Below are 55,643 nucleotides of genomic sequence, written 5' to 3'. Positions count from 1 at the left end.
CATCCCTGTAGGCGCGCTTGAGCGCTGAACAGGCAACAACAATTCCCTCCGGTGGTGGATCCGAGAGTTCGGCACCGACGATGTCCAGCCAAGGCCACCTGTCCTCGTCGGTGAGCGGGATCGCGGCAGCCATTTTTTGAACGTTTGCTGCCGGGTGCAGTGAGTCAGCGTCGACGAAGGACGCCCCTAAACGCGCGGCAAGCACGGTGCCGACTGCCGTCTTTCCTGCCCCCGACACTCCCATGACCACTAACGTGCGGTGCACTATAGGGCCCCTTGTTGTGCTGTTCCTGCGGGGATCGGCGCCAGCCGGGTCACTACGACAGGTTTTTCCAGCAGGCCTTCGAGGGAGGCGTTCAGGCGCTTGACTGGTTCACCTTCGCCGTGGGCGTCGAGCAGATCGGCTGATTCCCATTTCTCGATCATGAGGATCTGGTTGTTGGGGGCTTCATGGATCGCGTAGAGCAGGCAGCCGGGTTCCTGGTGGACTTCGCTGATGGCGGGGGAGAGGGCGGCGACGACCTGGTCGAAGGCGCCTTCCTTGGGGCTGAAAGCAGCGGTGACGACGATGGTCATGGTGCGGTTCTCCTTGTGGTGTAGGTGCCCTTGAGGGGCGTGGGAGGGTCCTTGAGGACGGGGCGCGGACCGACGGTTTGAAGTCCGTCGGTCCGCAAGGAACATCCGCAGGAGTGTTCTTCAGACTTAGCTGCGAGCGGCGAGGTCTTCCTCAAGGGCAAGGGCTTCCGTTTCGCGGCGCAGTTCGAGGGCCTGGGCGAGTGAGTCGTCCATGATGACGTCGTCCCAGCGGACGATCCCGCCCTTGGCTACGTCGTTGCGCAGTTCCACGTGGTGGGCCAGCGCGACCGGCAGTGCACCGGTAGTGACGGAGTGCTTCGCCGAAACGAGTTGGCCCCAGACGGTGTATCCGCCTTCGCCGTCGAGGAATTCACCGGCTTTGAGGTCTTTCTTGGCGGTGGCGACAACGTCGCCGAAGAAGCCTATGGGTGAGCCCGTGGGGATTCCGCGGAGGACGGCGTTGGCGATGGATACGTTCAGTTCCAGGCCGACGTAGTGGTAGGGGCGGTACAGGGCGGCGTACTGGCCGGTGGGGTCCGGGTGCCAGGGGTATTCGTTGAAGCAGCCGGAGACGTAGTCGTTCGTGGCCTTCACGACGACGAAGACGCCTTCCTGGGTGTTGTGGGGGATCCAGGTGCCGTCGCGCTTGACGCTGGACATGACGTCGACGGTCCCTTCGTGCGCGAGGGCTCCTCCGACGTCGGCGGGGCGGCAGATTGAGGCGATTTCCTCAACGTCTCCGGGCGTGAAGGTCAGCCCGGTGTCAGAGGGGACCAGTCCTGCCCCGTTGGCGACGGCGGCCATCTCGATGGCGGCCTTGGTGCCGTCCCGGAAGGAGGTGTGCATGTTGGGGTTCAGCTGCCCGGAGTCGGTTAGCTCCTTGGAGAATTCCCAGTTCTCCCAGACGTTGTCGGGGTTCATCTCGTGGTAGTGCTCGAGGAATTTGGCGCCCTTGCCGGCGCAGACGACGTCGAATCCACTGGTGCGGGCCCAGTCGACAAGTTCCATGATGAGGGCCGGCTGGTCGCCGTATGCCATCGAGTAGACAACGCCGGCTGCTTCTGCCCGCTTGGCAAGAGCGGGCCCTGCCAACGCGTCGGCTTCAACCGTGACCATGATGATGTGCTTTTTCGTTTCGATGGCGCGCAGCGCGTGCTTGACACCAACGATGGGGTTGCCGGTGGCTTCGACGATGATGTCGATGTCGACGTCGAAAAGCTCGTCGGCGTTGGCCACGATTGCGGTGGAGCGGTCCCGCAAAGCGGTTGCTATGTCGGGGGCGATCTGGTCTTTAGGCCATCCAACGAGTTCGAAAGCACCTTCAGCGCGCTTGACGTTGATGTCTGCGATGGCGACGACGTGGATGCCCGGGATGTTGTTTGCCTGGGCCAGGTACATCGTCCCGTAGCGTCCGGCGCCGATCAGGCCGACCCGGATGGGCTTTCCGTCGGCCTCGCGCTTGGTCAGGAGATGGTGCAGATTCATGGGTTGCCTTTCAAGGGATACGGCGCTGTTCCGGAAGGGATGCGGGCTGGTCTGGGATCAACCGCAGCTTTTGGGGTTCCTCTTTCACCTCGCGTCCCGCCCATTGGGGCGAGCCTGCAGAACAGCGAAAGGCCAGTAGGTAAACGAAGTGGAACCGGTTACACTTTTATGTCATAGGGGTAGGCCCAAGGTCAAGCCCTAGGCTAAAAAAGGTTCCCAGATGTCCAGGAAGTGCCAGACAAGGAGTAGGCGTGCAGAAACAACCGACCATCCGCGATGTTGCCCAGGCGGCCGGGGTGTCCGTTGCCGTTGTCTCCCGGGTGCTGAATCCGGGGTCGGGTCCGGTCGCTGCAGCTACCCGCGCCAGGGTGAATGACGTGATGAAGAGCCTCGGTTACCACCCCCGCACGGCGGCCAGGGAGCTTAAGTATGGCCCGCCTACTACGCTGGGGCTGCTGCTCGCCGACGTTTCCAATCCCTTTTTCGCCCGGCTCGCGGACCAGGTGGTGCAGGAGGCGCACGCCCGCGGAATCCAGGTGCTGCTGATGACCACTCAGGAGGATGACCAGCTGGAGTCAGAGCGCCTGGCGACACTGATCGAACGCAGGGTCAGCGGGATTATCGCGACCCCGACCGGCAACAACCTGGCAATCTGGAAGCAGCTCCAGGACCTGGGCACTGAGGTGGTTTTTGTCGACCGATCAATACCGTCGCTCCCCGAAGTTGACGTTGTCAGCATCGACAACTTTGAATCCGCCCGGGCCGCAACGGCGCTGCTCGCGGCGCACGGCCACCGCCGCATCGGCATCATTTCCGGGCCGGCTGCCTCGACCACCGGCCGGGACAGGATTGCCGGCTATCGGCAAGCCCTGGAAACAGCCGGCCTGGAGCAGGATGAGCTCCTCATCCGGCACACCGCGTTCCGCGGGCTGGCGGGAGGAGATGCAGCGTCGGCGCTGCTCGCCATCGATGAGCCGCCCACCGCTTTGGTTGTGGCAAATACCGCCCAGGTAACCGAAGTTTTGCGGCGCCTCTCCCACGCCGGAATCGACATCCCTCGCACCCTGTCCGTCATCGTTTTCGAAGATTCACCCTGGACCGAACTCATGACCCCGGCCCTGACCATCGTCAGGCAACCCATAGATCTGCTCGCCCGGCACTCCGTGCAGCTCGCTTTATCCAATACGCAGGGCAAGACGTCGGGAAAACCCAACGTCATACGCGTAGCCGCCGAACTGGTGGAACGCTCCAGCGTCGCCCGGCTGCAGTTCTCGAAATAATTCCAGGCCTACTTCGGCTCCGCAACGATTTAGAGTGCTGCCCGCGCGTGATAGAAAAGTGCACCGGTTCCGCTTTTGTTTACTGCTGATCCAGGCGTGACGCAAAGATGCCGTCCTCCTCAACCAAAGGACCCGAATGTCTGACTACGACCACCCGTCGCTTGCCCTGATGGGGCTGGGTCCAATGGGTGAACCTATGGCGCGCCGACTGCTCAACGGCTACGGCGAACTGACCGTCTGGAACCGGACAGCCGCCAAGGCCGAAGCCTTGGCGGGACTCGGCGCCCGCGTTGCATCCTCGCCCTTTGACGCCGCGGCGGACGTCGTTCTCACCGTGTTACCGGATCTCAGCCACGTCGAGTCACTGCTGCCGGGAGAACAAGGCCTCCTCGCCGGATGGGCAGCCAGGGGCACCGCCCGGCCGATACTCGTCGTTCACGGCACCGTTTCGCCCGGGGCGGTGGCGGCCTTCGGTGAACGGATGCTTAGAGACCACGGCGTCAAAGTCCTCGACGCTCCCGTCAGCGGCGGGACCGTCGGTGCCGAAAACGGCAGCCTGAGCATCATGGTCGGCGGGGACGAGGACGCGCTGAGCACGGTCACCCCGGCGTTCCAGTTCATGGGCAGCACCATCCGACATATGGGCCCGGGAGGTTCGGGCGCACTCGCCAAAGCCTGCAACCAGATCGTTGTCGCCGGCACGGTCACAGCAATTTCCGAAGCCATGCTCCTGGCCCGGGGTGGGGGACTCGATCTATCGGTCATGCTTGAGTTGCTCCAGGGTGGGCTGGCCGACTCCGAGGTCCTGCGGCAAAAAGGGCACAGATGGATAGACGGCGACTTCACAGGTGGCGGCAGCGGTAAAAATCAGCTCAAAGACCTCAACTTCGTCCTCGGTGCAGCAACCAAGGCACAACTAGAGCTGCCCATGAGCAAGGTCATCAGAAACTTGTTCGAAGAAATGGTCGCGCGGGGCGACGGCGCCCTTGACCACACGGGGATTCTTCGGACAATCGCTCAGCGAAGCGCCGTCCGTGCGGACGCCGAATAACCCTGACTGCCGCTGTTTCAACCTGAGTCTGGTCCCGCCGCGCCCGGCGGAACCCTCAATCGGCAGGTGAGAGAAGGCCTTTTCAACCTCTCCCCACGGCAATTTTCACGCGCCGATAATGGAGATTTTGTTAACTAGATGCTCGGGGAGCAGGGGAGTCTGTATTCGCTATTCTGCTTGTTCAAAGCATTAGCAAGATCTCTTTAATAGTTAGCCTGTCGTGATGAAGCCCTCGAGTCTGGCATGCCCAAGACGTGGGGTCTTATGAGTATTCTCACGCGGGTTGTACATGCGACCTAGCCACCTGGGGTCAGGAAAAAACTGAGGGCCGATTATAGCTTGACGAGTGCCGCAGGAGGCGCGGACTGCTTCCATTCGCTGAGCCAGTTTTCCACGTCTTCCTCGCCCGGACCTCTGAGGCACCTCTGCACTGTAGCCCGGAGCAACTCCGCTGCCGTTTCCTTGGGATCGGAGAGCTCTTCAGGCCTCTCGATACCTTGCTCGAGAAGGGCGGCCACTAACTCGACTTTGAAAGTTGCAAAATTACCATTGTGGGTCCTGCTGTACTCCTCCGCGTGCTGGACGATGCCAGAAACGCGGAGCAAGCGATCAAATTTCGCAGGGCTAATTTCCAGATATCGCCGAAGGTAAGGCCTATGTCTCAGCCGATCAGCGAGCATTTTTGGCTTAGGAACTCCTGCTTCCAGCAGCGGTGTCTGGTATGGCTTGAGAGCTGCAATCTCCCAAAAGTCACGCCTGGGTGCGGTACCTATGACCTCGCCAAACTCACTGTCCACGTGCATTGGTTGAAGCGACGGATCTTTACGTGCCCACTCCTTATATTGGGAGACCAGCACAGCTATTCGAAGGTGTTGCAGGCACATGATCCGGGCGTGCTCTTTTTCACTCCGCCGCTCTGCGCGGAGGTATGCCTGTGCTGCGGCGCAGGCCCTGTTATATGCAAGGCGCGGAGATTCACCATCGACCGATACTCGATCTTTCATCCTGGCTACAACCGGCCTGACCACACTCTGCTCTTGCTCCCTTAGTTCCCTGACCAGCTCTGTCGCCACTGGGCGCATTTCGTCGGCTAAGGGATCGGGCTGCCGATCGTCAACTCGGAGGAGTTCCATCAAGAGCTTGGCGTACTGTGAAGCTAAGGGCTCGGCGGATTGACATCCAGCGATACTCCTAAGATTTAGTACGGCAATCATATAATTTACCAGCAAACGACGACGCAGGTCCAAGAACCCCGCCTTGGTATTTCTACTTTGATAGACCGGGTTGATTGCAGAGTACCCAGTCGTATCGGCCCTGGTATGAAGTTCCTGCTCTTTCAACCACTTCGCGTAAAAGCGCAGATCATCCTTCTTTTCGGCTTGTCGATACTGGTGATGGTGAAGAGCCAAGTCAGCAGCCCTGTTGCGCGGGTCGTACTCCATAGCTGCTGCGAGTAGCGGAAGTGCCTTCCTATCATTGGCTTCGTAATCTGTTGTAGCTATGAAGTGCAGCCCTACACTCCTCCAGTCTCCTGCCTCACAAAGACCCTCAAAGCCGTCGTGCCTTTTTGCCAAATTGGTAAGAATCAGGGCCGCCGCCATCTTGTAAAGATCTGGCAAGGGCGGTGTTCCGGTGTCCTTCTTGGTCCCATCGTTAGCGGCAGTTCTGATCGGAGTGATTAGAGCAAACTCGTCGCGGCTAATCAGAGTGGTGTCAACAGCACGTCCGTTTCTTGAAATTAGGATAGAAATGGCGTCCTCGGTACCATCCACAACTGCGGACCATGGTGTCGAGTTGAAAATAAATTGCAGAAGTTGGTGGAGCAGCGCAATAACTTTGTGATTGGGGACGGTAACAAGTGCCGCTTCACTGAGCGCACTTACGTCCACAGCGTAGGGAATTTCCACCCCAGCCGATGGTTTGCCTCCAAGCTCTGACAGGATGGCAACGAGGCGGCCAGCAGCCATCCTGTTTTGTTTTCCGTCCCCATCGTGGACAGTAACGTTCATACGGAGCCGGCCAGCCAACGCACGAGAAAGCAAGGCGGTGCCTAGAGCAATAAGGGCGGCCACGGGCACGATTAGGATGTTTGTGTCACGGTCTGGGTTCTCAGCATAAGCTGCCACATGCGGTAGGACTGCCACGAGCAGACCAGTTCCTACTATCAGGAATCCCAGCCCCCACCAGAGGAGTTGCCTCTGACGGGCCGGATCAGTCCTTTTCCTTGCCAGAAAAGGCAGGAGCGCAATCAATCGGGCAACGACCAGGAGCACAGCGACAATGCCCAAGAAGACCAGGCCTTGGAGCAGGCTTACCCATTTCTTATCGATACCCTCCCACAGATCTTTAAATTGTGCAGGCGGAGCCGGAGGGTCAGGTGCTACCAACTTACGTCCGGCTGCAGCTAGGGCGATAAGGCGTTCCGATTCGCAGGCTTGGCTAACAGTTGCTACTTCTCCCGCAATGTTGCTCGGAACCGGTGCTGGCAAAGTTCCGGGTGCACCACTTCGGATCTTGTCGATGAGCTCTAAAGCTGCTGGAGGATCTTTGGTGGCAAGTTCTCGTGCCGGGCCACATGCAGAGTCGATAGTGCCGCTTTGTGCATTCGCAGGCGTTGGTGTCAATCCTAGCTGAATGAAGGTGGTCATCATTAGGAGAGCCAAAAACCCAGACGCTGCAAAGCCAATTAGCCAGCGGTATCCAATATCATTCTCGCGGTCTTTCAGGAAGACCGATCCCTGAAGAAATGTCTTCATGATTCTTCTCGCGAAGCCCTAGACATATACAAAGTGTGCTCGCGAAGACTGAGACAATCAACAGTTCATTTTTTCGGTAACACCGCATCAGCTCTGAGTTCGCGTCTTCCCGCCGAATGAAGTAACAGGCCTCTGACACCGCCCATTCGCGGTACTTCCGTGACCAATTCGCTACGCCGATAACGGATCTTTCGTCAAGCCATAGGCCTCGGCGGGGGAGAGGACAGCCTCTGACTTGTAGGGCCGTGGTGACTGTAAAAATGGAGCCATGGAAAACTTACGGGGCGGGACGGGCAATGGACAGGACTCGGCCCTGGAGGTTCGCGTGGCGCTGGTTGACAGCGTGCCGGAGATCTGGCGTCGATTCGAGCTCCGGGGCTCGCTGACTTTGAGTCAGGTACATCAGGTCCTGCAGGCAGCTTTTGGCTGGGAGGACGCGCACCTGCACAGGTTTGTAACAAGCCACCCGTTCGCGCCGCTGCGGCCGGTCGACGGCGAATTCCCCGAAGTCCCGCAGTGGCTTCCAAGGCAGCAGTGTGAAGAACCGGGCGACAGGCCTGAGGAGGACTGCACTCTGGATCAATTGCTCGCGCTGGGTTCGGGCGAAGCGTTCTACGAATACGACTTCGGTGACAGCTGGCTTCACCGGCTCGAACTGGTTTCCCGCCGGCCCGCAGACGGCAACAGTCCGTCGGCCTGCTTGATCGACGGCGCCCGACGCGGCCCCCTGGAAGACTCCGGAGGTCTCCCAGGTTACGAGGACATCATGGATACCTTGGCCGACCCGTCGCATCCTGACCATGTAGAACACGCCGCATGGGTGGCGGACATAACCGGCACCAATGCGCCGTTTGACCCTGCCTTCCTGGACATCCCCGCCGTAAACCGGGGACTGGCTGAGAAGTTCTGACCTCCCGTGTCCCTAGAAAAATGCCACGAACGACGGCCAAAACAGCGCCTTTTGGAGGCACTCCCCCGCCTAATTTCGAAGGCCGATAACCGTGATTCTGTAAAGCTAACCGCTGTGCGGTCCAGGGCACATCGACGGCCAGGCAGGGGAGTGGATCACTCCAACTTTGCATTGCGGAGGTACTGGTAGACGGTCTCCCTGCTGATCCCGTAGTCACGGGCAAGAAGTGCTTTCGGAACACCGGTGCCGGCGCGTTGGACGAGTTCGGCTGCCCGGTCCGGTGTCAAGGTCTTCTTCCGTCCTTTGTAGGCGCCGCGCTGCTTCGCCAAGGCGATGCCTTCCCGTTGGCGTTCCCTGATAAGTGAGCGTTCGAATTCGGCGAAGGCACCCATAACGGACAGCATGAGGTTGGCCATGGGGGAGTCCTCGCCGGTGAAGACCAGGCTCTCCTTGATGAACTCCACCCGCACACCTTTGCGGGTGAGGCCCTGGACAAGGGCCCGCAGGTCATCGAGGTTCCGGGCGAGCCGGTCCATGCTGTGAACCATTACAGTGTCGCCATCCCGGGCGAACCGCAGCAACTCCATAAGCTCCGGTCTGGAAGTGTCCCGGCCGGAGGCCTTGTCCGTGAAGACTCGGTCCAGAACCTGGTTTTCGAGCTGGCGTTTCTCATTCTGGTCAAGACTGCTTACTCGGACGTACCCGATTCGTTGTCCTGCCACCGCCACCTCCAACCGTCGTTCTGTCAGGTTGAGTCCTAGGCTCCTCTCAAAAGAAGGCCAGGACAAGGTGTCCCGCTCGTCTGGTTGGGGTGTGCTGCAACAGGACGCTGTCATGGAACTGTGGCACGTAGTGCTCGTCGTCTCCCAACTAGTGACGACTGCCGACCACGGCAGCGAGTTGGGAGACATAGTTACAGAATTCGACGAATCCCAGGATTTACCCGCGCGCATGGAGTGCTCAGGCAGTCGGTGGGACGCTTTGTATCCCAAGGGTTAGGAGATTCTGTTCCCACAGCGGTACAGGTGGGGCTAGAAGGGGACCTGGACGTGGATGTCGTTGAGTGAGTGTCCTGTCAAGCGTGCCGCTTCTGCTTGGACAGCGCCTGCTATGCCTTCGACGTTCCGGGCTGTGGTGCGGAGAGCGGGCAGCTCTTCGGCGCCGAGGAGGAGTTCTCCATCGGCGGCACTGATGATGTAGGCGGTGAGCTGCAAGGAAAAGCACCTCCGTCCCGGGTTAGAAGTCTCTGTCCAGTGTGCCGGTTTCGGTGACCGGGGCGGTGGAGGATGGGCTGCCGCCTGGGGTGGTGACGGTGGAGGTAGGGGTCCAGATCATGGCTGCTGCGGTGCCGGAGGTGCGCAGGCTGCTGCTGCCGCTGGCCGGGTTCCCCAGGGTGACGGTGACAACGGTGCGCGGCACCCCGGCGACCGTCGCCGTGGTGGCGGTCATGGTTGCGTTGAAGGTGATGGTCCGGCGGCTCCTGGCGAGGTTTGCCTTGGTGTTCACCGCACCGAGGTTCACGGTGCTGCCGGGGCGTTGGATGTCGATGGTGTCGCCGCTGTTGCCCAGGCCCAGGAGGTTGCCGTCGCGAAGACGAACGGTGACCGGCAGGGCACCACCGGCCCAGCCTGGGGTGATGGTTGCAGGGTTTACAGTCTGGCTGTAAGTGAAGTCCAGGGTGTCCCCCGTGCCGAGCCGCCCGGCCGTGCCTGAGCCGTTGGTTCCCTGGATGTCGGTTCCCCGCAGCGGGCTGTTGTCCACGCGCCGGGACGGCACGGTGGCGGAGATGGTTTCCTTGCCTGTGTTGTCGGTGAGGACCGCGCGGAGGTCATAGACACCGTCGGTGACAGTACGGGTGTCCCAGGTGCAGGTGTAGGGGCCGGTGTTGATGGTACAGCGGGTAACCCAGGTGTTGGTGCCCGCCGGCGCGGTTTGGATCCTGACGCTGTTGACCCCGGCGCTGGAGTTCGCCGCGGCGTTCAGGGTTACGGTGCCGGTGAGGTAGGCGCCCGGGTCTTCGACGGAGACGGAGGAGATGGTGTTGTCCACGGTCCGGTTACTGACCACGGAGGAAATGGTGCTGCCGCCTGCCTCATCCGTTGCGATGGCACGGAAGCTGTAGGTGCCGTTGGGCAGGGTGGTGGTGTCGAACCGGCAGGAGTACGGGGCGGTGTCCACCGTGCACAGGGTGACCCAGGTCGTGGTCCCGGGCCGGGTGTACTGCAGCTGGACCTGGGCGATGCCGGAGTGCGCATCGGTCGCCACCGCGGTGAAAGTCCGCGTGCCGCTCAATGGGGTGCCCGGATCACTCATGGTTACGCTGGGTGCCTGGTTGTCGACCAGGACGTCGGTGATGGTTTCGGAGTAGGTGGCGGTGCCGCCGGAGACTGCGACGGAGCGCAGGTCATAGGCCTCGTTGGCGAAGGCAGTGGTGTTCCAGGTGCAGTTGTACGGGGGGAGCATGTTGGTGCACAGGGTGTTCCACCTGTTGCTGCCGGCCACCGAGTATTCCACCCGGACGGCATAATTGCCGCCGGCGGGGCTGGTCAGGGTGGTGGAAAGGGTGACGGTGCCGCGCTGGAACTCGCCCGGGTCGGCGAGCTCGACCCCGAAGGTGTTGGCGACCCTGGTCTCCACGGCAGCGGAGGTGCTGGTGAGTCCGGTGTTGTCGGTGGCGGTTGCCCGGAGGGTGTAGCCGCCGTCGGGGACCGTGGTCGTGTTCCACAGGCACGAGTACGGCGGGGCGGCCGCCGTGCAGAGGGCAGTCCACGCGCCGCCGGTGCTGGAGTATTCAATGGTGACGCTGCGGATGCCTGTTTCGGCATCGGTGGCTTCGGCGGTCAAGGTGACACTGCCGCGAACAGTTGACCCCGGGGAGGTCAGGGACACTGTTGGCGGTGTCCAGTCGGCGGCCGCGCTGAAGGTGTTGGCCGCGTTGGCGGTGCTGGCCGTGAACGCCGCAGAGGAGAACACCGACGCGCCGGCGAGGACCATGACGCTCAGAGCGGCGAGGATTCCGGCCGCGGCGCCGGCCCGCAGCGCCAGCGGCGGGGCACCCTCGGCGGGAGGGTCAGTGCCGTCATCCGGTGGGCCCTCCGGTCCGCCGTCTGTCCGGTCTGTTCCGTCCGGTTCCTGGCCCGGGCCGGGCTTGTTGGCCGGGTAGCCGCCGAACAGGGCAGCTACCACGGCGAGCAAGGTCAGCACGGACCACAGTGCCAGCGCCGGGAGCTTGCCGGTGCCCAGCCACAGGCCGGGCAGACCGATCGAGGGGATCAACAGGCGGGCCTGCCCGGTGATCTGCCCCCGGACCAGCGGGGTGCTGTCGACCTCGGCGTTGGCGTCCCCGGCGGTGACATAGGTCCCGTCCTGGTTCGCGGTGACGATCCTGTGCAACCGGGTTTTTTCGGCTCCGCCGGGCTCGGCGGAGGCAGGGCTGGTGAACTCAACCACCCCGCCCACCGGGACCGGGGCGGTGTCTTCCAGCGCGGAGGCGAGGACGACATCCCCGGCGCTGATATGGGGTTCCATCGATCCGCTTTGCACCACGGTGCCGTGCCAGCCCGCCACGGCCGGCAGCACCGCGATCAGGGCAAGACTCAGCATCACGCCCAGATACAGCCGGGACACCAGGCAGGCAAGAAAGAGTGCCCAGCCGTCCGCGGAAAACAATGCAGCCACTCCGGAGAAGACCGGGTGAGCCCCGGTCTTCTCCGGAGTCACAGGAAGGTCAGTGCCCTTTCCCGGCTACGGGGTAGGGGAGTCGTCGGACTGCAGCTCCCACACCAGGTCGATCCCGACCCGGGCGCCCTGGAGGGCGTTGATGGCGTCCTGGCTCATGCCGGTGGTGTCAAAACGCCACGTGCCGCGGTAGCTCTGCGTCTCGCCGGGGGTCCCGGTGGTCTGCCACGGGGCGCCGCCGGTGGCGAAGTCCCGGTTCACGGAGGCCAGGGTGGACAGCGGAAGCTCCGGGACCTGGTTGGCGGTGGGGGTAAAGCCGGTGCAGTCATTGAAGGAGCCGCCGGTGCCCTGCTCGAGGTCAAAGAAGATCCGGTCTTCCATGCCGCGGGCGGTGATCAGGTTCTGCGTGTAGGCGCGGACCTCGCCCGGGACGTTGGACTGGGACGCGACCACGATGCACTTCTGCCCCGTCTGGCCGGGAACGATGTTTTCCACCGTGAACGCAGCAGCACCCTGGTCATCGTCGGTCAGCACAACGTTCCCGGTGCTCCAGGAATTCCCCGCGTTACGGGTGCTGGCGGTGAAAGCGGCCTGTGAACCCTGCCAAACCATGCCGCCTGCGACCAGGACGGCGAGGGGACCGGCGGCGAACATGGCAAGTTTGCGCGTGCGCGCAGAAGGAGTATTCATGACTGAGACCTTGTCTGATAGACCGAATAAAAGTGTTTGAGTTACTTGCCCGGCCTGCCAGACGGACCCTCCCAGGTATCCGTCAGCCCCAAGCACTGACAAACCTAGATTACGGGAGCGACACGCTACTTGACAGCACTGTCATGCAATTCACCTTGTCGCAACAAGACAACCTGCGGCGATAGGCAAGGCTAACGCCTGTAGCGGCGCCGGCCCTGCACGCGCTTGCGCCGCAGGGCGAAAAGCCCAAGTGTCCCTACTAAAGGCCCAAGTCCCGGCCGGGGCGGGGTGGCATGTGTTGGTACAGGTCGGCGTATCAGTCATTGATCCATAGTCCGGGCAGGTCGATGTCACACGGGCACCCGGTGCGGAGCGCTTTAAGGCAGGGCCCATCGCCCAGGCGTTGCTCAATGCCGTCAAGGAGGATGGCCTGGTCACTACTTCAGGCTATTGTCGCGGGGCGTTTGGGCCGGTGCAGCGTCACGGCGCACTCGATGGCGGCTCCCGCCGTCCTGCTCAGGCCAACGGCCGCCAGCCCGGTCATGCCATTCAGGAGACTTTTGACGTCTTCCATGTCGGCCACCAGTTCATGCAGCCGCTCGAAATCATCCGACTCGTCCGGGGTGTTCATAGGGACCAACCTATGGAAGCTGACCCCACACCACAATGCACGTCACCTCGACGGGTCCTCTCCTTCGAGTGAATCCTCATGCATGGGACAGTGACGCTCATGGAAGTCGATCAGGGATACTGCCGTCAGGTAGAAGGGGGCCGACGGCGACTGGGGGATGAACCCGGTCTCAGGTGGGTTCATTTCGCCGCCGGCCCCGGCTGCTGCCGCCCAACTATGGTGCGGAGAATTGTCGCTTGCCTGCCACAAAAATTAGCCGGCTCCTGATTCCGTTGTCACCGGGAGGTACTACCTAATCGAAGGCCCCATCAGCAAGTCTCAAAACGATGGACTCCAGGAGCACATCGAATTGGTTGTGGTGGCTGCAGGGGAGCGACGGCCACAGGCGGTAGTAGTAGTGGGCGTAGACTTAGGGACCGTCGACAAGGACGGACCGCCGTCTTCTATGATGCCCACCAAGGTCATTGTTCAGGGCATTATCAGGAACGAGGCCGCGTTGGCCCACGAACCCAGTCTGCAACCCCGGAATAATGTCGCCGAGCACCTTCAAGACCTCGTTCTGGATTGCGCTGACGTGGAAGAGCTTCTAAGTGACCTGGCGGTATTCTCAGCCTCCAGCCTCTCCCACAACAATGACCTGCTGTGCGGCATCACCTTGATGCGACGCAAGAAGCCAACGACAGTGGCCACCAGCGACCCTGAAGTCCTTGCCTTGGACGAACTGCAGTACGGCTACGGCGACGGTCCTTGCTTGGCTGCTGTCCGTGACATGACCATCATGCACGTCCCGGACCTGAGTGATGAGCCCCGCTGGCGCCGCTACTGCACAGCCGCCTGGGCCGAAGGAATCGGTTCAATCCTTTCCGTTCCGCTTCCGCTTGAAGGCGAAGCGAACGCAGGACTGAATCTCTACTCAACGCGCACCCACGCGTTCAGTGGAGAGGACATCGAAAAGGCCGAAGCCTACGCCGGACAGGCATCTAAAGCCCTGCGCCTGGCCGTGCGCGTCGCACAGCTAACCGATGACCGTTCCCACCTCAAGTCGGCGATGGAATCACGCACTACCATCGATATCGCCGTCGGGGCGATCATGGCGCAGAACCACTGCAGCCAGGAATCGGCCCTCAGGATCCTCAAAATAGCCTCCAGTACGCGTAACACCAAACTCCGTGAAGTGGCTGCAACCATCGTTTCCTCCGTCGCACGGGACCCAAAAGTGCTGACTCACTTCGATAGCTGATCCTGATGCAGTGGAAGAGGACCTCCCGGCCCAGGGAAGAGCCGAGAGCCCATGTTAGCCGCCGCATCTGACATCAGTACGTTCGGCCACACGACGGGTCACTGCCGGCGCCTCAGTCGCTACCGGCTGCGGTACGTGCGGGCACGACCGGGACCAGTAAAACATGTTGGTCCCTGTCCCGCTCCACACGCCGATATTCCCTCAACCTGCCTCGGCCGGGAAACCCGTGCTCGTTAATTATCGACCGGAGCTGGTGGCGACTCTGATCCGTCCATGGCTGGGGTCAATTCAGGGTATCCATGGCTGGAAATTTGGAACCGTTGGGGTAGCTTCCCGGCAGCAGCAGCGGTGGATAACCTATGAGAATTGTCCCCGGCTGCGGTCGGGCGGACCGAACTTCTCGTTCAACCGTGGACTAATTCCGGTTCGTCCGGGGCCAAGCAAGGCGCCGGGTGTCAGCTTTGAGTGTGCTGCAACAGGACGCAGTCAGGGACTGTGACACGTAGTGCTCATCGTCTCGCATCTAATGATGACTGCCCTGACGTCCACTAAAACCGAGGGCTAACGTCGCTCCAAATGCTCATGTCCTGTGGTCTGGAGGTGGGCACGCTTTCTTGGTGCAGCTGGTGACCTCGGCGGGTGAACCTGACACCATGGAGAGTAGCTCCAGCAGCGGCGGCATCCGGGTAAGAACGAGAGTGAACGCCGAGCCACGGGCCCGGCGGTAACAAGGGTTCCTGATGAAAGATCCACGACGGACAGCACTGAACCTAATTGAACAGGACAACTGGCACCTCCACGAACTGTGGTTGAGGTACTGGGCTAACGGCGGGCAGGCAGAACAGTTCGAGTTCGACGCCTACCTGCACAGGGCGTGCGAGCTGAGCCCCTTCGACCTGAAAATCCTTGCCTGGGTCCTTGAAGAAATCACCAACTAAGGCAGGGCCATTCCCCGGCCCATTACTGGCCGATTTTCAAGCAGTTAGACCATGTCAGGTGCGCTGCAGGGCGTCACCGATGCATCAACAGGAGTTGTAAGCTGCAGCTTTCCAGAACGACCCTGTCGTTGTCCTGGTCGCTTGCCCGCTGTGTGGGTATCACCTCCTTTTCGCGCCAGGCCCAGGTCCTAGCGTCCGCTCAAGCACCTGCCGGTGAGCAGTCGCAGGCTTGCGGGAGAAGCTCCCAACTCTATGGTCCCTTTATCGGTACTGATCGTTAGGACCTGGCCCCGTGGAAGGACGGACCATTTAGCCTTGGTTGACTGGGTGATCAGGCGCAGCTCTGAGTAGCTTTCGATAGGTCCCAGGCCACTCGGGCCGGTCATAGCTTGGAAGAGGAGGCGGTACGGTTCTGCCTTCGCATATCCTCGTGCCCATTGCGGCTGCAGCAGCGGCTTGAGCGGTGTTCCGTTTTCCCGGATGGCGCATTGGAAAAGGCCCTGGTCGGCGTCCCGGGCTACGCGTCGTCTTCGTACGGAGATGATCGGCAGCGAGATCAGCGCCGTCAGAGCAATTGTGGCTGGAATGAGAATGGCCAGCGCCGGCCCCTGTCCCATGATGGCGCTCAAGGGAGGGAACGCGAACAGCAGGACTAACGCCGCTGACAGGACATGCAGGCTACCTAACTCGTAGATCTTTTCCACCCACCCTGGGGGCGCCGGATCCAGGTTCACTTCCCTCATCGGCAATCCCTGACCTTCCTGCCCATGTGCGTAGGCTACGCCCCCTTAGCCGTTCGGTGCGCTCATGGAACCGCAGGTTAGCCTCCTTTTGTTCTCCTGGGACTTACCGGGAGCAGCGCCCTGGGGTCAGCTTCCGAAGCGCCTGTACCCCTCGCCAGCCTGTCTACGCTAACTCGTGCCCAGTCCGAAGCGACCGCCCTGGCCTACTTAGATGGGCAGACATACACGGAAGTGGCCGGCACCCTGAACCTGAGTCTTCCGGCGGTCAAGTCCCGCATTCGGGACGGCTTCCGCAACCTGCGCCAGTCCCTGGGCCCGGCAGGCACCGACTAAAACACACTATGGAGGTTACGCCCGCAGGGTGTTATTTCACGGTGAGGGTGCCTTTCATGTTGCCGTGGAAGTTGCAGTGGTAGGGGTAGGTGCCCGGTTCGGTGGGGGCGGTGAAGGTGCCGGTCCCGACTTGGATGTTGGCGTCGAACGCGTTGCCGGTGTCAGCGGTGATGGTATGTGCTTCAACGTCTTCGTTGGTCACGGTGATTTCCGCTCCGGGACTCACGGTTTCTGCGCCCTGGTATTTGAAGCCCTTGATCAGAATCTCCGCCGCGGCCGCCGCGGGCGAGGAGCCCGTGCCGGACGTTGAAGGAGCAGGTTCAGTGGTGGCGGCAGGAGCTGACGGGAACTGCTCAGTCGACGTAGGGGCTGTCGTGCCGGACCCGGACATGCCCCCGCAGCCGGACAGGGCCAGTACAGCTGCTGCTGCGAGTGCAAGCGCACTGCCGGTTCTGGTGCTTGCCTTCATGATGAAACCTTTCGGTGGGCGGGCTGGAACGATGAATCCTGCATGTCAGGGGTGCTCGATCCAGCAGGCGAGGATGGTGGTGGAGAGTTGGTAGGCCAGGGCGTTGCGGGTGATGTTGTCCGGTCCCAAAGTGGCGGGCAGGTCTGTGGCGTCCACCTGGAGCACGAAACTGTCCTTCTGGAACACTGCCGACCCACCGGCGGTTTCGTAGGCGGGGAAGCCGAGGTTCGCGAGGCCTTCGATGGGTGTGGCGTTCTTCGCGAGGGCCTGCATTGCATCGAAGTAGGTCAGCGCAGAGGTTTGGTCTTTGGCTTCCTTGACGGAGATGACCAGATCGCCTTCGTTCAGGTGGTAGGTGCAGGTGAAGGTGCTGTCGGCCCAGTCGTTGATGGTGTGCGGGTCCTGCTTCAGGTCCAGGATCGACGTGAGGCGGTCCATCGGCTGGTCCCCGCACACCATCAGGGCAGCCTCGCTCGGTCCATCCGCTGTGGTGGCTCCCGGTGATGATGACCCGCCATGGTGTCCGCCGCCGTGACTGTCAGTTCGCCCGGCCCCTGTCGAAGCAGCTGAGGGTGCCGGTGTTGGGAGGGCCGATGGTACGGTGACGGATCCGGCCGCTGTGGCGCAGCCCGAGAGCAGCAGGGCCGAGAGTGCCAGGGAAGCCAGCAGAGGCTTGTGCTGTTTCATCGCTCTTTCCATCCTGACCGCCCCCCACTAGTCCGGGAAGCGATCGTTGTCAGGCTTTGAGTGTGGCGTAGATGACGTAGTTGTCATCGAATTCCCCGGTTGCGGCGTCATAGCCGTCGCAGGTGATCAGCCGCAGCTCGGACCCTGGAGTGTTCCCGTAGACCTCAAGGGTGGGGAACTTGTCTTTGGGGTAGAGCGCGCCGCGGTCAACGGTGAACACGGCAGTGCTGCCATCGGCCCGGGAGACAGTGATTTCGGCGCCGGGGGTGAGTTTGCGCAGGTCCGCAAAAACGCCGCCGCGCCCGTTGGGTGAGTTGACGTGGCCCAGCAGCACCGAAGGGCCGCGTTCCCCCGGTGTGGGGGAGCCGTCGTACCAGCTGGCAGGGGCGCCGTTGCCGTCATCCTGGGGAACTTTCAGGGAGCCGTTGTCCTCCAGTCCCAGGTGGATCAGGTCGGTCCGGACCGAGATCGAGGGAATGGTCAGGGTGACAGGGTCCGAAGCGGCCATGACCGGCGGAAGCTGTTGTGCGGGCGGGGCCACAGCGGGGGCGGCGGGTGCCGGGGCGGCGACGGGCGGGGGAGCGCTGGGGGTGCCGGGCGCAGCAGGGGCTGAGACTGAGGCCGAAGGCGCCGTTCCGGCGTCCGGGGTGGTGGCGGGCCCGGCGCAGCCGGCCAGGGTAAGCAGGAGCAGAACCCCGGCCGCCGTGGAGGCCCCTAGGCCCCCACGGTGGCCGGGATTCTTGGGTGTCACTGTATCGATCCGCTCAGTGCTTAGGCTGCTGCGTTGCGGCGGCGGACGACGTAGGCTCCGCCGGCGAGGGCGATCAGGGCCAGGCCGCTCCCGATGGCGAGGGCTCCGGTGTCGGTGCCGGTTTCGGTGGCGATGCCGGTTGCTGCGCCGCCTGCAGGCATCTTCATTTGCCCGGCCGTCAAGGTTCCGCAAAGGGCGGGGGAGGTGGCTGCCAGCGGAAGGGTGGGCGCCAGGTCGGACTTGGCTGCCTGCCCGGCTGCGCTGAGGGTTGCGGGATCAAGGCCGTGAACCACCACAACCGCGGTGCCTGCTTCCAGGGCCGCCTTGGTCTCGGCGTTCAGTTCGAACGTGCGGTCAACGGTGTACGCGGCGCCCTGGCCGCCGACCTTCAGGTCAAGGCCTGCTGCGGGGCTGGTGTCACCGCTGGTGGAGAGGGTGGTGACGATGCCGCCGTAGGACGGTGCGCCCTCGGTGGTGGAGATGACCTGGTCGCCGTCCTTATCGGCGGACGGGTCCGGGCAGACGCCCTGGGCGCCGCCGTGGATGTGCTGGACGTGCGGGTACGGGGCGTCCATGAAGGTCGCGGGCATGCCCGAAACGTTCAGGACTACGTGGGCCTGGTTGCCCGTGACATCAACGGTGATGGTGCCTGAGCCGGCGCTGCCGTTGAGCTGCTTCAGGGTGGACTGGTAGGACCCGTCGGCAGCCATCGCGGGGGAACCAGAGAGGGCAAGAGCGCCCAAAGCAAGGGTGGGAACAGCCATAAAGCGGAGTGTCTTATTCATTGAAAAAATCTCCTCATACACGCGCGTGTGATGTTGGCGCCCCCGGGAGGGGACAACAGTACTTCGCACCAGCTCCGGGAAAGGATGGGTGCAGGTGTGGCCGGGTTCACATATTTCTGCAGGCCACCGTCGTGCGGACGGCTGGAGACGCTCACCGGGCGGTCAGGAAAAGTGTCAGACGGCGGCCGAGGTGCCGCGGCGCCGGCCCCGGGCAGCCCGCCCTGATCCAGCCCCGCTCTTGTACAGCAGGGCGTACCCGGCCACCGCCAGAGCCCCGGCGGCCGCTTCGGCGACAGCCGTTATAGTCTTCGCGGTGTACCAGACTGGTTCATACATTGACGGCAGCGGCCCGATAGCCGGGACCTGGACATACCGGTAAAGGATGACCGCGGTCAGGGACGACAACGCCACTACGGCGGCCGCAGTGAAAGCCATGCGGGAACCTTTGAGCAGCACGAATACTGCTGCCAGGGCGGCGGCGCCGGCCTGGACCAGAAACAGGGTGCCCTGGCCGATGCCACCCGGGGCGGCCTGCTGATAGCCCGGCGCGAGCTGGACATGGACCACCGCGCTGACCACCAGGGCCACCGCAACACCGACACGCAACACCCAAAGAGAGCGTCTCGGAGGTTTCAGTTCCGGACGGTTCATTTCACCACCAGCGTCCCGCTCATCTGCGGATGGAAGCTGCAAATAATCTCGTACTCACCCGGGGCATCCGGAGCCGCGAAAATCACCGTTCCACCGCCCGGGACCTCAAAATCGAACCCGCCCTCGTCCTTGACAGTGAGCGTATGCGGGGCGCTGTCAGCGTTCGTAACCGTCACCATCGACCCCGGATTCACCGACGCAGGAACCTCATACTTGAAATCCTTGATCGTGATGACCCCATCAGCTGCCTGTGCCGGCCCGTCAGCAGAGGGTGCAGCGGAACTGGCTGCAGGCGGGGCGGACGAGCCCCCGCCCTGGGCCCCGCACCCGGTGATAGCCACCAACGATACGACGGCGGCTACGGTCAGGTTGCGGTTGATCAGGTTGCGGTTGATCCTTTTCATGACAAACCCCTTTTAAAGGGATGTGTCCTCCACACACCGGACGGCGCGCCCATCAGGAAACTACCCCACACCCCTTATTCGTCACCACCGCCCTTACGGACTGCCCGGCCTCCTGGCGCTTACGGAGAGCCCAGTCTGGATGGCCTGCCTGCGGGCACCTTTGGTGCATCGTGTGGTATGGGCGTTCATCGGTTCCCGCAAGCGCCACCGGCACCAGCATCCCGGGGGCCCCGGGTGGCTACATGCAGTCCCAAAAGGCGTTACCTACTTACACTCCATAAAGCAGGTAACGCCCCACTGCAGACCCTAACGTCAGAGGACCGTCCTGGGAACAGCCGCAAAGAACGTCCTTACGCACCGGCACCTCTGCGGCACTTTTCTACCCCGGCCTGCCCGGAATGGTTTCTAGACGGGTTAGGGCAGGGCGGCGCCAAGGGTGGTGAACGTATAGCCCTTATCCAGCAGGGCCGGGATCGCTGTCGAGAGTCCGGCTGCCGTGCCGGAGCCGGGATGGTTTCCGTGGGAGATAATGATGTCGCCAGGCAGGGCGTTGGCGGATTCGGCCGCGACCACTGATGCCGGGTGGGTCGCCCCGGCGTCGGCGTTGATGCTGAACCCGGTCGGGACCACACCCAGGGCCAGCGAGATTTCTGCCGCGACGTCGTCCAGGTAAGCGGTGCCGGGACGGAAGAAGCGCGGGTGCTTACCGGTGATTTCCGTCAGGAGGCTGTCGTTGGACATGATCTCCTCATAAACCTGGCTGCTGCTTTGCGTTCCAGCGATCCCGTAGGCGGAGTTACCGTCCACGCTCAGCGGTGCGTGGCGGGTTCCGTGGTTGGCCAGTTCGAAGAGGGGCTCGGCCGCGAGCTCCTGTGTCAGGGCCCGGTTGTGGTGGATCCATCGGGCGTTCAGGAACAGGGTGGCCGGGATCCCGAGGCGTTTCAGCGTGTCCAGGGCTGCGTGATCGGTTCCGCTGCCTCCAGGGCCGCCGCAAAAGTCCATCGTCAACGCGATCCCTGCGGCAGGCTCTGGCAGGACCTGGAGGACGTTCGGCGCCTGCAGACCCCAATAGGAAGGACGACGCCCAGAGAACTGGGCAACGATCTGCTCCCGCGACGGGACCATCGGCGTTGGCGCGGGAGCCAGCGGGGCAGGTCCTAAATCAGGAGGAACAGGTGCAGCGGTTAACGGCGCCGGCACCGGCGGAGCTGTCCCCGGCTCCGGCGCCGAGGGTAACGGCCCCATGACCTCGCCAGAGGTGCATCCGGCGAGCAGCAATGCCGACGCTGACAGGAGGAACATCCGACGATGCGGATCATTGACCTTTTGATGCATGACGAGTTCGTCTCCCAACCGATTTCGCTGCCTTTTAGTCAGGCAAACCGGCCGCGCCGGCCCGCCTCATAGCAACCGTACATTTTGTACCGAAAGTTACGCTGCGACGGCGGAGTGTGGCGGGAGTTTTGGAACAACTGAAGGAACGGCAAGATGGCGCGGGGTCCACGGTTCAGGGGTCGGTGCGTGGGTGTGCGGCACCAGGAGCATTTCCGGTCCGAAGGAAATGCAAAAACCCGCCGCTCACGACGTCTCTTCCGGGTAGCAGAGGGGAAAACCATATTGGACGAGATCGAACGAAGTCGGAAAGGATGGATTCGTCAGGCAGCCAGTCCTGGCGCCTTCCTCACCGGGAAGGCAGGAGCCAAAGGAATTGGGGATCCTTCTGTGCGCTTATGGCGGTGAAGAGGCCGAACGCAGTGCGGACCGGATTTCATCCTTTGTGGGCAGGAGGGCCAGTCCGACGACGCGTGGGTACACCCGGCATGCCAGGGCCGGGGGCGCTGTTGAAGGGAACAGGTCGCGGCCGCCGGCAATGAAGGACGGTGAGCCGTGAAAGTCCAGTTCCTTGGCTTGCTCCTCACTCGTCAGTTCCACCACGCGAATCTCCTCATCGGCTCCTTCGGCGTCCAGCGCCGTGCGGAACAGCACAAGGGCCCGGGCGCTACTAGGACAGCCCGGAATGATCCGCAGTTCGTAATGCATGGCTCAGTATTTCAGCTGGCCTAGGTTGTACCGTCTGTCTTGGTCGCATTGCATTTCAGGCTGCTTGTCCGCGGCTTTGGAAACGACAGAGGGGGATCTTCCTCCGTCCAGCTTCTTCTGGTGAATCCACTTAGGGGTTGCTTGAGGGGAGACAGCGGAGGCCTGTCAGGAGTGCCAATTACAGTGCCAGGCCAGTCACGTATATGAGGTAGTAGCCGTTGGTGGTCGGCAGTGAATACCTGCACGGTCAGCCAGGCCACAAGGGCCGCTGATTGCGTAACGGCCTGACGGAGAGCCCACCCATCTCGGTTTATCAGCACTTGAAATAGACAAGGTGAATCAGCTCCACTGCGAATTTCGTGCCGCAAGACAGAAGAGTCTGTATATGATTCCGAGATGGGCGACCTATACGGCCTCTCCGCGGCGGCCCGCCCGCCGGTTGACGCAATGGCGCGTGAACGAATACTCCATACTGCGGCCCGGCTCTTTTATACACGCGGCCTGCGTGCGGTGGGTGTCGACGAGATCATTGCAAAGTCAGGCACCGCGAAGGCCACGTTCTATCGCCACTTTCCTGCCAAGAACGACCTCATTTTGGCCTATCTGGACGTGGCCGACCAGGTCTGGACCCGCCAGCTGCACGCCGCGGCCGGGGCCGCCGGGCCCGATCCGGGGCATCAGCTCGTGGGGCTGTTTGATGCCCTGGATTCCGTTATCGGACACGAGAGTTTCCGGGGTTGTGCTTTTATCAACGCCGCGGCTGAAGCCGCACCGGGAACGCCCACCCATGACCGCGCCATGGAGCACAAACGCCAGGTCCTGGGATGGATCACCGATCTTGCCCGTCGCGCTGGTGCCCAAGAGCCGGATCGGCTTGCCCGGACCCTGACGTTGCTGCTGGACGGCGCGCTGGCCAGCGGAGCACAAGAGGACGGTGTGGCCGCGACCGCGCGGCAAGCGGCACGGCTCCTGGTCCGGGTCAGCGTCCAACTGCACCAAAGTGCCTATACCTGGAAGATTTCATCGTGGATCCGCTGTGACGGCCCCAACCAGGTCCACCGAGAAGCCTAAAGGCCGGAGTGCTGTTGCAGGGTGTGGCCTGTAAAACGGGAAATTGGGCTTGCTCTTGGTCATTTAATGACCTGCGATCCTTGGAGGCTTTTACCCGCCGACTTTCCTGATGCTCAATTTGCGTCGTCGCACCGGGGTCTGCCCCGTTACCGGGCGGACGCGGCGCCAAGGCCTGCGGTGACGGTTGCTGCCGGGATCAGCGGGAGGGGAAGCCGACGCTACGAGGGATGAGCCGTTTCTGCGGCGCCGCAGCCGCAGGAGTACGAATACCGTCGAGCCCACCCAGGCGAAAGCCGCACCGAAAATCAAGAGCACCGCCGGGATCCCATCCATGCTCAAGTTTAGGCGCGAGACCGTCAACATGCCTTACTCGTTTCCCGGCCTGCTAACCACTCGATTGCCGCGATACGAGCGGCGAATGCCTGCTCCCGAAATCATGGCCGCCAGGCGCACCAATGATTACCTGCGTCGTGCACTACAAGCCTTCGCCGTGCAGCCTGTATAGGGCTGGTTGACCGTCGCGGTGGGCAGAATCATGGATATTTCCTGCCGGGTGAGGGTGCCGGCGATTAGGCACTTGCCTTGTTTACCTTTCTGTCGCTGGCTGCCTATGAGCAGTACCGCCGGCTCTTTGGAGTGGATCCTGACTTCATCGCATCCTTGACGCTTCCGGGTGTGAGCCGGTATGACCGGACCTTCATGCGTCCACTTCTGCCGGATGACCTGCACCCTGCCGGGACCCACTAGGAAAAGGGGCTCCCAAGGATGCCCGTCCCCGGCCGCTGCCCCCCTTTCACGCCTGATTGAAAGCGGGGGGTTTTAATCGGGATTTCCCTGTTCCGGGATGGGTTTAGGGGTCGTAGGCTTGGCTGACACTTCGTCCACTTTTCGGGAGGTAGCCGTGTACACGTCAAAGCGCACACCGGACCGCATGGACCGTTCCGCCAGGGCCCGCCGTCTTCAGGGAAACCTGGCATCGCGGGCGGGGCGGGGGAAGGAGTGGGCCACCCCCGGGGTGGTGGCAGCGTTGCAGCGGGCGGTGTCCGGCCTGGACACGGGCCGGGAGGCGGCCTCGCCCCGGGCTCAGGCCCGGTTGCGGCGATTGGCCGGGAACCTGGGGGTTGGGGTGGACCGGGTGAGGCCCCCGCTGCAGGGACTGGGCCGGGTTGCACCTGAGGCACCCCGCAAGGCCCGCGTCGTTGTTGTCCCGCCGGTAGAACAGGTGAGCCAGGGTCAACGGAGAATGTGGTTGGTGCTGGGTGCGGTGGCCGCCCTCGCAACCGCCGGGGTTGCTCTCCGGGGGCTCCTCGCGGGCACCGGCGAGCAAGCGGCCCAGGCAACCGAGCCGGTTGCAGGGGACAGTGCCGGGGAGCTCGGCCAGGGGAGCGCCGGTGTGCCTGCCCCGAGCACGCTCGCGTCCGGGGCCTCGGTAGAGGATGCCCACCCCTGACCCCTGTCCGCTGAATTTTCCGCACGGTGACCCGTCCGCGCTTTCGCCTGGCGGGTTGTTCGGCGGGGTCCGCTGCAGTGGACCCCGCCGATAGTGTTCCTGGACCGGTTGGGTTAGCGGCGGGTCTGGCCGGTGTCGCCCGTGGTGTCGGTGTCGATGTTTTCCTTGCGGACTTCCTCGTCGACGGTGACCTCGTCGGTGACGGTGTCTTTGTCCAGGCGGACGCGTTCGACCGGGACGGTCTCCTTTTCCACGACGGGGCGTTCTTCGTGGAGGGTGACCTCGTGTTCGTCTTCGGTCAGGTCCGGCCCGGACATGGCCGCGTCACGGTTGGCCTCGGTGATGGGTTCGCGTTCGAGCCGGGCTTCTTCGCGCTGCACGGGCACGGTTTGGGTGACGTTTTCGGTGGTGACGTACTTGCGCAGCCTGGCCCGGCCGGCTTCCTGCTTCTCGGTGCCGACGTTCACTCGCTCTTCTGAGCGGGTCATCGCATCATCGGTCCCGGTCCGGGAGGTGTCGCCTCCTGTGCCGGTGGTTTCGTAGGTGTCTGTCCGCCGGGTGGTGTCAGTGTCGGTGTAGGTGGTGCCCCTGCCGGTAAGTCCGTAGTGAGTGTAGAGGCGGTCTTCTTCGGAAGGTTCCAGGTGTCCGTCCTCGGCGACGCGGGGGGCGTCCTTGACCTGGTCTTTGGTGTAGGGGACGACGATGTCGTTGCCTTCCTTTCGTGCCTCTTCCAAAGGTACGAAGGATTCGGAGGTTCCAAACAGCCCGGTTTTGACCGTAACCCAGGACGGGTTGCCGCTGTCGTCATCGACGTAGACCTGGCCGATGGAACCGATCTTGTCCCCGTCACCAGCTACGACGTTCCCGCCGGCGTTGAGGACACTGTCAATGTTTTCCCTGCTGAACATGGCTGGTTTCTCCTTGCTTGATTGATTCGGGTGTTTCTGATTTCGGTGGGAGTGGCCTTGCTGGGCCACCTTGGGGAACCGGGCCCTGTGGCAAGTGAACTGGCCGCCATAACCGGGCATCCCCTGCCCGGCTGCGGCGGAGATTCGGCGCTCATCGTCCCGGGTTCTTGCGGGGCTGGTTTGGTCCTTGTCCCGTCACTATCGCTGTCCCGAGTCCTGGCCTGGCTGCTGCTCGCGGAGTTCACGCCCGCGCCGGATTTCTTCCTCCTCCTGCTTTTGGATTTTGTCGCTCTTCTTCGTGTCGCGCGGGGGCAGTTGGATGGTTTCCTCCGCTTTGATGCCTGCCTGGAGCTGCCGGCCGCGCTCCATCTCGGCGTCGACCTCGGCACCAAACAGCAAAGACATGTTCAGGAGCCAGAGCCACAGGAGCATCACGATCACGCCGCCGATTGCCCCGTAGGTCTTGTTGTAGTTGCCGAAGTTGGCCACGTAGAAGGCAAATCCCAGTGAAGCGAGCACGAAGATCAGCAGAGCGATGAAGGAGCCGACGCTCATCCAGTGGATCTTGGGCTGCCGGACGTTGGGGGTGGCGTAGTAGAGGATTGCGATGATCACAATGACGAGCAAGACGATGACCGGCCATTTGGTGATGTTCCAGATGGTAAGGAACAGCCCGCCGAGTCCGAGAACCCCGCCCACGGCTTCGGCCACCGGTCCGCTGAGTACCAGCATTGCCGCGAGCAGTGCCACGATGACCACGGACAGCAGGGTCACGCCGAGCATGGTCCCGCGCAGCTTGATGAAGCCGCGGCCTTCGTCGATTTCGTAGACGCGGTTCATGGCCCGGCCGAACCCGTTCACATAGCCGGAAGCGGACCACAGGGCGGTCGCGAGGCCTATGATCAGGGTGAAGCCGGCTGCCGGGGAATTGGTCAGTTCCTCGATGGGGCCGCGGACCGCGTCCATGGCGGTGCCAGGTGCGATGCCCTGCACGATCTCCAGGAGCGCGCCGGTAGTTTTTTCCGGCTGGCCGAAGATCCCCAGGAGCGAAACCAAAGCGAGCAATGCCGGGAACATCGACAGGACACCGTAGTAGGTCAGGCCGGCGGCGAGGTCGGGGCACTGATCGCGGCTGAACTCCCGGAACGCCTTCTTGGCAATGTACATCCAGGACGGCTTGGACAAATCAGTGGGGCTGTCAGGCTTGCGTTCATCATCCGCCGCCGGCGCTGTGGACGCCTTCGCCGTGCTGGTATCGGGGGCTTCATTCGTGGCCATGGGACATCCTCCAATGGATTAATGCCAGCGGGCCCACTTCCCGTCCGGGGAGCGCATCCGCTGTCGCCACGCAGGTTTAGTGGGAACCGGTAGGGACCGTGCTTCCGGCAGCGGAGGACGGGCCCGCTGGTCGCACGCCGTGGCTCGGCCCTTTGTGCGGCATGCTGTAAGCCGCGGCGCGGACCGGTTCCGCCGTTTCGTTCCGGAAGCCGGTGTCCTGGTTCCTAGTCCTTTTTCTTGAAGACGTCCTTGATTTTCTCGCCGGCCTGCTTCAGATCAGACGTCGCCTGATCGGACTTGCCTTCGGCCTTCAGACGGTCATCGCCGCTGGCTTCCCCAGCAGTTGCCTTGCCCTTGCCGCCCAGCTTTTCAGCCGCATTGCGGGCCTTATCTCCCAAACCCATGGTGTTATCCCTTCGGTCGGACCCCCCGCGCGGGGAACCCGCGCGAGGCTGGCACTTCCATCGTAGCCACCCACCTGCCGGAGCGGACCAGTGCCGGCGCGGTAATTTCCAAGAACACGATCAAGGGCAACTTAAAGGCTGGAGACGCCCGGGGAGGAGAGGATGATCCCGCTGATGTTCATGGTTCTCGGATTTTGATTCCCGGTCCATGCCGCGGCGGGCCTACGAATCTCAGGGGGCTCCCGCTGTGGGTCCCGTTTACTGCACAGGGCAGGATGCACTACCCGCTGATGGTCCGCCTCGGGGGCGCGGGAGCAGCTGCCGGGCAAGAGCGGATGCCACCGCGGGGCTCCTATGCTTCCGGGGTAAACACTGCGCGATGAGGACCTTCTCTGCAGGCGGGCAGGTCGTAAGTGATTTCGGTGCTCATGCCCTCGGCGATGAAGGTGGAGCTGGATTCGGACAGGACCGCTCCGTACCTCGAATCTGGAACAGCCGAAAAAGCGGGCAGTCCGCCCTCCAGTGGTGGAGGGCGGACCACCCGCAGTGTTCAGCCGGGCCCGGAGGTCCCGGCGGGGTGGGTCTTAGCGGTTGGTGCGGCCGTCGTCGTCGAGTTCGATGTTTTCCTTGCGGACTTCCTCGTTGACGGTGTGCTCTTCGGTCACGGTTTCCTTGTCGAGGCGGACGCGTTCGACGGGGACGGTTTCTTTTTCCACGACGGGGCGTTCCTCGTGGAGGATCACTTCGTGCTCTTCTTCGCTGATCGCGGGACCGTCCAGGGCGGCGCCACGGTTGGCGTCTGTGATGGGTTCGCGTTCGAGGCGGACCTCTTCACGCTGGACCGGGACGGTCTTGGTGACGTTCTCGGTCACAACGTACTTGCGCAGCCGTGCCCGGCCGGCGGCCTGCTTTTCGGTGCCGACGTGGAGCTGCTCTTCGGAGCGGGTCATCGCGTCATCGGTGGTCGGACCGGAGGTGTCACGGCCAACGGTTCCCTGTGCCGAAGCGTCGTCGGTGGTGTCCCGGTCGGTGGTGGTCCGGTCCGTGCCGGCTGCCGTGCCGGTGTAGGCAGCGCCGCCGGAGCGTTCGTAGTAGGTGTAGAGCTGGTCTTCTTCTTCGGGTTCCAGGTGGCCGTCAGGGGCGACGCGGGGTGCGTCCTTGACCTTGTCCTTGGTGTAGGGGACGACGATGTCGTTGCCGTCCTGGGTAGCGGCGTCCAGCGGGACGAAGGACTCTGAGGTCCCGAAAAGCCCGGTCTTGACGGTGACCCAGGTGGGTTCCGAGGTGTCGTCGTCGGCGTAGATCTGTCCGATGGACCCGATTTTGGTTCCGTCGGAGCCGATGACGTTGCCGCCACCGGTGGCGAGTGCAGAAAGGTTTTCAGTGCTGAGCATGGTGTTTTTCCTTTTCGTGCTGGATGGAACGGTATTTTTTGGGGGGTAAGTCCGGGGGATTCTTTGGAATCTTCCCAGGCGGGGTTAGTGGCGTGCCGCACCGTCGGTGCCTGTGGTGCTGCAGGAGAGCAGGATGGCCAGGGCGATCATGCCGATGCCCAGGACGAAGTGCAGCCAGTTGTCCGCGGTGTTGACGGGCACGAAGTTGGCGGGGGTGTCATGACCGATGATGGTTCCGTAGAGCCAGAGGATGAGGTAGATAACACCGCCGTAGAGCAGATAGCGGCGGGCCTGTGTGTTGGTGCCGGACATCAGGATGCCCGCGACGCCGAAGAGCAGGTGCACGATGTTGTGCAGGATCGAGACCTGGAAGATCCCCAGCAGGAGCGCTTCAGAGCCGTGTCCGGCGAAGGAGAGGGCTTCGTAATTACTGGTGATGCCGGGGATGAACCCGAGCACTCCGACGAGCAGGAAGACCGCCCCTACTGCCTGGGCTGCTTTTTGAAGGGTTGTTTTGGGTCCGGCAGTTCGGTTCGTTGTAACCATATGGGTGCTCCTGCTCCGTTCAGATGTGTCTTTCGCGGTTCCTGCCGGTGGCCGGCGACTGGGGCGGGCTGTGCTGGCCGGTCGCCGGCCGGATGCCGTGTCATGGTGTGTTGGGCTCGGCGTTCCTGAGATCGCGGATGTGTTCCTCCAGCTGGCGGCGGAACAGCGCCTCCTCTGCTCCTTCAGCTTCCGTCCCCTCACGGATGAGGTCCTCAGCGGCAGAAAGGACGTGATGTCCTTCCGGAGTGAGGCGGATGTCCGCGCTCCTGCCGTCCCTGGCCGGTTCCTTGGTCAGTAACCCCAGGCTTTGAAGCCGCCGGATGACTTTGCCCATGCTTTGTCTGCTCACGCAGAGCGTTGCCGCGAGATCGGTGACTGTAGTGGGTTCAAGGGCTGCCGTTGTCTCCAGCGCGTCCAGCGCTCCGGTGGTCAGTTTGAGCGTGGCCAGCCGCCGGTTAAGCCGGCGTTCCATGAGTCGGGCTGCGATGCTGACGAGCTGGTGGGTGGCCCACTGGTCCGGGCCCGGACCTGATGTCATGTGCCGGGGCCCGCCCGGAAGTGGTCGGTGGTCCAGGTCCGGAGCCGGCCCCGCGGGGTCGCGGGGCCGCTTCGGGACCCTGTCCTGGCCACTCACGTGTTCTGGACGTTGTCCTTGGCGTCTGCGGCGCGGTCTTTGACGTCGGTGACGGCGCCTTGGCCTTCGGCTTTGACATTCTGCGCAGCGTCGGTGGCGGTGGACTTGACGTTGTCCATCGCTTCCTGGGCCGGTTCCTTCAGGTCCTGGACCACATCCTTGGCAGCCTCGCTGACCTTGCCGGCCAGCGGCTCGGCTGCGGTTTTGAGCTGCTGGGCCGCTTCGCGTTCCTTGGTGCTGGCCGGGATCAGGGACGAGATAAGCATCCCGGCGCCGAACGCGATCAGGCCCGCTGCCAAGGGATTGCCTTGGGCCTGAGCTTTCACCTGTGCCGGCGCGTGGGAGATTGCGGTCCCGGCATCGGAGAGTTTGGCCGTGACGGTGTCCTTGGCCCCGTGCAAGCTTTCCCCGGTGGAGTGCAGGGCGCCGGTGCTGCTGGTACCCGAGGAGACCTTGTCCTGAACAGTGGATACTTTGTCCTGGACTGTGGACGTGGCGGAATCCGCGACTCCCATCACCTTCTCCCGGACCCCGGTCACGGCGTCCTTGACGCTGCCCTTGACCTTATCGGTCTGGCGCTGCACGACATTGGCCGGGGTGACCTTGTCGGCGACTGCGTCAACGTTAGTGCCCAGGCGTGCACGGGTCTCTTCTATTTCCTGACGGATTGCATCCGGGTTATCGCTCATGGGTTTACCTCACCTGGTTTCAGAGTTGGGGGAATCTCGGAAAGTGTTTCGCCGGTCTGGGGCAGGCCCTTGATTTGTTTGAGTTCCTTGCGGCCGATCGAGGCCAGGACCGCGGCGATGATGCCCCAGATCACGGCGACAATCACGGCGGCCAAGCCCAGCGGCATCAGCGCACCGAGGGCGAACATCAGCGCCAGGGACAGGAACAGCAGGACGAAGTGCCCGGCCACGCCGGCGCCGGCGAGCATGCCCGCACCCTTGCCAGCCTTCGTAGCCGATTGCTTGGCCTCTGCCTTGGCGAGTTCCACTTCCTGGCGCATCAGCGTGGACAGGTCGCGGGTGACATCACCGAGCAGGTCACCGAGGGAGGTGTTGTCCGCCTTGAGGTGCGCTTCGCTCGGGGGAGGCTCCGGAATAGAACTGCTCACAGGTGGCGTCCTTCCTTTGACTGGTAGGGGTCATCCTCAAACCGCAAGGGAGTGTCTTCGGTGTCTTCGGCTGTGCCCGAGGGCAGGGCCGAGGTAGATGCCGGAGCGCCGGCTACGACGGGTTCTTCGTAGAGATCGGTGGCGCTGCCGGAAGCAAGCACGGCCTCGGTCCGGACCGGGGCTCCCACCGTCCGCGGGCTCTGCCCTGAAGTGAGGGTCTGCGGGGCAGAGGAACCCTGGGATGCCGGGGCTCCTGCCTGGAGGCCGCGGCCGAGCCGGCCCACGAGGATGCCAGCCCCTGCTGCCAGCAACAGGAAGGTCCCGGGGCGGTTGCGGGCGAACCTTTGGACGTCGCCGAGCAGGTCGCCGGGCTCCTTGTTCTCGATCCACGAAGCCACGGATTCGCTGCGCTGGGCCGCCTGACGGATCAGGTCACTCGCGATGCCCTGCTGCTCGGGCGCCTCGGCCATGGTCTGCAGCTGGCTGGAAAGCGTCCGGATACCCTCGGCAGCCTTCTGCTGCTGGCTTCCCGCCTGGCTGGACAGGCCCGACTTCGCCTGGGATAGGAGATCCTTCGCGCTGGACTTCGCCTCGGAGGCGACGTTGGAGACCTCTTCCTTCGCGGTCTGGGCAACGCCCTGTGCGGCGCCGGCGGCATGTCCGGCGACGTTCGATGCTTCTTCCTTCACGGCCTGCTTCCGGGAGCCGGGGCCGTCCTCGGATGCCGGGGCAGCGGCCGGGGTTGTTCCCACCGTCATGATCTCGGTGTCCTGCGAGGAGGACCCCGAAACGTTGGTCCACTGATTTTCAGTCATCATTGCTCTCTTTCCGTCAGGTCAGTTGCCGTTGATGCGCATCAGCACTGACGCAATAGTAAGCATGTTTACTAATAAATAGTAAGTACCCTTGCTAATTGGTTTTGGGATGGCAACCGTCGTACTGTGAGTGACACTCCGCGAAGGTGCCCCGCCGCCCCGCTGCCGTGGCACGGACGTGTGGCGGCCTGACTTTTCCCATTGAAAGGACGCCGGACGGTGCCGGCCGAAAGCGACAAGCTGCAACCAGTGAAACCAGCGCCGAGGACCGTGGCGCTTCGCGGGTTGCGGCGGGGTCTGATCCCGAGGATCGTCACGACCGGCTCCCTGACCTCGCACGTGCATTCGCTGGCTGGTTCCCCGGACGCTGCGGGTCCGGTTTTTGTGCTGCTGCACGGCATCGGGGCGTCCCACCGCTACTTCCGCGGGCTCCAAAACGTTAGTCGGAAATTCAGGCCAAGCTCGCCGCCTACAAGGAATAAATCACCGCCATCATCAAGGCCGACCCCAGCGCGACACGGAATTCCAGTTCGCCGGTAACGTCCTCCGAGACTCCCGCCCCCACGGGAACGAACGCGCCAACCGACACGCCCGTCGCGCCCGCATCCCAGGCGCCCACGGAGGGGCACCAGCCCCGGCACCGATCCAAGTGCCACCCGCTCCGGCAACCCAGCCTGCAGCGGGCGACCCACCGCCGTCATATCCCGTTGAGACGTCGGCGCCAACGGCGGATACCGGGGGCACGGCCCCCGCCATGGAGCCCATACCCACCGCAAACCTCAGCTAGGAAGCCACACGGTGTCCATTGAACAAGGGAGGCTCCGGGCATCGGCTGGAACTGACCATGTCATGGCATGGGTCCTGGACGTGAAGAAGCGCGTCGGGGTCCTTCATCAAGTGGGACGGTGGGCTAACGAGTTTCTGCCTATTTGTGGAGGAGCGCCTCCAGAAGGTGCCTCGTCTGCTCGGCGCATTGCTTTATCGGTCTGAGGTGGTCTGCCGCGAGTCGAGGCAGGGCGCCGCCGGAATCTGCCCTGGCCTCGGCGCGTAGTTTCACTTCCAGTTCAAGGGCAAGGCCTGCTAGTCGTTCCGCTCCCATCATCTGGCTGGAGGTCTTCAGGCTCAAGACTGCGTCCATGGCCCCAGCCGGGTCTCCGGTGGTCAGGGTGAGGCGTATTTGTTGGACCCTGGGCTGCAGCTGGGCCAGGAAGTTCTGAACAAATACTTTCCAAATAGCTTCATCCTGGTCGAGGTCTGCCCGCAGCGTTTCCAGCACGGCCGGGTCAAGGAGCGGCAAAGCGTGGCCGTCGGTTGGCGTCATGATAAAGGCTCTGGTGCGGCCGCAAACGGGGTCGATGACTGCCGGCGGGACGACGCTGTGCCGCTACCTTTGCCACCGACCCCGGGCTTGTGGTGCCTCCGGCGCTCACTCAGTTTCGTACCCATAACCTGCCCCCCTGACAGACAAACGCAACGAAAAAGGCACCCTCGCGGGCCTTCATCCGACGCTAAGGGGCGCGGAGGAAGGAAAGCACGAGTACTGAGTACTCGACTTTTCCGTCGGACACATCCCGTTGAGACCACCGCAACCAGGGGGCCGGCCCATGAAAGCTAGGACGACCTGCGGTCATCCAGGAGCAGCGGCCCCACCAACACCCAGGTCCGGGCATGGGCACAGGAACAGGAACAGGCAATCAAGGTCAACCACCGAGGCCCGGCCGGAACGGAAATCCTGGCCCAGTACGAGGCAGCCCACTAGCCACCCGCAGTACCTGAGGCAGCTGCGTGGTCCGGTTTAGGGACGGGGTTCGCAGGATGTGTCCGGGCCGAAGCGCAGTCAGTTCGGCAGAGCATCCGTGAAAGCCTCGCCGACAGTCAATGGTTTCCATCGCAGGGGATACCCGGGGGCAACGCCTGCATTCCAACCTGGTTGGCTCTAATGGACCTCTCCGCGCCAAGCGCCGGTTTCGGTACCCCTGGCCTCAATGAATTCCTTGAAGCGGCGCAAGTCCGCCCTGACCTGCATGTTGTCGAACCCGAGCGCGGCCCCGGCCTTCTCCGTGAAGCTTTCCGGTGCCCATTCAAAGCGAACCCAGACTCGCGTCGCTCCGGTTTGTAGCGGTGTGAAAGTCACGGCGCCGGCGTGCGCCTGTCCGTCGGTGCTGCGCCAGGCAATCCGCTCATCGGGACGTTGTTCGATGATTTCAGTGTCGAATTCCCGTCTGGCTCCGCCGATGTTTACCACCCAGTGGTTCGTCCGGTCAGTGAGTTGGACTACGGAGTCCACCCCGGACATGAAATTGGGGAAGGACTCGAACTGCGTCCACTGATCATAGGCGGTCCGCACTGGGACCTCGACGTCGATGGTTTCTTCCACTGTTTGCATCTCGGTATGTCGCTCTGCCGCAGTTAGCTTGATTTAGAGAGGGCGGATGTTTTCCGCCTGGGGACTCTTCTGGCCTTGGACGACGTCGTACTCGACTTTCTGGTTCTCCTCCAGCGAACGGAAGCCGCTGGAAGCAATAGCGGAGTAATGGGCAAACACATCCCCGGACCCGTCATCAGGGGCGATAAAACCGAAGCCCTTTTCCGCGTTAAACCACTTCACCGTGCCTGTTGCCATGCCTGCCACCCCATACGACTTCTTCTTCTCACCGCAAGCACCGGCACACCAGCGGGCGGACATCATGTCCGCTGGTCTCCAACGTAGAGTGGCCTCCCAGCTGGCACAAGAGACACAGCAACGAATCTCACCCGCTATCAGCTGGCTCTGGTCTCGGCCCCTAGCGGCTGGAGGGCATGGTCCAGTGCGTTATGTCGTGACCTCCTACCAACCGGGCCGTAGGGTCGAATTCGAGTTCACGGGTCCTGCGGGCTTAAACGGACGGCACACTTTCACGGCTATCAGGCGTGCAGAGGACGCAACGCTGCTCCGGCACGAGCTGGACATTTGGCCCAGTGGAGCAGCGGTCCTCACCTGGCCGATATCCCCGCCTCTTTTGAACGCCGATAACGGATATTCCGTCAACCTGCTCTGGCGGGCAAACCCGTGCTTGCGTAATCGCGCGGTCGGAACTGGTGGCGACTCTCGCCCGTCCATGGCTGGGGTCAATTCGGTTATCCACGGTTGGAATTGGGAGCAGTTGGGGGAGCTCCCTGGGAGCAGTAGCGGTGGATATCCGATGAGAATTGTCCCGGGCTGTGGGGCGGGCGGACCTGACCTCAGGTGCAAATGTAGATCAATTCCAGTTGTACCAAGGACCAGGCAAAGGACCGTGTGTCAGCTTTGGGTGTTCTTCAACTGGTCGCGGTCATGGAATGAGACGGTGGTACTGGCTTCTAGTTGTTCTCTTCGAGGCCTCCAGGGTAGTCCTCTTCGTCGTCGAAGGAGGACAGCAAAGCTTGTTCGATTAGGTCTGCTTCCGCAGCGTCCGCTTCAGAGACACCCGATATCCCTACAGACCTCGCACTCGCACTAGGCAGCGCGTCTGCCCGCTGTTCCATGGCATCGGCTTCGGGGGCATCATCAGGCAGCGGGTTTATGACGCCAGCATCATCAGAATCCACCGGCAGGATGGGAATCTGCTGCTCAAGGGCATCCGCTTCCGGTACTTCCCGCGGCGATTCTGACTCTGATCGAATGCTCATTATCTACCTCCTGTTGACCATAGTGATTCTTCATTGCCGGATCAGGCGGGTCGACCACCGGGACCTGCGGCCAAGACTCGGACATGGCTTGGTGAGGGGAAAGCTGGTCTTGGTCACTTAGTGGTTGTCCCGGCGTTTTGGTTTACCCTCTCGTACTCGTCTTTTCCCTTGTGGCTGGGGGAGCGGTCCAGGCCTGCGGCTTCGTAGATTTCCTGTTCGTCGAGGGTTTCTTTTTCCAGGACGCGTTGTGCGAGGGAGTCCAGGCGCCAGCGGTTTTCCTGGAGGAGCGTGAGGGCGCGTTGGTGGCATTGGTCCACCAGCGTGCGTACTTCTTCGGCCACCGTGTCCAGCATGCCCTCGGATACGCCCGCGGCGCGTGGGTCTCCTTCTTCCGGTAGCACCTGGACAGGGCCGATGCGTTTGGACATGCCCCAACGCCCCACCATCATCCGGGCCAGATGGGTGCTGGTCTGCAGGTCGCTTTCGGCGCCTGTGGTGACGACGCCGAACACAAGGTCTTCGGCGGCCATGCCGCCCAGTGCGCCAACGATCCTGCCTCGTAGGTAGTTTTCGTCGTACCCGTACCGGTCGGTGTCGGGGGTGGAGAGGGTGACGCCGAGGGCGCGGCCTCGGGGGATGATAGAGATTTTCCGGACCGGGTCCGCGCCGGGTTCAAGCATTCCCAGCAGGGCGTGCCCGGATTCGTGGTAGGCGGTGCGCCTGCGTTCGTCCTCGGGCATAACGACGTTCCTGGCGGTCCCGAGCTGGATCTTTTCGAGGGCGTCGAGCAGGTCGCGCTGGGTGACTGCTAGGTGGGATCGTTTCACCGCGAGCAGTGCGGCCTCGTTGACGAGGTTGGCCAGTTCCGCACCTGTCATGCCGGGGGTGATGCGGCTGACCGTGTCGAGGTCTGCGTCGGGGGCGAGCCGGACGTTTTCTGCGTGGACCCGCAGGATCTGCAGCCGGCCGGCCTGGTCAGGGGCGTGCACGGTAATGGAGCGGTCGAACCTGCCCGGCCGCAGCAGGGCCGGGTCCAGGACGTCGGGACGGTTTGTAGCTGCCAGGACAACGATGCCTTCTGATGAGGAGAACCCGTCCATCTCGGTGAGGATCTGGTTCAGTGTTTGTTCCCGCTCATCGTGCCCGCCCACGGTCAGGGAACCGCTTCTCTTGCGGCCGATCGCGTCGATTTCATCGATGAAGATAATGGAGGGGGCGGCATTGCGGGCCGCTTGGAAGAGTTCCCGGACCCGGCTGGCACCGACACCGACCACCATTTCCACAAATTCGGAGGAACTGGCGTGGAAGAACGGGACCCCGGCCTCACCGGCAGTGGCGCGGGCGAGCAGGGTTTTGCCGGTCCCCGGCGGGCCGCTGAGCAGGACACCTTTGGGTGGCTTGGCCCCGATCGCCTGGTACTTCCGGGGGTCTTTGAGGTAATCGACAACCTCTGAAATTTCGGCTTCGACTTCATCGATGCCGGCGACGTCCTTGAAGGTCACCCGGACCTTGTCGGGGTCTACGGGCTGGAACTTTTTCCCTGCCCCGAAGCCGCCGCCCATGCCGAGCATGCCTGACTGCTTTTTGAACAGCCACAGGTAAAACAGCACCAGGAGCACGATGGGGGCAATGGAGATCAGCAGGTTGGCAAGGACACCGCGTTCACTCACGAGCGGGGTGGCGCGGACAGTGACGCCGTTTTGTTCAAGTTCGCTCAGCAGGTTGTCGTCGGCGAAAAGGGGACGTTCAGTCGTGAACCGGGTGTAACTGTTCCCGTCGCTGCCGGGCAATGACTTTTCGGTCCGGAGGGTCCCGTCGATGGTCTGGCCCTTGGCGAAGACTTCCGCGATGTTGTTCTCCCGGACCTGTGCTTTGAACTCGGTGTAGGACACGGACACGGGTTTGCCCAGCTGGTCCTGCACTGACAGGGCAGAGAATACTGCCAGATACAGAACGACGATCAGCAGGGTGCGCCACCACCGGCCTTTTTTCTTCCCCTGCCCGGGTTCGTCGGGCAGGCCTTCGGTCCGCCACGGCACTTTAGGCCAGGACCTGAGCGGTGTTCTTGCCTCGTCACGAGGGTTGTCCTGGCGGGTGGCTGAATCGCTCACTATCCACCTCCCGAATATCTGAGCTGTGTTCATGGTTTAGCCATTGGTTTCGCTTACGTCAACCATTCCGCCTCGATCAGGGAAGCGTCACGGGCTGCTCAGCTTTCGCATTCGATGCAGTACTTGTTTCCTTCCGTTTCCCGGGCGAGTTGGCTGCGGTGGTGGACCAGGAAGCAGGACCTGCAGGTGAATTCGTCGGCCTGGATGGGCACGATATGGACGAGTAATTCTTCACTGGAAAGGTCAGCGCCGGGAAGTTCGAAACTGTCGGCCAGATCGCCTTCATCCACGTCAAGGATTGCCGCTGCGGGTGAGGCTTGGTTTGTCTTGAGCTCATCGAGTGGCTGCGCCGCCTCGTCATCGGCCTTTGCACGTGGCTCGTCATAGTCAATGGCCACTGGTCCTCCTCCATGTCATACGCAGGAGCAACATCAGCGGTAAGGGCCCGTCCACCGTGGACTTTCCGGTGCCAGCAGCGGGACAGGCCCTCAGCCACTGAGTACCTTGCGGTTTAGATATTGGCTCCGGCATCTGTTCCGCTGCCACCGGCAGCACTTTCGCCGGTACTGGTTCCGCGGTTTGTTCCGGCTGCGTCCCCGCCACGGGTGATCGGAATCTTCCGCGACGGGCTTTCCTGCTGCTCCGGCACCGGGACCCTGACTTCGAGGATCCCATCGGTGTAGGAAGCGCGGATGTCTTCTTCCCTGACTGCCCCTGGCAGGGCCACACTCCGGGAGAACGTACCGTACCGGAACTCGGAGCGGTATCCGCGCTTGTCCTTGTGCTCGCTCTTTTCCTCATGCCGGACATTGATCCGCAACTCATCCCCCGTCAGGGTGATATCAACGTCCTTGCTGGGATCAATGCCCGGAACCTCCGCTTTGACGACCATGGAATCGCCGTCACGGTATTCCTCTACCCTCAGCCAAGACCCTGCTTCCCCTTCAAGGAACCGCCGGATGGGATCTGCGATATCGACACCGGACCACCGCATCAGATTGCTCATCACGCTGCCTCCTGTCTGCTGCCCAGCCCGCACAGCCGACACGGCCCGGGGCCAGGATCGGATCGAACAGCTTTAAGATACGCGCGCTGCGGGCAGTTGTTAAGCCCCCGGCAGGAAGCACCAGGGGCAAGGTCTGGACCTCTTTTTAGAGCCGCTCACGGTGCTGCCAGAAACTCAGGTGTCCCGGCACAAAGCCAGTTTCCCTCCCCTACCAAAGGCTCTTGCAAATCTTAGGTCGTGGTGCTAAAAAATCTGTATCAGCGGATATAGATCTATCCGGTCAATTGCTGATCAGAGGAGGTATGTCATGTTGATGATGAGCGATCCGTTCCGGCAGCTCGACAGGTTGACGCAGCAGGCGTTGGGCACGGCCGCCCGCCCCGCCGCGATGGCAATGGACGCCTGGCGTGACGGCAAGGAGTTTGTGGTCGCGCTTGATCTACCGGGCGTTGAACCCGGGTCTATCGATGTAAATGTCGAGCAGAACGTTCTGACCATCCGGGCTGAGCGCAAGGACACCCTCGGAGAAGGCATCGAACTGATTGCTTCCGAGCGCCCGCGCGGTGTGTTCAGCCGGCAACTGCTTTTGGGTGAAGCACTGGATACAGAGAAGGTGAAGGCAAGCTACGACGGCGGTGTCCTCACGGTCCGGATTCCGGTGGCGGAGAAGGCCCAGCCCCGGAAGATCGAAGTTTCCTCCGGAGCCGGCCAGCAACAGCAAATCAGCGCCGCCTAACAGGCCGGGAAGGAGGCTTCAGCCCGGCTGCCTCTCGGGCGGTAACTCCCATAGGAGCGCCACCGCGCCTCTTGGCGCACAGGCAGGAACAGGGCAAAGGCATCCTTCCCCCGCAGCGGTCCCCGGTCCCCGCGACCCGGGGACCGCTTCCCGCTCGTGCTCACGCCCGGAGTCCGGAACTGCCGCGGTGGGCTTTGGTTCCAACCGGCGTCCCCACGGCACCGCTTCCAACGACACAGGTAGTCCAGACCGCCAGGCGGCCTGAAGGTGGCAACAATGACCATCCAATATATGAACGACGGTTTCGCCCCGCATGTAGACCGGGGACTCGAAACGGCAAAGACACGCCTTGAACCGAGCAGGCTCGATTGGCAGCAGGACGGGGAGTCCGCAAAGCACTCCCGCGCCCTGGTGGAACATATCCTCGCCCTTGAACCTGAACGCGTCCCTGCCGTCACAGCCGAACTTTTTGCTGAAGCAATCGCTGTGGCGAACGCCATCCGGCAAGCCCAGGGAAGAGGGCCCGTTACGTCATTCCGCGCCCGGGACTTTTGGGAGATCCTCAAGGACCTGATCGACAGCGTCCTCGAACAATAACCACTCACTCCTAATCGCCGGAACGACGGGGAGGGATCAGCATGGATGCAGAACTTGAACAGCTCCGGTCACTCGCGCGAGTGATCGTGACCGCCGAAACCACGCTCGATGCCGCCTACGCGGCGTTGCGGGCCTCCGCGTCGGCTCTGCTCACAAGCGCGTCCGGGTCCCTTGCCGATATCAGTGAAGCCTCAGGACTCAGTGAAGACGAACTGCTCGACCTGCTCACCTCGGGAGCCCATAACAAGGCCCTGGAACAGATGTTTCCTGAGGAATTGCCCGATCATAAAGGACCGGGTCCCCGTGGCGCTGTCGGATGACGAACGCAGGCGCCTTGAAAAGCTCGAACAGGAACTGGCCGCAGCAGATCCTGCCCTCGCCCAGAAACTGGCCGGGCTCACCCACCACAGGGCAACATCTGGAACCTTGTACGGTGTCCTGGCCGCCATAGCCGGCTTCGCGCTGATCATCGCGGGAATCATCACCAAAAGCACTGTCATCGGCGCCGCCGGCTTCCTACTGATGGTCGCAGGCGGCGACTGCACCCTGAACCGCATCCACCCGCCCAAAGGGCCCGGGGAACCACCATGAACAGGGTGGCTCGGTAAGTAATGGCCCGACAAACTCTCGCTTCCGCCCAGCCCCCGCGGCAGCAACTGATGGAAGACCAGTTCCGTTGACGGAACACCCGTCGCGCGGTATAAAACCACTAAGTCAGGCAGCAGGCTTCCTTCACCCCACCAAGGGAGATCGCCTTGACCCCCACTCCCTTCACCGACCCCTTCCAGGGGCAGGACGTCGGTCCGGGATTCCTGGCAAGAGACAAAGCTGTCCGCGAGGTGTTCCGCCGCTGGCCTTCCGTCCCCACCCGGGAGTTGGAACGGATCCGGCACGCACTTCTTCGATGCAAAAACTTGAGGCAAAAAGACAATGCCCATCAGCTCTCAGAACCCGCCATGGCATTGCTGGACCTCATAACGGCTGAGCTGGAGCGTCGGCGCAAACCTGAGCATCCTCCTCAGCCACGCAGCACGCCGAGCAGCAGCCCATGATGGCCGGCCGAACCCTGACCAGCAGGTTGCAGTCCAAGGCATCTAGGCAGGCCCGCGTCACCTCACCACAGCCGTTAGGGATCTGATCAGCGGCGCGTCTTTAGGGGCAAAAAGCCGCGTAAACACTGGCTGACAAAGTTTTTTTAGGCCACTCCCCCACCCAATAAAAAGAGCCGATAATGGAGATTCGGTTAACTTGCCTCTCTCGGCCAAGTCGGTCGGCTACGACGTCGCGCGGGCGTTAGCATAGGCCTTTCCTCTTCCGGTTCAGTAGGGAAGGGGAGTTACAGCACCGCTTTTTGGGGAATTCTTCCCATGTCCTGTACGTTGCAGGACCGGTAATCCACCCCAACAGAGAAGAGATGCACCGCCGTGGCAACCGATTACGACGAACTGCGCACCGACGTTAAGGAGTCCCAGGAGAATTCGCTGGAGGCCCTGAAGTCCGCCAAAGCACCGGATGCCAAGTCTGTAGTTCAGGAGCTCGACGAGGCCGACACACTCGACGGCCTCACCCCGGGCGGCGAGTTCATTGCCGAAGAGCTCGTTGTGCAGGTCATTCCTCAGGCTGAGGATGAGTTCACCTGTTACTCGTGTTTCCTGGTCCGGCACCGTTCGCAGAAGGCGCGCGAGAAGGACGGCCATGCCTACTGTGTCGAATGTGAGGGCTGAGCCCCGCTACTGACCGGCTGTCTCGAAGCATGTCTCGGACAGCATCCGCGAAGAATTTACCCTGCCAACCGCGGCAGGCATGGGGACCCACTTCCGGTCTCTCGGCGAGTCAGAAGGGATGCGCCGGACCGTCCGGTTGTCTATCGGCGAGGAAACCCTTCTGCCCGGGCTTCCAGCTCAAAGACCGGGTTCTCCACGAACCCGTACTGCGGCTCTTTGACCACGCCATGGCGCTGAAGGTCCCGCACAACGTGTTCGCCGCGTGGATGGTCAGCCCGCTGTCAGCCGGGGCGTGCTCCAGACCCGTGGACATGCTGGACAGCATGACGCTGCTCCAGAGCTCCCTCGCTGCTTTCGCTGACAGGTACGGTCCGGTCGAAAAACGACGCGGAACGCCTTGATGGCTACTCTCTTTGGCCAGGCGTGCATGATTCGAGGTCGTCAGCTGGTTTTGGGTTCTGGTCTTCAGCAGTGCGACGTGAGGCTCGACTCTCTTGGAGTGAAAAAGGAATAGGGACGCCTTCGGGCGCCTTGTTGCTGATGGGGCCGCTGACCGTTGGCTGCCTCATTCGAAAGGACCCTCTTGCCCACAGCTTTCATTCCCTTCACCATGCGCGCGTCAGCCCGTAATGACCACCGCGGCACCTTCCGCACTGACATTGAACGACTGAGCGCCGGACACCGGCACTGGGCGCCCCTTGACGTGCTCAGGTCCACGAATACCCAGGCTGTTTTCCGCGGTGCCGTCCCGAAGGGCGCACACACCGCGACTGATGCGAGCCTTGCACGCTTCCTCCAGGACCGACTCGCCACTGTTGACATCCATCTGGACCTCAGCGTCACGATCGAGCGATAGCCGGCCCTAAAGCCCCGGACCACGGTCCGGGGCTTTTCTTGTGCCGTTATGTCACGAGCCCGGTCGGGCCAAAGGAAGGCCAAAGGAGCATCGATCGGCGTGGCGTCAGAATAGGGCGAAATTTCCCTTTTATTGACAGTCGCTCATAATGTTCTCAAATCTCACCCTGACAGTCGAATGGCAGGAAACCGAGGTGCGGTAGCCCGAGAATCAACGAAATAGGCCAAGAATCGGGACTCGATGAGACTCGTTTGCGGCAGGGGCTGACGAAGTCCCCTCTTGCGGCCCGACAGGTGTCTGAGAACAAGACCGAAGCCCCACCGGCAGCTGATCCTCCCTTGCGAGACCGCCTTTACGTCAGGCTGGGGTGTAGTTCAAGCTGAGGGTAACCACGAGAAGGCGTCGCCAAAGGCTCTAGTCAGCAGCTGTACATCCCGGCCTGGCCAGGTCCACTGGTGGTTTTCGGCGGGGGAAGCATCTTGTACGTGGAGCCGGCGGAGGACCCTGGGCGCTGGTGCGGCCAGGACAGCACAGACGCCACTGGCACATCCGGTAAAAATGCGGCACTGGACCCATTTGGTACTTTAGCGGCCGGTGTATTGGGTGATGACCTGAATTACTGATGTGAAGCTGTGTTGTTCGCCTGGGGTCAGGGTGATGGCGTTCTCGTGTACGTTGCCGGGCTCAACGCAGAGGAATGATTGCCAGTCGTCCTCCCCGAGGTCGTGGAGGGAGCCGGCGTCTTGGGCACCTGGGTTCCAGAGGACCCGGCTCCTGGCATCTGGCGAGTGCAGGATGATGTCTCTGTTGTTGGCGTCGTCGTGGATGGTGATCGCTTTGGAGCATGAATACACCCGGTCGATGCCTTGCTCGGTGAAGCGTATGCCTGGTTCCAGGGTGCCGGCGGTGCTGTAGTCCGTGAACGGGGCGTTGTCGAGGCCGGAGATGCGGACGCGTCTGATGTCTCCTACCTGGAAGTAGGGGTGAAGTGCTGGTTCGTAGAGCGCAGGCTGATCGCCGAGGTGCGTCACTTGCAGCGTGATGGTCAGAAAATGGCTGAATTGGGCTTGGAACCGGGCCCGGAAGGGGTGCAGCCATGCAGGGGTGTCCGTGGCCATTGGTTGGTAGTCCAGGTCGAATGTCAGTGTGACGTGTTCCGGGTTTTGATCGACGCCGGTCAGCTGCCACGGAAGCGTCCGGGCGAAGCCGTGGCGGGGCGCGGCTGTGCTGCCGAACCAGGGCAGGCAGATGGGGATTCCACCGCGTATGGGATGTGCGTTGCGGAACTCGTTGCGTGAGCCAAGCCAAAGGACGGGTTCGGCACCGTTGGGCGTCCATAGGACGATCTGGGCGCCTTGGAAGAACACCTGTCCGGTCGCGGAAGGCGCGGAAACGTTGAGGGATTGAAGCTGTTGGTATTCGTCCAGCGCTTTGGTCTGTACGTCGATCACGATTGTTGGATCCCTTCGGCCCAGACGCCGAGTACGTTGTATTCCTGGTCGAGCAGGACAAAGTCTGCTGCTTTACCAGTATTGAGGGTTCCAAGGTCTTGGCGGTCGACCAGGTGAGCGGGTGTGGCGGTCAGTGCTTTGATGGCGGCTTGGGGCTGGAGGTTGAGCAGGGTGACTGCGTTTCTGAGCGCGGTGTCCTGGGTGAGGGTGGAGCCGGCAATCGTGTCGGTTCCCGTCAGGACGGCACGCCCTGCCTCGACGGTGACGTCTGCGCTGCCCAGGCGGTAGTGCCCGTCTTTCGCCCCAGTCGCGGCCATAGCGTCGGTGACCAGGGCGATTCGGCCCGGGGCCGCGTCGAAGGCCATTTTTGCTACGGCGGGGTCTACGTGGACACCGTCCAGAATGATTTCCAGGGATACGGCCGGGTCGCCGAATGCGGCTACGACAGGGCCGGGTGCACGGTGATGGATTCCGGCCATCGCGTTAAACGCGTGGGTGAGCAGGGTGGCGCCACGGGCGAATGCCTCTTTGGTGAGTGCCATGTCCGCGTCGGTATGGCCTACTGCCACGGTGACTCCTGCGGCGACGAATTCTTCGATCGCGTCAAGGGCGCCGGGCAGTTCCGGGGCGACGGTGACTTGGCGGAGGGTTCCACGAGCTGCGTCGAGGAGCCGGCCCACCGCTGCAGGGGTGGGATGTATCAGGTGATCCGGGTTGTGGGCACCGCACCGGGCGGTGGCGAGGAAGGGTCCTTCGAGGTGGGATCCGAGGATCAGGGGGTTGGTGTCCGCCAGGTCCGCAACTGTGTTCAGGCTGCGGCAGAGCTCATCGAGAGGGGCGCTGACAAGGCTGAGAACGGAACGGGTGGTGCCGTGCGCCCGGTGGACCGCCAGTGCCGTCAGGATGTCCTCGGGTCCGGCGTCAAAGGACGCTCCGCCGGCTCCGTGACAGTGCAGGTCGATGAACCCCGGTACGAGGATCCCGCCGCTGCCGTCCACGACTCCCCGGGCGGCATAGGCGTGCCAGCCGGTTCCCGAGCCGGTGGCGATAATCGTGCGGTCCTGGATTGCCACCCATCCGTTCTCTACCGCGCCGTTCGTATCCAGGAGGCGTGCGCTGTGCACGATGAGGTCGCAGAGAACACCCTGCCCCTGCCGGGCCGTGGCTTTCTGGGCGAGGTTTTCCGAGAGCATCGGGTTACCGCTGCCAGAGGGGCAGGTTCTCGGCCACGTATTTGTAGTAGGCAGCGCCTTGAAGTTCTGCGGCGGCCTCTTCATCGAGGATTACCGTGGCCTGTGGGTGCATTTGCAGCACCGAGCCGGGACACATGGCGCTGACCGGGCCTTCAATGAGACCGGCGACGGCCTTTGCCTTCGAACGGCCCTGGGCGATCAGCACGACTTCCTTCGCGTCCATGATCGTGCCGAGGCCCTGGGTGAGGCAATGCGTTGGGACTTCGTCCGGACTGGTGAAGAATCGGGCGTTGTCTTTGCGCGTCTCAGGGGTGAGCGTCTTGATCCTGGTGCGTGAGCTCAGGGATGAGGTTGGCTCGTTGAAGCCAATATGGCCGGTGGAGCCGATGCCCAGCAGCTGGAGGTCGATTCCCCCGACGGCGGTGATGCCTTCCTCGTAGCCGGCGCATGCCCCTTCCAGGTCTAGGGCGGTCCCATCCGGCACGTGGACTCGTTCCGGGTCCAGTCCGAGGGGCTTTGTCACTTCACGGTCAATGACTGCGTGGTAGCTCTCGGGGTGGCTGGGGCTGAGCCCCACGTACTCGTCCAGTGCGAAAGCGGACACAGCCGATAGGCCTTCCGGGCGCCGGGCGGCCAATTCCTGATAGACGGGCAGCGGAGAGGATCCGGTAGCGACGCCGAGGACTTTCAAGCGGCCGCGGCTGATGCGGTTCTCGATGATATCTGCGGCGTAGGCGCCGATATCGGCGGAGGTCTTAAGGATGGCGATTTTCATGAGTGTCCTTGGTCGTTCCTGATGTCGGGTGTCAGCTGCGGGCTTGTGTGCTCTTCCAGCGGCCGTGGTGCTTCGGCGGCGACATCTTCAGGGCTCCAGCTGGCGCCTGCGTCCGGGGAACCTGCCGCCCGGAAGCCAAGGATCGCGGCCCCAATTTGTCCCGCCCGTGGTCCCAGCAGTGAGCGCCGCAGTTCCGGCGGGCGGCGCCAGCCCAGGAGCGATGACATGTTCTGCCCGAGTGGGTGCAGGAGTGTGTCGCCGGCTTCGGACAGTCCGCCGCCGATGATGATCGTTCTGGGGTCGGTGAGCAGGGTGACGGTGGCCAGCGCCAGGGCAAGGGCCTTAATTCCTTCGTCCCAGATGCTTGCACCGGCTTCGCCTGCCCGGCCGGAGGCGATGTCTGCCGCGGTCAGGGCAGGATCTCCTCCACGACCGCGGTATCTGCGGACGAGGCCCGCGCCGGAAAAGTAGGCTTCGAGGCAGCCGCGCTGGCTGCAGGTACATGTTTCGCCGCCGGGAATGACGGGGATATGGCCCAGTTCTCCGGCGGAGTGGGTCGCGCCTTTGACGACGGTGCCGTCGGTGATCACTGCTGCCCCGACTCCGGTGCCGATGGCGACGAAGACCGAATTTTGGCCTGGAGACGCTGGCAGGAGGCGGGCTTCTGCCAGCCCGGCGGCGCGCGCATCGTGGCTGATGAGAACGGGAAGACCAAATTCTGCGGACAGCAGGTCCACGACGGGCATGGTGGTCCAGCCCAGGGATGAGGCATATTCGACAATGCCGGTGTCGGAGTTCACCAATCCAGGAGTCCCGACGCCGATGCCAACGGGATGCAGCCCGCGCCGGAGTGATTCGGCCCTCAATGCCCTGAGGATCGCCAGTGCCCGGTGCATAACACCTTTACCGGGCCGGCCCGTGGGGACGGTCTGCGTGATGAGGGTGCGGCCCGCGGTATCCACGGCCGCGCCCTTGAGAGTGGTTCCGCCGATGTCCAGGGCAAGGGCCACCTGCTGTGAAGGCGCATGGCTGTTCCATGGTGTTGTTGCTCTGCTCATGATGGGTCCCGGCTACAGTTCCGCGGCGAGGATTTTTCCCGTACTGGGGATACCCAGTTCAGGCTCGGCACGAAGCTCAACCTGCGTGCCCTGCTTTACCAAGTCCAGGATGTGAATGCGGTTGGTCCCGGCGTGCAGGAGGGGAGCGGGTACATACAGGGTGACCTGTGGCCCGGCCTCCTGGTAGCGGCCCAGGAGGAATCCGTTAACCCAAACGAACCCGTTACCGAAGCCCGGGAATGCCAGGTACGTATCGGCAGGTGCGTCGATGTCCAGGGTTGCCGAGGCGAGGGGTTCGAGTTCTTCTGCTCCCCATCCGGCCAGCGGAATCGGAGTCTGGGTCCACTTGAACGTGCGCCGCTGATTCACGAGCACGCCGTCCAGGATTCCCTTGCCCTGGCCGATCAGCGGGCCGTAATTGATCCTGCCCCGGTTCTCCACCAGGATCTCCAGCTGAACGGGTGATCCCGTCCCGGTGAGAAGAAGCCCGTCGGCGGCATTGTGGTCATCAAGGATTCCGGCGAAGCTGCCGTCCACCCAGATGTAGGCACGGTCTGCCAGGCCCAGGATCCGCAGCGGGGTTTCCGCCGGCTCGTCCGGCCTTCCCGGGAGGACTGGATGCGCGGAATACAGAACCATCCCGGCGTCCAGCCCCAGCTGCTCAAAGGTCAGTGGAAGGACGCTGCTGACGGGACGGCCGGCTTCGCGCAGGAGCGGAAGCAGGGGTTTGCCCGCGGCGACGGGCAGGGACTGCGCCGGAAGTACCGGCGCCGGTTCCAGGAGGGCGGGCGGGAGCGGCGGAGGATCGGCGATTCCCCGGGCGCGGAAGAACTCAGCCCGCAGCGCGTGGTACTTCTCGGTGAGGGCGCCGTTCTCTGCGATGGGAGCGTCCGAATCGTAGCTGGTGGTGGTGGGCTGGAGTTTGCTGCCGTCGTGGTTCGCGCCGGAAAACAGCCCGAAGTTGGTGCCGCCGTGTGCCATGTACAGGCAAATGGAGCCGTCGAGGTCCAGGATTTTGCCGACCTCGACGCAGGTTTCGGTGATGTCGCGGACGTGATGGTTTTCCTCGCCCCAGTGGTCGAACCAGCCTCCCCAGAATTCCACGTTGAAGAAGGGTTCCCCGGGGCGGCGGCGTTGCCAGGTTTCCACTGCTTCATCTCCACGGGAGCCCAGGGTGGCGGCCGCCCAGGTGCCGTCCAGGGCGCCGCCGTCCAGGAAGTAGTCGGTTCCGCCGTCGGCGGTGAACAGCAGTTCGGTGATGCCGCGCTGTTCCAGTGCCTGCCTGTTCCAGCGCAGGTAGTCCTTGTCGTCGCCGTAGCTGCCGTATTCGTTCTCGATCTGCACGGCGACGACGGGGCCACCGTGCACGGCCTGCCGCGGCACGATAATGGGCAACAGCTGGTCGAACCAGGTTTCGATGGCGCCGGTGAAGACGGGGTCCATGCACCGCAACCCGATTCCCGGGGAGCGGGTCAGCCAGGCCGGCAGCCCTCCGTTGTCCCACTCGGCGCAAATGAACGGACCCGGACGGACGATGACGTCCAGGCCGACCTCGGCTGCGGTGTCGATGAAGGCACCCAGGTCCTGCCAGCCACTGAAGTCAGGTGCACGGTCCTGCCGCGGCTGGTGGAAGTTCCAGGCCACGTAGGTGTCAACGGTGTTGGCACCCATCGCCTGGAGTTTGAGCAGCCGGTCCCGCCACTGTTCGGGGTGGACCCGGAAGTAGTGGATGGCTCCAGCAAGAATCCGGTGGGGCTGATGGGACCGGAAAAGCTGGCAGTTTTGGTAGCTCAGGATGGGCTCGGGCAACGAAATTTCCTTACGACTGCAGGACGCGCTGACTGCGCGTTGACTCTTGGGCGTGGCTTGCCTCAGGCGGTGTGGGAGAGGACTTCTGCTTTGACCTGGTTCAGGAGGGGCCTGCCTGCGATGAACCGGGTGACTTCGCGGTACGCGGCTTCCCCGAGCCGGTGCAGCTCGTTGCCCTGGGACCCGGCGATGTGCGGGGTGAGCACCAGGTTAGGGGCGTCGAAGAGCGGGGAATCCTCCGGTAGCGGATCGGGGTCGGTGACGTCGATGACGGCGTGCAGTCGGCCGGCCTCGAGCTCGGCCGTCAGTGCTGCCGTGTCCACCAGGGATCCCCGGGCGGTGTTGATCAGTGTGGCGCCGTCGCGCATGAGGGACAGCGCGTCTTTGTCGATCATGTGGAAGGTTTCGGGGACTTCAGGTGCGTGCAGGGTGACGACGTCGCAGGTTTTCAGCAGGTGTTCCAGGCTCGCGGGGCGGGCATCAAGGATGCCGTGCTGCACGAACGGGTCGTAGAAGACGACGTCGATGTCAAAGGGTGCGAGCAGGTCGATCACTCTTCGGCCGATGCGTGAGGCGCCGACGATGCCGACTTTGAGGCCGTGGTTGCCCCAGCGCGCGGGCTCCACCTCGAAGGGGCGGTATTTGCGGCTCTCCGTATATCTCCGGGCCAGTTCCAGGACGCGCTTGCCGGAGAGGAGGATCATGGCCAGCGTATATTCGGCCACAGGCAGGGCGTTGGTATCCGCGCCTGAGGTGACCGCGATGCCGCGGTTGAACACCTCGTCGGTGGCGAACTCCTTGACCGAGCCTGCTGTGTAGATGACGGCTTTGAGGTGGGGCATCCGGTTCAGGATGTCTTCGTCGAGCTGGGGGCACCCCCAGCAGCCGATGATGAGTTCGATGTCCTGCAGGGGGTAGTCCGCTGCGTTGGCTTTGGTGAGCAGGGCCGGTTGCAGGTCCACCACGGTTTTGAGGTCTTCGAACACCGGTGGCGTGAAGAGTCTTTCCGGGAGGTCGTTTTCCATGGCGAGGACGGCTTTGGGCCGCCCCGGGTGGGACGGGTGCTGGTTCGTTGTTATTTGAGGGCTCCTGCTCCGATGCCGGCTTTCCAGAACCTCTGCAGGGAGATGAAGAGGATGATGACCGGGATGATGGTGACGAGCGAACCGGTGACGACGAGTTGGGCGTATTCGGGATCGGCCAGTGTCCTGCCGTGCCAGGAGTAGATGCCCAGCGCTGCGGGGAACAGGTTGGTGTCGCTGAGCATGACCAGGGGGAGGAAGAAGTTGTTCCAGATGGCGCTGAAGGTCATGAGGAACAGGGTGACGATTCCGGGCTTCATCAGGGGCGCTGCGATGGTGAGGAAGGCCCGGAATTCACCGGCGCCGTCCAGTCGTGCGGCTTCGATGATTTCCTTGGGCACGTAGCTGGCGCTGAACATGCGGGCCAGGTAGACGCCGAAGGGGCTGGCGATCTGGGGCAGGAAGACGCCCCAGAAGTTGTTGACCAGGCCCAGGTTGGAGGCGAGCAGGTACAGCGGCATGGTGGTCACTGCTGCGGGCACGAGGACACCGACCAGGACGAAACCGAACCAGCGTTCCTTGCCGGGGAAGTCGAATTTGTCGAAGGCGTGGCCGGCGAGGAAAGAGACGGCGACGGAGGCGCAGGCGCCGAGGCCGGCGTAGGCGGCGGTGTTGGCCATCCAGCGCAGGAAGGTCCCGTTTTCCCAGGTGAACAGCTGGATGAGGTTTTCGATGAGGTTGAACTCGGCGAAGGAGAACCCGGAGGTGCCGTAGAGATCTGAGGTGTTCTTGGTGGATGCGACGATGAGCCAGGTCAGCGGCAGCAGGGTGTAGAGGCAGAACAGGCCCAGCATGATGTTTACGGCGAGTTTGGAGGACCAGGCGCTCCTGGGCTGGCGCTTCCTGGGCGCCGCTGCCGGGGGCAGGGGTGCTGGCAGGGCAGGGGTGCCGGTCGTTGCCGGTTGTGTGGTGAGGGGGCTCATGATTCCACCTTTGATCCGAATTTGGTGACGCCCCAGGACAGTGCTCCGATGAAGACGGCAAAGATCAGGGCTGTTGCTGCCGCGTAACCGAAGTCGTGCTTGTCGAAAGCGGTCTGGTAGATGAACATGTTCGGGGTCCAATTGCTGTCGATGGATGTTGCCCGGCTCTTCAGGAGCAGTGGTTCGGCGAAGAGCTGCATGGCGCCCACGACGGTGAACAGGGTCGCGACGCTCACGGCGCCCATGATCATGCGGGCTTTGATGGCGAAGGCTGTGCGGATGGGTCCGGCGCCGTCAACGGTGGCGGCTTCCAGGACTTCCTGCGGTACGGCCTGCAGGGCGGCGTAGAAGAGGATGACGTTGTAGCCGGTGTGCAGCCAGATGGTGATGTTGGACAGGGAGAGCAGGGCGGCCAGGTGGCTTCCCATGTCCCAGCCGGCGCCGGTGCTTTCGTAGATGTCCACCAGGGGGCTCACGCCGGGGGTGTAGAGGTAGACCCAGATGACGGCGGCGATCAGGCCGGGGACGATGTTCGGCATGTAGAACGCCAGGCGGAAGAAGGATTTTGCGCGTGCGGCGGCAGAGTCCAGCAGAAGCGCAACGACCAGGGACAGGCCGATCATGACGGGGATGTAGAAGATGCAGTAAACGGCGATGTTCAAAAAGCCTGCCAGGAAGGCCTGGTCCTGGAGGGCCCGGGCGTAGTTGGCCAGGCCGTTGAACACCCGTGCTGTCCCGCCCAGGCCCAGTCCGCTGGACTTTTCGGTGAAGAGGCTCAGGAATGCTGAGTATCCAATAGGTGCGATGGTGAACGCCAGGAACAGCACGAAGAACGGAGCCAGGAACAAGAAAGCGTGGTTGCCTGACCGGCGGCGTGAACGGCGTATGACGGTGGAGCGGGCCGTTGTGGTGGCGCCTGTCATGACTTTTCCCTTCGAATGGGTGGCACTGTGTGGGCCTTGGCCAGCCCGCCGCCTGGGGGAAGGCGGCGGACTGGCCAAGGGGTCTTTACTTGACGGAGATTCCGCGGTTCTTCAGCTCTGAGACCGTGGCTTCCTGGGTGGTGGCGAAGATGTCGGTGAGCTTGGTGGTTCCAGCCTTGACCTTTGCGCTTTCGTCGGTGAGCTTGGCCAGGGTGGTGGCCGTGCCCGGTCCCCATACCCAGCCTTCGGGTACTGCTGCCAGACCCTCTGCGGCGACGTCGTAGATGTTCTGGCCGCCGAAGAAGTCAGGGGCGAAGGCAGCGGAGGCTGCCTTGCGGGCCTCCTCGTTCACGGGGAAGACGGTGGAGGTGCCGCCGGCGATGCGTGCTTTGATGCCTTCAGGGTTGGTGGTCATCCACTCGATGAACTTCACGCCTGCTTCTGCCTTGGTGCTGTTCTCGGAGATTCCGAAGGTCGAGCCGCCGTAGAGCGCCGAAGCGGGCTCGGAGGCTGGTGCCGGTACCGGGGCGACGCGCCACTTTCCGGCCTGGTCGGCGTAGGTGGACTGCAGGCCCGCGCCGTACCATGAGCCGCTGATGACGGAGAGGAGCTGACCGGCGGCCTGCTTCTGCTGCAGCACCGGGGCATCCTCGGTCCAGAGGAGTTTGGCGTCAACGAGGTCCTGCTGGACCTTCAGCGCTTCCTTGGTTTCCTCGGTGTCGATGTCCACCTTCCAGGAGTCGCCGTCCAGCGCTCCCCACTTGGCGCCGTTCTGCCAGGCGAGGGCTGCGTACAGGGCCGGGTCGCCCACGGCGCTGGCGCCGATGCGGACGTTCGGATCGGCTGCCGCGACCTTCTCGGCTGCGGCCTTGTATTCGTCCCAGGTCTTCGGCACCGCGATGCCGTACTGCTCGAAGAGGTCGGCGCGGTAGTACATCTGCAGGACGCCTGCGTCCAGCGGAATGGACCAGGTGGATCCACCGAAGTTCACCAGGGACTGGATGGATTCGGAGAAGTTGTCCTTGACGAGGTCGCCGGCTTCATTGCTGATGTCCTTCAGGACGCCCTGGCTGGCCATTTCGGCGACGCGCGGGTATTCGACGGTGATGACGTCCGGTGCGTTTCCTGCCTTGACCTGGTTCGTCAGCTGCGGGTAGTTGTCCTTTGAGCTTGCGACTTCGTTGAAGGTCACGTTGACGTCGTCCTGGGCGGCGTTGAATGCGTCAACGACCTGCTTTGAACCCTTCAACCATGACGAGAAGGTGATTTCCACCGTCTCCTGCTCGGTGGGTGCAGGCGATGCGGTGGTACCCGCTCCTGTTCCCGAGCAGCCGGCGAGGAGTGCTGCTGAGAGCATTCCCGCTGCAATGACGATGCTTGGTTTGCGACTGCGTGGCATGAAGATTAACTCCTAGTAGATGTGGCCCCACTCACAATGCTGAAACACCGCGCCTGTCCAGTCAAGCGCAGATGAACAAAACGATCTGTTTTGCTGCCCAAACGAAAGAAGCGAAAGAGTGCGACGGCGGCCGGCCTTCAGGCAGGCCCATTGGAACACAAAAAGAGGCGGACCGGATCGTGTGATCCGGCCCGCCTCTTTCGGGCAGGCAGGTACTGCTGGTCGTCGCTGTTAGACGGCGATCCGGAGCGTGTCCGAGGTGGACGGTGATACGGAGGTAGTGCTGTTCCCCTCGTAGGTCGCGACCACCGAGTACGTTCCCTTGGGAAGCGGGGGCAGGGTCACCAGCCCCATGCCATTGCTGTCGACGGTTCCGGTGGCCGTGAACTCTCCGGCAGTGACCACAACGGGGCCACTGGGGTTACCGCCGGCGGAGGAGACGCTGATGGAGACGTCGTACTCCTGCCACGAGACACCGGTCTTGCGCTTCACCGTCGCCGTGGTCGTTGTTGCGTAGCGGACCGTTGCTGCTGTTGACGCGGCCGGGGTGCGGAGCCCGTCTTCTCCCGTTGCGGTGACAACAGCCCTGATTTCCTGGCCCTGGTCCTCAGCGGCCAGGGTGTAGGCCGGAGCGGTGGCGCCGGGGATGTCCTGGCCATTGCGCTGCCACTGATAGGAGAAGGTCAGCCCTGTTTCGTTCCAGGTCCCCTGGCTGGCATTCAGGGTCTGTCCGACATCGGGTGCCCCCGTAAGGGCCGGGGCCGTAAGGTTTTTCGCAGCGCCCGGCTGGTATCCGTTCAGGTTTGCCATGTCGATCGTTGCCCCGGACACGGTGACCGATGATCCTTGCGTTGAGGCGGCAGGGATTGAGGTGCCCTTGCCCACCGCCAGGACGATGTCGAACTCCGCGCTGGTGCCTGTCCGGGTGATCCGGAAGGAACCGTCGGTGAAGGCGGCGGTGGCCCCTTCGGCGTTCTGCAGCCAGCCCCGGAGCCAGGATCCGCCCTTGTGGAAGGTGAACTGGATGTTCGTGCCGATCGTCTCGAAGTCCACCGTGACCCCGGCTTCGGGCGCCAGTTGCCAGGCCCAGGTGTGGCTGGCGGTGTCGGTGAAGCGGTCGCGGAACGCGAGCAATGCATCTGCGTCGCCGTGGTCGGTCAGGTCCACTGCAGCTTCGCGGGTGGCTGACGCCACCTGGAAGTTGCCGCTGCCATCGAGCGAAACGTAGCCGCCGCCCTGGCCCTCGTAAGACCGTGAGGCCAGCGTGCGGCCGTTGCCCTCCGCCTGGCCCGGGTTGTTGTCCACCAGGACCCGGGAGTACTTGTTGGCCGCGGTGACGGACTTTGCCGGCTGGGCAGCCCAGTTTGCATCGTGGCTGATCATGGAGATCCCGAACGTTTCGTCCCCTGCCCAGCCGAGGTGGGAGTGGTTGCGGTTGTTCAGCTGGACCAGGACGTCGTCCGCGTCAACGATGCGGTTGCGGAAGGAGTAGGACCCTGCCGCGTCATCCAGGATTGCCGGGTACACCTTGGCCGGGTCGTAGCCCTCGCCGGCCGGGATCGATTCGGGCCAGTCGATGAGTCCCTGGGTGATGAAGCCGGGGGAGTAGAACGGGCTGGTGGAGCGGTGGCCGTTGACCCTTTCGAAGATCTCGATCATCGGGGCGAGTTCGCCGGGTTTGGCCTGGCCCAGGTACAGCGGCCAGGCGGTGGAGTTGTTCGCCGCGGCAACACCCCACTGGAGGCGGTTGTTGGGCTGCCGCAGGGAAACCGTGTGCAGCAGGAGGTTGGCGGTGTCCGGCGTCAGCCATGCCTGCCTGAGGGCGTCAATTCCGACGTCCAGGCTGCCGCGGATGCCGGGCATGGACATCATCTGGGTGTAGTCGAGATACTCCAGTCCCTCCTGGAACCAGCCGTGCCCGGTGTGGGCGGCTTCCAGGTGCCGGCGGAGCTGGTCCACCAGGGTGCCGATCCGGGTGTCCCGCATGCCGTAGCCGGCATCGCCGCGGACGGCCAGGTGCTGGGCCAGCTCCGCGCCACGTACAACGCCGACCCAGTTACTGGCCTTGTCCGGCAGGATGATGTTCGGGTGCTTTGCGAATTCGAAGAAGACCGCCGTCCGTTCGAAGTATTCGACGGCGAAGGCCCGCTGGGCGTCCGTCCAGCCGTTGTAGGCCCAGTCGTACGTGATCGCCAGCTGGGATACGGGGTTCGCGGTGTCCAGGTCCTGCTTGGCGGTAAACGGGGTGGCGTTGGCGGAGGCGACGAAGGCGTCGTAGGCCTTGGCGGCGTAGCCGGAGTCGCCGGTGATCTGGTAAACGAACGCGGCTTCGCGGGCGTACCTGTCAGCGGACGAGCCGAAGGTGGCCACGCCGCCGTCGACCCTTGCCTTGATGGTCTTCCATGCGTCCTGCGGGGTGCCGGGAGCACTGATGAGGCGGTTGATCTTGGCCAGCACGTCGGTGTTCAGGCCGATGCGGGGGTGCGGCAGTGCGGCCCGGGAAGCGGTGGCAAGGATGCCACCGTTGGCATCAACGAGGGCGAAATGGCTCGCTGCATCCTGGATGGATGTTCCGCCGAAGCGGGTCAGGTCCGTGGCCGCTGCCCGTGTGCGGGCGAGATTGGCTGCAGTGATGGG

At 63.0% G+C, this 55,643-nt stretch carries 60 protein-coding genes (2 of these 60 cut by a window edge); 16 read left to right on the top strand and 44 right to left on the bottom strand.

Annotated elements, in window-relative coordinates; genetic code table 11:
* The 3 genes from M1D32_RS17045 to M1D32_RS17035 all read right to left on the bottom strand — a co-directional run.
* Positions 1-265: the 5' portion of a gluconokinase gene (locus M1D32_RS17045; RefSeq protein ID WP_458779796.1), read on the bottom strand. Its footprint begins 236 nt before the window's first position; only the first 265 of its 501 coding nucleotides appear in the window; it begins with the start codon at positions 263-265; its stop codon lies beyond the left edge, outside the window.
* Positions 265-576 (bottom strand): putative quinol monooxygenase, encoded by a 312-nt coding sequence (locus M1D32_RS17040; RefSeq protein WP_458779795.1) that lies wholly within the window; start codon positions 574-576, stop codon positions 265-267. Before M1D32_RS17040 ends, M1D32_RS17045 begins: the two co-directional genes overlap by 1 nt.
* Before the next feature lie 126 nt (positions 577-702).
* The gene (locus M1D32_RS17035; RefSeq protein WP_458779794.1) at positions 703-2,061 is read right to left on the bottom strand and encodes an NAD(P)H-dependent oxidoreductase; all 1,359 of its coding nucleotides are present in this window, start codon (positions 2,059-2,061) and stop codon (positions 703-705) included.
* Positions 2,062-2,312: 251 nt separating this feature from the next.
* Here M1D32_RS17035 and M1D32_RS17030 point away from each other — a divergent pair, with 251 nt between their 5' ends.
* Together M1D32_RS17030 and M1D32_RS17025 are read left to right on the top strand one after the other, a co-directional pair.
* Entirely contained in the window at positions 2,313-3,341 is a 1,029-nt protein-coding gene (locus M1D32_RS17030) for a LacI family DNA-binding transcriptional regulator (protein WP_458779793.1), read from the top strand.
* Positions 3,342-3,477: 136 nt separating this feature from the next.
* A complete protein-coding gene (locus M1D32_RS17025; RefSeq protein WP_458779792.1) occupies positions 3,478-4,392 on the top strand; it encodes an NAD(P)-dependent oxidoreductase in 915 nt (304 codons plus the stop codon).
* 332 nt (positions 4,393-4,724) lie between these two features.
* On the opposite strand, the gene M1D32_RS17020 is transcribed toward M1D32_RS17025, so the two are convergent.
* Positions 4,725-7,148, bottom strand: a complete 2,424-nt coding sequence (locus tag M1D32_RS17020; RefSeq protein WP_458779791.1) for a hypothetical protein — start codon at positions 7,146-7,148, stop codon at positions 4,725-4,727.
* 268 nt (positions 7,149-7,416) lie between these two features.
* Between M1D32_RS17020 and M1D32_RS17015 the strand changes: the two genes are divergently transcribed.
* Positions 7,417-8,058, top strand: coding sequence for a plasmid pRiA4b ORF-3 family protein (locus M1D32_RS17015; RefSeq protein ID WP_458779790.1), 642 nt, complete (start codon positions 7,417-7,419; stop codon positions 8,056-8,058).
* A 155-nt stretch (positions 8,059-8,213) separates the two neighbouring features.
* On the opposite strand, the gene M1D32_RS17010 is transcribed toward M1D32_RS17015, so the two are convergent.
* The 5 genes from M1D32_RS17010 to M1D32_RS16990 all read right to left on the bottom strand — a co-directional run bounded on the left by M1D32_RS17010 (position 8,214) and on the right by M1D32_RS16990 (position 13,057).
* On the bottom strand, positions 8,214-8,780 hold the full coding sequence (locus tag M1D32_RS17010; protein WP_458779789.1) for a recombinase family protein: 567 nt from the start codon (positions 8,778-8,780) through the stop codon (positions 8,214-8,216).
* A gap of 309 nt (positions 8,781-9,089) precedes the next feature.
* The gene (locus tag M1D32_RS17005) at positions 9,090-9,272 is read right to left on the bottom strand and encodes a hypothetical protein (protein ID WP_458779788.1); all 183 of its coding nucleotides are present in this window, start codon (positions 9,270-9,272) and stop codon (positions 9,090-9,092) included.
* 22 nt (positions 9,273-9,294) lie between these two features.
* Positions 9,295-11,778, bottom strand: a complete 2,484-nt coding sequence (locus M1D32_RS17000) for an Ig-like domain-containing protein (RefSeq protein ID WP_458779787.1) — start codon at positions 11,776-11,778, stop codon at positions 9,295-9,297.
* A gap of 24 nt (positions 11,779-11,802) precedes the next feature.
* Entirely contained in the window at positions 11,803-12,426 is a 624-nt protein-coding gene (locus tag M1D32_RS16995; RefSeq protein ID WP_458779786.1) for a hypothetical protein, read from the bottom strand.
* A 442-nt stretch (positions 12,427-12,868) separates the two neighbouring features.
* Positions 12,869-13,057, bottom strand: a complete 189-nt coding sequence (locus M1D32_RS16990; protein WP_458779785.1) for a hypothetical protein — start codon at positions 13,055-13,057, stop codon at positions 12,869-12,871.
* A 574-nt stretch (positions 13,058-13,631) separates the two neighbouring features.
* Here M1D32_RS16990 and M1D32_RS16985 point away from each other — a divergent pair.
* Positions 13,632-14,297, top strand: a complete 666-nt coding sequence (locus M1D32_RS16985) for an ANTAR domain-containing protein (RefSeq protein WP_458779784.1) — start codon at positions 13,632-13,634, stop codon at positions 14,295-14,297.
* Between the two features lie 740 nt (positions 14,298-15,037).
* Positions 15,038-15,235, top strand: coding sequence for a hypothetical protein (locus M1D32_RS16980; protein WP_458779783.1), 198 nt, complete (start codon positions 15,038-15,040; stop codon positions 15,233-15,235).
* A 188-nt stretch (positions 15,236-15,423) separates the two neighbouring features.
* Here the strand turns inward: M1D32_RS16980 and M1D32_RS16975 are convergent, their stop codons facing one another.
* Complete coding sequence (locus tag M1D32_RS16975; RefSeq protein ID WP_458779782.1) at positions 15,424-15,939, bottom strand: hypothetical protein; 516 nt, start codon at positions 15,937-15,939, stop codon at positions 15,424-15,426.
* Positions 15,940-16,074: 135 nt separating this feature from the next.
* On the opposite strand from M1D32_RS16975, the gene M1D32_RS16970 reads away from it, so the two are divergent.
* Positions 16,075-16,311: a sigma factor-like helix-turn-helix DNA-binding protein gene (locus M1D32_RS16970; RefSeq protein WP_458782221.1), complete on the top strand. Its 237-nt coding sequence runs from the start codon at positions 16,075-16,077 to the stop codon at positions 16,309-16,311.
* Positions 16,312-16,342: 31 nt separating this feature from the next.
* Here the strand turns inward: M1D32_RS16970 and M1D32_RS16965 are convergent, their stop codons facing one another.
* The 8 genes from M1D32_RS16965 to M1D32_RS16930 all read right to left on the bottom strand — a co-directional run bounded on the left by M1D32_RS16965 (position 16,343) and on the right by M1D32_RS16930 (position 22,098).
* Positions 16,343-16,780, bottom strand: a complete 438-nt coding sequence (locus M1D32_RS16965) for a cupredoxin domain-containing protein (RefSeq protein WP_458779781.1) — start codon at positions 16,778-16,780, stop codon at positions 16,343-16,345.
* Between the two features lie 45 nt (positions 16,781-16,825).
* Positions 16,826-17,467 (bottom strand): hypothetical protein, encoded by a 642-nt coding sequence (locus M1D32_RS16960; RefSeq protein WP_458779780.1) that lies wholly within the window; start codon positions 17,465-17,467, stop codon positions 16,826-16,828.
* Positions 17,468-17,516: 49 nt separating this feature from the next.
* Positions 17,517-18,218, bottom strand: a complete 702-nt coding sequence (locus M1D32_RS16955; RefSeq protein ID WP_458779779.1) for a class F sortase — start codon at positions 18,216-18,218, stop codon at positions 17,517-17,519.
* 20 nt (positions 18,219-18,238) lie between these two features.
* Positions 18,239-19,003 carry a hypothetical protein gene (locus tag M1D32_RS16950; protein WP_458779778.1) on the bottom strand — a complete coding sequence of 255 codons (765 nt, stop codon included), beginning with the start codon at positions 19,001-19,003 and terminating at the stop codon, positions 18,239-18,241.
* Between the two features lie 174 nt (positions 19,004-19,177).
* The gene (locus tag M1D32_RS16945; protein ID WP_458779777.1) at positions 19,178-19,612 is read right to left on the bottom strand and encodes a hypothetical protein; all 435 of its coding nucleotides are present in this window, start codon (positions 19,610-19,612) and stop codon (positions 19,178-19,180) included.
* 38 nt (positions 19,613-19,650) lie between these two features.
* Positions 19,651-20,058 carry a cupredoxin domain-containing protein gene (locus tag M1D32_RS16940; protein ID WP_458779776.1) on the bottom strand — a complete coding sequence of 136 codons (408 nt, stop codon included), beginning with the start codon at positions 20,056-20,058 and terminating at the stop codon, positions 19,651-19,653.
* A 414-nt stretch (positions 20,059-20,472) separates the two neighbouring features.
* The gene (locus tag M1D32_RS16935) at positions 20,473-21,060 is read right to left on the bottom strand and encodes a polysaccharide deacetylase family protein (protein WP_458782220.1); all 588 of its coding nucleotides are present in this window, start codon (positions 21,058-21,060) and stop codon (positions 20,473-20,475) included.
* Positions 21,061-21,786: 726 nt separating this feature from the next.
* Positions 21,787-22,098: a thioredoxin domain-containing protein gene (locus M1D32_RS16930; RefSeq protein WP_458779775.1), complete on the bottom strand. Its 312-nt coding sequence runs from the start codon at positions 22,096-22,098 to the stop codon at positions 21,787-21,789.
* 396 nt (positions 22,099-22,494) lie between these two features.
* Between M1D32_RS16930 and M1D32_RS16925 the strand changes: the two genes are divergently transcribed.
* The 3 genes from M1D32_RS16925 to M1D32_RS16915 all read left to right on the top strand — a co-directional run bounded on the left by M1D32_RS16925 (position 22,495) and on the right by M1D32_RS16915 (position 24,619).
* The gene (locus M1D32_RS16925; protein ID WP_458779774.1) at positions 22,495-23,169 is read left to right on the top strand and encodes a TetR/AcrR family transcriptional regulator; all 675 of its coding nucleotides are present in this window, start codon (positions 22,495-22,497) and stop codon (positions 23,167-23,169) included.
* Positions 23,170-23,751: 582 nt separating this feature from the next.
* On the top strand, positions 23,752-23,916 hold the full coding sequence (locus tag M1D32_RS16920; protein ID WP_458779773.1) for a hypothetical protein: 165 nt from the start codon (positions 23,752-23,754) through the stop codon (positions 23,914-23,916).
* Positions 23,917-24,034: 118 nt separating this feature from the next.
* Positions 24,035-24,619 (top strand): hypothetical protein, encoded by a 585-nt coding sequence (locus tag M1D32_RS16915; RefSeq protein ID WP_458779772.1) that lies wholly within the window; start codon positions 24,035-24,037, stop codon positions 24,617-24,619.
* 113 nt (positions 24,620-24,732) lie between these two features.
* On the opposite strand, the gene M1D32_RS16910 is transcribed toward M1D32_RS16915, so the two are convergent.
* The 10 genes from M1D32_RS16910 to M1D32_RS16865 all read right to left on the bottom strand — a co-directional run bounded on the left by M1D32_RS16910 (position 24,733) and on the right by M1D32_RS16865 (position 33,036).
* Positions 24,733-25,527, bottom strand: a complete 795-nt coding sequence (locus M1D32_RS16910; protein ID WP_458779771.1) for a DUF2382 domain-containing protein — start codon at positions 25,525-25,527, stop codon at positions 24,733-24,735.
* 198 nt (positions 25,528-25,725) lie between these two features.
* Entirely contained in the window at positions 25,726-26,805 is a 1,080-nt protein-coding gene (locus M1D32_RS16905) for a YihY/virulence factor BrkB family protein (protein WP_458779770.1), read from the bottom strand.
* A 224-nt stretch (positions 26,806-27,029) separates the two neighbouring features.
* A complete protein-coding gene (locus tag M1D32_RS16900; RefSeq protein WP_458779769.1) occupies positions 27,030-27,209 on the bottom strand; it encodes a CsbD family protein in 180 nt (59 codons plus the stop codon).
* Between the two features lie 584 nt (positions 27,210-27,793).
* Positions 27,794-28,603 carry a DUF2382 domain-containing protein gene (locus M1D32_RS16895; protein WP_458779768.1) on the bottom strand — a complete coding sequence of 270 codons (810 nt, stop codon included), beginning with the start codon at positions 28,601-28,603 and terminating at the stop codon, positions 27,794-27,796.
* Between the two features lie 84 nt (positions 28,604-28,687).
* Positions 28,688-29,149: a DUF4383 domain-containing protein gene (locus M1D32_RS16890; RefSeq protein WP_458779767.1), complete on the bottom strand. Its 462-nt coding sequence runs from the start codon at positions 29,147-29,149 to the stop codon at positions 28,688-28,690.
* Positions 29,150-29,249: 100 nt separating this feature from the next.
* Complete coding sequence (locus tag M1D32_RS16885; protein WP_458779766.1) at positions 29,250-29,687, bottom strand: MarR family winged helix-turn-helix transcriptional regulator; 438 nt, start codon at positions 29,685-29,687, stop codon at positions 29,250-29,252.
* 92 nt (positions 29,688-29,779) lie between these two features.
* Positions 29,780-30,472 carry a DUF3618 domain-containing protein gene (locus M1D32_RS16880; protein ID WP_458779765.1) on the bottom strand — a complete coding sequence of 231 codons (693 nt, stop codon included), beginning with the start codon at positions 30,470-30,472 and terminating at the stop codon, positions 29,780-29,782.
* The gene (locus tag M1D32_RS16875; RefSeq protein ID WP_458779764.1) at positions 30,469-30,900 is read right to left on the bottom strand and encodes a phage holin family protein; all 432 of its coding nucleotides are present in this window, start codon (positions 30,898-30,900) and stop codon (positions 30,469-30,471) included. Before M1D32_RS16875 ends, M1D32_RS16880 begins: the two co-directional genes overlap by 4 nt.
* Positions 30,897-31,718 carry a hypothetical protein gene (locus tag M1D32_RS16870; RefSeq protein ID WP_458779763.1) on the bottom strand — a complete coding sequence of 274 codons (822 nt, stop codon included), beginning with the start codon at positions 31,716-31,718 and terminating at the stop codon, positions 30,897-30,899. The genes M1D32_RS16875 and M1D32_RS16870 overlap by 4 nt, the downstream gene beginning before the upstream one ends.
* A gap of 922 nt (positions 31,719-32,640) precedes the next feature.
* The gene (locus M1D32_RS16865; protein ID WP_458779762.1) at positions 32,641-33,036 is read right to left on the bottom strand and encodes an Hpt domain-containing protein; all 396 of its coding nucleotides are present in this window, start codon (positions 33,034-33,036) and stop codon (positions 32,641-32,643) included.
* 300 nt (positions 33,037-33,336) lie between these two features.
* Between M1D32_RS16865 and M1D32_RS16860 the strand changes: the two genes are divergently transcribed.
* Complete coding sequence (locus tag M1D32_RS16860) at positions 33,337-33,474, top strand: Lsr2 family DNA-binding protein (protein ID WP_458782219.1); 138 nt, start codon at positions 33,337-33,339, stop codon at positions 33,472-33,474.
* A gap of 177 nt (positions 33,475-33,651) precedes the next feature.
* Here the strand turns inward: M1D32_RS16860 and M1D32_RS16855 are convergent, their stop codons facing one another.
* From M1D32_RS16855 to M1D32_RS16830, 6 genes are all read right to left on the bottom strand, one after another.
* Entirely contained in the window at positions 33,652-34,101 is a 450-nt protein-coding gene (locus M1D32_RS16855; RefSeq protein WP_458779761.1) for an SRPBCC family protein, read from the bottom strand.
* A 33-nt stretch (positions 34,102-34,134) separates the two neighbouring features.
* The gene (locus tag M1D32_RS16850) at positions 34,135-34,338 is read right to left on the bottom strand and encodes a cold-shock protein (RefSeq protein WP_458782218.1); all 204 of its coding nucleotides are present in this window, start codon (positions 34,336-34,338) and stop codon (positions 34,135-34,137) included.
* Between the two features lie 716 nt (positions 34,339-35,054).
* On the bottom strand, positions 35,055-35,363 hold the full coding sequence (locus M1D32_RS16845) for a hypothetical protein (RefSeq protein WP_458779760.1): 309 nt from the start codon (positions 35,361-35,363) through the stop codon (positions 35,055-35,057).
* Positions 35,364-35,476: 113 nt separating this feature from the next.
* Positions 35,477-37,474: an ATP-dependent zinc metalloprotease FtsH gene (ftsH, locus tag M1D32_RS16840; protein ID WP_458779759.1), complete on the bottom strand. Its 1,998-nt coding sequence runs from the start codon at positions 37,472-37,474 to the stop codon at positions 35,477-35,479.
* Positions 37,475-37,572: 98 nt separating this feature from the next.
* Entirely contained in the window at positions 37,573-37,872 is a 300-nt protein-coding gene (locus tag M1D32_RS16835) for a DUF4193 domain-containing protein (RefSeq protein WP_458779758.1), read from the bottom strand.
* A 113-nt stretch (positions 37,873-37,985) separates the two neighbouring features.
* Entirely contained in the window at positions 37,986-38,480 is a 495-nt protein-coding gene (locus tag M1D32_RS16830) for an Hsp20/alpha crystallin family protein (protein ID WP_458779757.1), read from the bottom strand.
* A gap of 307 nt (positions 38,481-38,787) precedes the next feature.
* On the opposite strand from M1D32_RS16830, the gene M1D32_RS16825 reads away from it, so the two are divergent.
* The 6 genes from M1D32_RS16825 (at position 38,788) to M1D32_RS16800 (ending at position 42,393) form a co-directional block, all read left to right on the top strand.
* Complete coding sequence (locus tag M1D32_RS16825) at positions 38,788-39,216, top strand: Hsp20/alpha crystallin family protein (RefSeq protein WP_458779756.1); 429 nt, start codon at positions 38,788-38,790, stop codon at positions 39,214-39,216.
* Positions 39,217-39,492: 276 nt separating this feature from the next.
* The gene (locus M1D32_RS16820; RefSeq protein ID WP_458779755.1) at positions 39,493-39,813 is read left to right on the top strand and encodes a hypothetical protein; all 321 of its coding nucleotides are present in this window, start codon (positions 39,493-39,495) and stop codon (positions 39,811-39,813) included.
* Between the two features lie 41 nt (positions 39,814-39,854).
* On the top strand, positions 39,855-40,133 hold the full coding sequence (locus M1D32_RS16815; protein WP_458779754.1) for a hypothetical protein: 279 nt from the start codon (positions 39,855-39,857) through the stop codon (positions 40,131-40,133).
* Positions 40,117-40,404, top strand: a complete 288-nt coding sequence (locus tag M1D32_RS16810) for a DUF3040 domain-containing protein (RefSeq protein ID WP_458779753.1) — start codon at positions 40,117-40,119, stop codon at positions 40,402-40,404. The genes M1D32_RS16815 and M1D32_RS16810 overlap by 17 nt, the downstream gene beginning before the upstream one ends.
* 833 nt (positions 40,405-41,237) lie before the next feature.
* Positions 41,238-41,537, top strand: coding sequence for a DUF4193 domain-containing protein (locus tag M1D32_RS16805; protein ID WP_142060368.1), 300 nt, complete (start codon positions 41,238-41,240; stop codon positions 41,535-41,537).
* Between the two features lie 583 nt (positions 41,538-42,120).
* Positions 42,121-42,393, top strand: coding sequence for a hypothetical protein (locus M1D32_RS16800; RefSeq protein WP_458779752.1), 273 nt, complete (start codon positions 42,121-42,123; stop codon positions 42,391-42,393).
* A 584-nt stretch (positions 42,394-42,977) separates the two neighbouring features.
* Here M1D32_RS16800 and M1D32_RS16795 read toward each other — a convergent pair.
* The 10 genes from M1D32_RS16795 to M1D32_RS16750 all read right to left on the bottom strand — a co-directional run.
* A complete protein-coding gene (locus M1D32_RS16795; protein WP_458779751.1) occupies positions 42,978-43,844 on the bottom strand; it encodes a D-hexose-6-phosphate mutarotase in 867 nt (288 codons plus the stop codon).
* Positions 43,841-45,037, bottom strand: coding sequence for an N-acetylglucosamine-6-phosphate deacetylase (nagA, locus tag M1D32_RS16790; protein ID WP_458779750.1), 1,197 nt, complete (start codon positions 45,035-45,037; stop codon positions 43,841-43,843). Before nagA ends, M1D32_RS16795 begins: the two co-directional genes overlap by 4 nt.
* Before the next feature lie 4 nt (positions 45,038-45,041).
* Complete coding sequence (nagB, locus tag M1D32_RS16785; protein WP_458779749.1) at positions 45,042-45,812, bottom strand: glucosamine-6-phosphate deaminase; 771 nt, start codon at positions 45,810-45,812, stop codon at positions 45,042-45,044.
* Positions 45,809-46,870 carry an ROK family protein gene (locus M1D32_RS16780; RefSeq protein ID WP_458779748.1) on the bottom strand — a complete coding sequence of 354 codons (1,062 nt, stop codon included), beginning with the start codon at positions 46,868-46,870 and terminating at the stop codon, positions 45,809-45,811. The genes nagB and M1D32_RS16780 overlap by 4 nt, the downstream gene beginning before the upstream one ends.
* A gap of 12 nt (positions 46,871-46,882) precedes the next feature.
* Entirely contained in the window at positions 46,883-48,679 is a 1,797-nt protein-coding gene (locus tag M1D32_RS16775) for a glycoside hydrolase family 35 protein (RefSeq protein ID WP_458779747.1), read from the bottom strand.
* Positions 48,680-48,741: 62 nt separating this feature from the next.
* A complete protein-coding gene (locus tag M1D32_RS16770) occupies positions 48,742-49,704 on the bottom strand; it encodes a hydroxyacid dehydrogenase (protein ID WP_458779746.1) in 963 nt (320 codons plus the stop codon).
* Positions 49,705-49,754: 50 nt separating this feature from the next.
* Positions 49,755-50,684, bottom strand: coding sequence for a carbohydrate ABC transporter permease (locus M1D32_RS16765; RefSeq protein WP_458779745.1), 930 nt, complete (start codon positions 50,682-50,684; stop codon positions 49,755-49,757).
* Positions 50,681-51,607: a carbohydrate ABC transporter permease gene (locus M1D32_RS16760; RefSeq protein ID WP_458779744.1), complete on the bottom strand. Its 927-nt coding sequence runs from the start codon at positions 51,605-51,607 to the stop codon at positions 50,681-50,683. Before M1D32_RS16760 ends, M1D32_RS16765 begins: the two co-directional genes overlap by 4 nt.
* A gap of 85 nt (positions 51,608-51,692) precedes the next feature.
* The gene (locus tag M1D32_RS16755; RefSeq protein ID WP_458779743.1) at positions 51,693-53,006 is read right to left on the bottom strand and encodes an ABC transporter substrate-binding protein; all 1,314 of its coding nucleotides are present in this window, start codon (positions 53,004-53,006) and stop codon (positions 51,693-51,695) included.
* 231 nt (positions 53,007-53,237) lie between these two features.
* Positions 53,238-55,643: the 3' portion of a carbohydrate binding domain-containing protein gene (locus M1D32_RS16750; RefSeq protein WP_458779742.1), read on the bottom strand. It continues 1,410 nt past the right edge of the window; the window shows 2,406 of its 3,816 coding nt (coding positions 1,411-3,816); its start codon lies beyond the right edge, outside the window; the stop codon is at positions 53,238-53,240.

It is taken from the genome of Arthrobacter sp. D3-16 (assembly GCF_054408515.1).
The sequence above is the reverse complement of the archived record's forward strand: the minus strand, read 5'-3'. Positions and strand labels throughout refer to the sequence as shown.

What these genes read in the sequence shown, in the direction of transcription:
- M1D32_RS16925 (WP_458779774.1), top strand. Translation starts at nt 22,495, where the DNA reads ATGGGCGACCTATACGGCCTCTCCGCGGCGGCCCGCCCGCCGGTTGAC.
- M1D32_RS17040 (WP_458779795.1), bottom strand. Translation starts at nt 576, where the DNA reads ATGACCATCGTCGTCACCGCTGCTTTCAGCCCCAAGGAAGGCGCCTTC.
- M1D32_RS16965 (WP_458779781.1), bottom strand. Translation starts at nt 16,780, where the DNA reads ATGAAGGCAAGCACCAGAACCGGCAGTGCGCTTGCACTCGCAGCAGCA.
- M1D32_RS16755 (WP_458779743.1), bottom strand. Translation starts at nt 53,006, where the DNA reads ATGCCACGCAGTCGCAAACCAAGCATCGTCATTGCAGCGGGAATGCTC.
- M1D32_RS16935 (WP_458782220.1), bottom strand. Translation starts at nt 21,060, where the DNA reads ATGGACTTTTGCGGCGGCCCTGGAGGCAGCGGAACCGATCACGCAGCC.
- M1D32_RS16845 (WP_458779760.1), bottom strand. Translation starts at nt 35,363, where the DNA reads ATGAGCATTCGATCAGAGTCAGAATCGCCGCGGGAAGTACCGGAAGCG.
- M1D32_RS16855 (WP_458779761.1), bottom strand. Translation starts at nt 34,101, where the DNA reads ATGCAAACAGTGGAAGAAACCATCGACGTCGAGGTCCCAGTGCGGACC.
- M1D32_RS17020 (WP_458779791.1), bottom strand. Translation starts at nt 7,148, where the DNA reads ATGAAGACATTTCTTCAGGGATCGGTCTTCCTGAAAGACCGCGAGAAT.
- M1D32_RS16905 (WP_458779770.1), bottom strand. Translation starts at nt 26,805, where the DNA reads ATGGCCACGAATGAAGCCCCCGATACCAGCACGGCGAAGGCGTCCACA.
- M1D32_RS16830 (WP_458779757.1), bottom strand. Translation starts at nt 38,480, where the DNA reads ATGAGCAATCTGATGCGGTGGTCCGGTGTCGATATCGCAGATCCCATC.
- M1D32_RS16870 (WP_458779763.1), bottom strand. Translation starts at nt 31,718, where the DNA reads ATGATGACTGAAAATCAGTGGACCAACGTTTCGGGGTCCTCCTCGCAG.
- M1D32_RS16960 (WP_458779780.1), bottom strand. Translation starts at nt 17,467, where the DNA reads ATGAAACAGCACAAGCCTCTGCTGGCTTCCCTGGCACTCTCGGCCCTG.
- M1D32_RS16890 (WP_458779767.1), bottom strand. Translation starts at nt 29,149, where the DNA reads ATGGTTACAACGAACCGAACTGCCGGACCCAAAACAACCCTTCAAAAA.
- M1D32_RS16900 (WP_458779769.1), bottom strand. Translation starts at nt 27,209, where the DNA reads ATGGGTTTGGGAGATAAGGCCCGCAATGCGGCTGAAAAGCTGGGCGGC.
- M1D32_RS16990 (WP_458779785.1), bottom strand. Translation starts at nt 13,057, where the DNA reads ATGAACACCCCGGACGAGTCGGATGATTTCGAGCGGCTGCATGAACTG.
- M1D32_RS16825 (WP_458779756.1), top strand. Translation starts at nt 38,788, where the DNA reads ATGTTGATGATGAGCGATCCGTTCCGGCAGCTCGACAGGTTGACGCAG.
- M1D32_RS16895 (WP_458779768.1), bottom strand. Translation starts at nt 28,603, where the DNA reads ATGCTCAGCACTGAAAACCTTTCTGCACTCGCCACCGGTGGCGGCAAC.
- M1D32_RS16910 (WP_458779771.1), bottom strand. Translation starts at nt 25,527, where the DNA reads ATGTTCAGCAGGGAAAACATTGACAGTGTCCTCAACGCCGGCGGGAAC.
- nagA (WP_458779750.1), bottom strand. Translation starts at nt 45,037, where the DNA reads ATGCTCTCGGAAAACCTCGCCCAGAAAGCCACGGCCCGGCAGGGGCAG.
- nagB (WP_458779749.1), bottom strand. Translation starts at nt 45,812, where the DNA reads ATGAAAATCGCCATCCTTAAGACCTCCGCCGATATCGGCGCCTACGCC.
- M1D32_RS16950 (WP_458779778.1), bottom strand. Translation starts at nt 19,003, where the DNA reads ATGAATAAGACACTCCGCTTTATGGCTGTTCCCACCCTTGCTTTGGGC.
- M1D32_RS16980 (WP_458779783.1), top strand. Translation starts at nt 15,038, where the DNA reads ATGAAAGATCCACGACGGACAGCACTGAACCTAATTGAACAGGACAAC.
- M1D32_RS16760 (WP_458779744.1), bottom strand. Translation starts at nt 51,607, where the DNA reads ATGACAGGCGCCACCACAACGGCCCGCTCCACCGTCATACGCCGTTCA.
- M1D32_RS16820 (WP_458779755.1), top strand. Translation starts at nt 39,493, where the DNA reads ATGACCATCCAATATATGAACGACGGTTTCGCCCCGCATGTAGACCGG.
- M1D32_RS16995 (WP_458779786.1), bottom strand. Translation starts at nt 12,426, where the DNA reads ATGAATACTCCTTCTGCGCGCACGCGCAAACTTGCCATGTTCGCCGCC.
- M1D32_RS17025 (WP_458779792.1), top strand. Translation starts at nt 3,478, where the DNA reads ATGTCTGACTACGACCACCCGTCGCTTGCCCTGATGGGGCTGGGTCCA.
- M1D32_RS16780 (WP_458779748.1), bottom strand. Translation starts at nt 46,870, where the DNA reads ATGAGCAGAGCAACAACACCATGGAACAGCCATGCGCCTTCACAGCAG.
- M1D32_RS16765 (WP_458779745.1), bottom strand. Translation starts at nt 50,684, where the DNA reads ATGAGCCCCCTCACCACACAACCGGCAACGACCGGCACCCCTGCCCTG.
- M1D32_RS17035 (WP_458779794.1), bottom strand. Translation starts at nt 2,061, where the DNA reads ATGAATCTGCACCATCTCCTGACCAAGCGCGAGGCCGACGGAAAGCCC.
- M1D32_RS16850 (WP_458782218.1), bottom strand. Translation starts at nt 34,338, where the DNA reads ATGGCAACAGGCACGGTGAAGTGGTTTAACGCGGAAAAGGGCTTCGGT.
- M1D32_RS16880 (WP_458779765.1), bottom strand. Translation starts at nt 30,472, where the DNA reads ATGAGCGATAACCCGGATGCAATCCGTCAGGAAATAGAAGAGACCCGT.
- M1D32_RS16885 (WP_458779766.1), bottom strand. Translation starts at nt 29,687, where the DNA reads ATGACATCAGGTCCGGGCCCGGACCAGTGGGCCACCCACCAGCTCGTC.
- M1D32_RS16865 (WP_458779762.1), bottom strand. Translation starts at nt 33,036, where the DNA reads ATGACGCCAACCGACGGCCACGCTTTGCCGCTCCTTGACCCGGCCGTG.
- M1D32_RS16940 (WP_458779776.1), bottom strand. Translation starts at nt 20,058, where the DNA reads ATGAAAAGGATCAACCGCAACCTGATCAACCGCAACCTGACCGTAGCC.
- M1D32_RS16815 (WP_458779754.1), top strand. Translation starts at nt 39,855, where the DNA reads ATGGATGCAGAACTTGAACAGCTCCGGTCACTCGCGCGAGTGATCGTG.
- M1D32_RS16770 (WP_458779746.1), bottom strand. Translation starts at nt 49,704, where the DNA reads ATGGAAAACGACCTCCCGGAAAGACTCTTCACGCCACCGGTGTTCGAA.
- M1D32_RS17015 (WP_458779790.1), top strand. Translation starts at nt 7,417, where the DNA reads ATGGAAAACTTACGGGGCGGGACGGGCAATGGACAGGACTCGGCCCTG.
- M1D32_RS16930 (WP_458779775.1), bottom strand. Translation starts at nt 22,098, where the DNA reads ATGCATTACGAACTGCGGATCATTCCGGGCTGTCCTAGTAGCGCCCGG.